Origin of the sequence: Marinobacter sp. JSM 1782161 (genome assembly GCF_011421605.1) — a bacterium.
Taxonomy (GTDB): domain Bacteria; phylum Pseudomonadota; class Gammaproteobacteria; order Pseudomonadales; family Oleiphilaceae; genus Marinobacter_A; species Marinobacter_A bohaiensis.
Map to the genome: position 1 here is coordinate 1,605,843 of NZ_WSSA01000002.1, position 57,503 is coordinate 1,663,345.

Genomic DNA, 57,503 nt, shown 5'->3' on the forward strand with positions numbered 1-57,503 from the left:
CTAACTATCTCTGAACCACCACTATAATAACTAACGGAGTATTCACACCACTCCGTCCCCGGCTGAACACGGTACTGTAAGTCCCTCACCGCTCCCGCCAGTACGAGGCTCTCCAATCTGTAAGTATGGGTATGAATAGGCCAATCGGGGTTTTTGACTCTTCGCTCACCTTCAGGCCAATAATGCACGCGTGCAATATGGCTTGAAGAAACTTCGTCGATAACACAGGAGACGAACCCAAGCGGATGCCAAAGCGGAACCAAATTGGCCGAGAGAGAGCTAAAGTTTTCTCGAAGAAAACTGAGCACATCTGAAATTTCAGTTTTCATATGGATTTTTCGACTCCCGACACGCCTGGAGAACAACCTTCGGTGTAATTTTGTTACACAGCTCCGTCATTCCGGCCCTTTCAAGGGCATCAGATACATCACTTTCCTCAATCTGGGCGAATTCAATTCCACGCCGCATACCATCAAGGTCTACTTTCGTCCCCTGATCTCGCGCAAACTCCATTGATGTCTCAAAGTGTTCATAGATGAAATGATCTCGGTTGATTTTGAGCGCCGGTTGTCGACGGTCTTCCACTGTTATGATCATTGCCTCGTCATTTGAATCTATCCTAACAGGATCAAATGAAGCACTTAGATATAAATCTATGATCACCCTTCGATTATTTGAATACCAAGAACAAATAACAACAGTTACTAAAATCTGTAGGGCGACGGTGTCGGCATCGTACTGTTTTCCCTTATCGATTGAGTTTATTTTGCTTCGGTATGACGCGTGCTTTTCGCACAATGCCTTATTGTTGGGGTCGATCACGCAAGCACTAATATGGCAGTTTTATCGATCTGCCAAGGCTGGGAGAACCTTACCTCGCATATACCGGCCAAAGTTTCCCTTATAACGCCACCTCGTGGCCGTGCTCAACAGCTTGTCGAATTCCTTAGTTATTTTTCCGGCTTCAAGCTCAGCCATACCTTCGGCAGTTTTTTGTCGAGGAATAAAAGAGCTCACTACCCACAATAAAAACAGTGACGTGATAATTGCTGCCGCAATAGCTCTAATATATCCAAGCAGCGTTTCGATGAAGGGTAATGTGCTGAGCTTCCAATCGAGCAGTAACGCAATCGTAAACAAAGCGATCAACAGCACAACGAAGGTTCGCCGGTATTTTTGGGGCAACGTGAGAATTGATTGTGCATCCATCTTTTATTTTTAACCCAAAAGAAATGTTTATAAATTAACTTGAACAGCTAACGCGGAGCTTTGCGGCAATTTTGGAGCCGCGCAGCGGTGTAAAAATTGTCCAACAACAGCGGCTGGTTATATGCCGACGATATTTTCATAGAACCACCCGTCAAACTCGTGCATGAGCTTGGTAGGCGTGAAGCCAAGGCGGCTGTAATTGCCAACAGCTCGAACTAGCATCCACAATGCTTCGTCTTCAATGTCGGCATCAAAGGAGAGGTCATTGCTTGAGGAAAGGTGCTTGATGGCATTTCTGACACGATTTTTCCCATGAGTGGTGTACTCAGCCCATGTCTTCGATGGATTCAACCAAGAAAAAGCTGGATCACAGTAAACTCGATATGACTCCTGCAATGAGTTCTCGATGCCTTTGCTTTTCAGAGCCATGCCTAAAATTTCTTCTGCCGCCCCGGCAAGTGTCAAAGCCGAAACATAACTGCGCTCTTCAAGAAAGAGCGAGAGAGCGGTTTCCAACTGCTCGATGGCCAGATTCACTTTATTATGCGCGGCTTCAGACATAGGCTCTCACATATAACGCCCGCAGCAACCGCAGCTTTGTAGTGGAGCCGCAGGCGCAACGGAAAAGCTGTCGGATTGCCTGCGATTGTTAGGGCGTGACTTAGCGCTACCCACCTTTAATTGCCGCTCCGACAAATACACCAACCAATGAGGACAACACGCCGATGACCACCGGCACCCACCATCGAAGCTCCTTACGACGAACAACTGCTTGAGTTTGTAGCTTCACTGCTACATCTATTAATGCAAGGATTTGTTCGGAGGACAGAGGCAAACGGGAGATATGAGACCTATTGTCTTTCGGCAATGCCTTGAATTGCTCTACCGTAATTACTTCTTCAGTCTGTGTGTTATAAACTCTAGGTTGAGCGCGCCGAACGACTAGTGACTGAAAATCGTCATCGCCTATACCGGCCCGAAAAAATTCGGGATGCTCATTAAAAATGGATTGCCAGTCATTCGCGCTCTTTGGCTTTTCGCCGAGCAAATTAGCCCATGACTCTACCTTGCGTCCCGAATACCTATATGTACCCATTACCTGGATTGCAGCGATTACATCAGCAAGCCTATGTTGATGAGCAAGGTAAGGGGATTGTTTCTCAATCATGACTTGTCCTGTTGTGAGCCCTAACAGTGCTTAGACCGCGTTCCGCGATATCGAATAATCGTGCGTTCTCGATAATGTCGCCCTACGGGCGGTCTCGGCACGGTCGCTAATTCCATTTAAACAACACTTTAGCGTCTCGTCGCCGTTAGCGCCATGTCTTCGTTTGGCTTCTTCATTTTGTCATTTCAATATAACTGTATAAAAAACAGTATCGCGGACGGGAAGCCGGGGCAGGTTTAATTTAGGGGTTGGTGATCCGCAAAACTGGTCTGTGCCGGTTTTCCGAGGGGCGGCGGCTCCTAGTCATAACTCTCAGTACGCACCTCAAACCCCAGTTCCCGACAACGCGGCGTCAGCGCATCGATCATCCCGGAATGCCCGCACAGGTACACCAGCGTGTCCTCCGGCCGCAGCCCCGCTTCCCGGATGTAGGCTTCCACCAGCGTATCCACCCGACCCGTGCAGCCCGACCAGCCCGCGTTACGCGCCTCGTTCGGTCGACTGACGGTGGCCAGGTAGCACACTTGGTTCGGATGGGCGGTGGCCAGCTCGGTCAGTTCGTCGGCGTAGCCGAATTCGTCCTGATAGCTGGCGCCCTGCAGCACGTGGAAGCGTTGTCCGGGATCGGTCTGCTGGAACGCGGCGCGCAGGATGCTGATGAAGGGATTCACACCGGTGACGGTGGAGATCATGAGGTGACTGGCGAAGCGACTGTCGAAGCGCAGTCCGCCCTTGGGCGTGCCCAGGTCAACCGGCTGGCCGACCGTCAGGTTCCGCAACTGCTCCGACATGCGCCCGCCCGGAACCCGTTCCACGAAGAATTCCAGCTGCGGTTCGTGGGGTGCGGAGACGATGGAGAAGCTGCGTCGGACGTCGCCCACGCCGACCTTGACCGACTGACCGGGTTCGAATCGGAAATCCGCCGGGCGCGGCACGGTAAAGCGCACCAGATCGTCGGTCACGGTGACGATGTCGCTGACGGTCGGACGAGTCGGGTCTTCTGCTGTTGGTGATGGGGTTCCGTTCGCCCCAGGTTCGGGTTCGGCGGCGTCGGTTCCAGCCTCGCCGCGGTCGGTGGGGATCTCCGGCACCACGCCACCCATCTGGCGACCGGCCCACTCCAGCAAGCGGGAGGACTGCGCCCAGCGGCGTTGGTGGATGCGGGACAGCATCGACCGCAGTCCCGCATCCCCGCTGTTCCGGCGTGACTGATCCAGGCTGTCCAGGTCCTCCAGCGTGGCCTGGGCGAGCTGCCGGGCCCGGCGGATGTCGGACGGGCTCGCCATGGCGGCTTACTTCTTCTTCGACAGGGAGCAGATGGCGCCGGGCTCCTCCACCCGCAGCACCAGGCTCTCGCTGGCGAACATCTGGTGATGGATGCCGTCGTTGCTGGAGTAGCCGGTCATCAGGTCCTGACCGACGATGATGCGACCGGCGCGCGGGTCGACCAGCACCCCGCCCTCAATTTCGGCCTTGAACACGCCGACTTCGCAGAGGCGCTTGAGATGCTCCAGCTGCAACATGTCGGTGCCCTCGTAGCGCCGGAACAGCAGGTTGTACCAGCGCGGCGACAGGGCCAGGGCGTAGGGGCCATGGAAGCCCTTGTCGTCCAGGTGGTTGACCGCCGCCAGCACGTCGTTGAGCGCTTCCTCGATCTTGCTCCAGTCGGCGCACTTGACCTCGTTGCGCCCCTGCGCGGTCATCAGGCCTTCCAGACCGAAATCAGGCTGGCCGTAGTAGATGAACTCTTCTTCGCGCCGGGCCACGGCTTCGGCGGCGTCTTCCACCGAACGCAGGTCCAGCGGCTGCCCCATGGACTGGAAGCCTTCCAGGCGCCGCACGCTGAGGTCGAAACTCTTGCGCAGCATGGGAATCGCCACCGCGCGACTGAGCACAGCGCCGGCTTCATCGGGTGCCGGCTGACGGCAGTAGCCCTCCTCGCCCACTTCGATGGCGGTCAGGCCCACACCGTAGGGTCCGTCGACGTCCAGGAAGCGGCGGCCGGTGAGGATTTCCCGTGCGGCGGTGACGGCCACCTGATCGATCTGCTCCCAGATGTCTTGGGAGAACGAGGCATTGCCCCGATTCAGGTAATTCATGACGACGCCCCCTTCATGGTACCAATGGTGAACGCGTTGAGCGTGCCCCCGGAATCGTCCGCCCTGGCATCGCTGAGGTCCTTGTCGCTTTCCTCGGCCTCCAGGATGGGCTTGTCGGAGAACAGGTAGATGGACATCTGCTGGGCGAAGTCCGGGTGGTTGCGCCGCAGCCATTCCAGCACCATGCAGGCGTGCTCGATTTCCTCCCGCATGTTGTGCAGCAACAGTCCTCTCAGTTCCTCATTGCTGCTGGCATCGGCGCGCTGCTGATACCAGTCGACGGCTTCCAGTTCCTCCTGCACGGACACCAGGGCCCGGTGCATCTCCTTGGTCTGCTCCGATAACAGCTCTTCGGATTCATGAAAGCTCTCACTTGCACCCGCCATCGCAATCTCCAGAGTCGATTGAATTGAAACGCATGGGTGGATCGAAATCAGCGCTGTCCGCATTCGGGACGCGTAAAGAGGCTTACTTACTAACCTTATGACACAAAAAGCGGATTACAAGGGGAGATAACACGTCGGTAACGGGCCATGGATGCTTCCGACAAACAACAGGAAACGGCGTTTGATGGACACAAGGCACCGGTGGCGCAGGTCACGCCGCTCCCGGCAGGACGAACGAATCAGTTCAGGGCGTAATCAGTTCAGGGCGTAGGTGATGCCGGCAGACAGGACGCTGGCCAGGCCCAGCCCGGTGCAGGACAGCGCCAGGCTCCACTTGAGGGAGGCGTCGTTGGCCCGGTAGCCGGTCAGACGTTCCATGATCAGGGCATTGGCGGCGAAGGGCGTACCGAAGGCTGTGATGCCCCAGCCGGTGACCATGGCCACGCCCAGGCCGAGGACGGCGCTTTCCGGCCAGATCGACCCGAGGATCCCGCCGGCCAGGGTACCGATGACGATCGGGTTGATGCCAGCCAGGCCCGCCAGGAAGTATATCCAGGGCACGCAGGCGGCCAGCAGCGGCCAGCTCCAGTGCGGCAGTTCGGCGGCGCCGTTGATCTGGCCCAGGACGAGACCGCTGATGATGGCGCCGATAAAGGCCGATCCGCCGACGATGGCCAGCTCGTTGCTCACCTTGTCCATGCTGGCGAGCGGCGGGTTCCGGCGACGGCTCCAGGCCAGCAGCCGGGCCCCGATCACCACCGCCAGACAGCTCAGCGTCACCGCGTGGGCGTAGCTCACGGCAAACTGGTGACTCAGCACAAAGACGCCAATGCAGATCGCCACGATCACGCCGGCGAAGCGCAACCACGCGGCCAGGTTGGCGGATTCGTCCGTGCCCGCCTCGTCCTCCGGCGCTTCCGGCTCGCGCCAGATGAGCCCCAGAAACACCATCAAAACCGCAAACGGAATGGCTACGGCCATCAGTGAAGCACTGGTCAGCCCCGGCAGCAAGGTGAGGGTCAGCACCACCGAGATGGACAGGGGCGAGAACGAGGGCGTGGTGCCGAACCCGCGCAGTACCGCGCGGGTGGCATTGCGGGTGGCGGCGGAATCGCCGTCCCGGCGGATGCGTTCGCCCACCAGGCTGCCCACCACGGCGACGGAGCCGAAATTCAGGGGAATCGATACCATCGCCGTACCAAACGCCAGGCTCAGGTACCGTGTGGTGGGGCGGCCCGCGAACAGGCTCACCGAAATCCGCTGCAGATCCCTTGAGCGCCCGAGCACCGTCGACAGCAGCATCACCGCCAGCACCAGCCCTGCCAGCCGGGTGACGTTGGCCACCGCCGGCGCCAGCAGGTCGATATCGCGCCACAGGGCATAGACCAGGCCAATACAGGCCACCAGGAAGACGCCCTGCGGCACCCGTCGCATGTCCTTCCAGCCCAGTATGACGACGATCGCCACCGCCAGGGCACCGGCATAGGTGGCGCCGGGCAGGAACGCAAAAACCGCCAGGATCAGGGACAGGTAGGCCAGCAGCGAGCGGAGCGAAAACGGCATGGGGCATCCTTCAGCGAGCGAAGCCTGTATTCTAAGCAAGCTATGCAACCGGTGGTATTCGCAATTGTGCGAGGGTTCTTGACAGTTCCGGCAGAACGCCGGAACAAAGATGGCTATTGAACAGACATTCAAGGCTTCGTACCCTTCCCTTCAGCCGGGCACCGCACACGGACGACACAAGATCCAACAAACCGGTTTCCGACACCCGACTCGCATACGACAAGGCCATAAGGAGATACCATGTCCACTGCACGCCTGACCGCATTCGCGCTACTGGGCCTCGCCCTGGGCGCGGGCCAAGCCTCTGCCGACGTTTCCGTCGAGCGCGGCGCCACCCCGCTGGTCAACGGGGACGCCCAATCCGCTGAAGACATCACCCTGCGCAACGACCGCCTGGTGGCGTCCATCGCCGTCAAGACCCCGCCGCCGTGGGGCGTGGCGCCTGGCGGCATCATCGACGCCGCGCCGGTGATCGACGGCAAACCGGCCCGGGACAAGGTGTCCCTGATCGATTTCATTCCCAACAACTGGTCCAGCTGGCCCACCACCTATCAACGCTTCCGGATCGTCGAGGACGACTCCGATCGCGCCGTAGTCCGCGTCGAACGGGACTGGGAAGGCGTGGAGCTGGTCACCGTCTACTCCCTGGAGGAAGGATCCGACCAGATCCACGTGGTCACCGAGATGACCAACCACAGCAAGAAGCACTACAAGGACATCCTGTCCGGCTACGTGATGTGGCCGGACGGCGGCCACCTGTTTGGTCCGCCGGGCATGCACGGCACCGAGGAAGGCCCCACCGACAAGGCCGTGGCGAACTGGTCCGCCGCCTATGACGAGAACTGGGGATTCGTGCTGCACGCGCCCTACATGAACTACATCGACTACGACGCCCGCGACCTGTACGAGCAACAGGACCTCGCTCCCAAGGCGTCGCGCATCTTCGAGGCCTGGATCCAGGTGCTGCCGGACGGCAGCATCGCCCGCGCGGTCGACTCTGACATCGAGCGCCTGGGCATGGAATCCGGCCACCTCTCCGGCAGCGTCCAGACACCGGACGGCGAGAGCGTCGACAAGCCCGTGGTCGTGGTGGAACGCGACGGCGAGCCCTACACCTGGGTGGTCGGCCAGGACGGCGCCTACGACCTGAACCTGCCCACCGGCCAGTACGAGCTGTACGCCACGGGCCGCAGCTACGCCGACAGCGAGCCGGTCTCGGTGACAGTCACCGCCGACAGCGACCGGACGATCGATTTCGACGACGTGCGCGCGCCCGGCAAGGTGCACTTCAAGGTCGTCGACGAAGACAGCGAAGAACCTCGCGATGCACGTCTGACCATCCGCGAAGGGCAGACGCCGCTGGTCGGTTTCCTGGGTCAGACCACCTACTTCACCGAACTGGACACGGTCGGCGAGCGGGAAATCGCCATCGCCCCAGGCGACTACGAGTTCGACGTGAGCTACGGCGAGAACTTCCTGAGCCGCGCCACCCGGGTCGACGTGGATGTAGACGCCGGCGAGACGACCACCGAGGAAGTCGAGGTCGAGCAGGTCGCCTTCCCCAACCAGCACGGCTGGTACGCCGCCGACATGCACCATCACTCCGACGTGCTGGACGGCTTCACACCGCCGGAGTTCGCGATCCGCTCGCAGCTGGCCGCCGGTCTGGACCTGACCCTGCTGCTGGATCACGACACCACCCGCAACCTGCCGGAAGCGGCCAAGCTGTCCGCCGGCCGCGATGTGCCGTTCATCCCGTCGATCGAGATCTCGCCATCCTGGGGCCACTTCAACCCCTACCCGATCGATCCGGACGCGAACTACACCCTCAACTCCGGTGAGGCATCGGTGCAGGACATCATGGAGCAGACACAGGCTCTGGGCGGCGAGGCCATCCAGATGAACCACCCGTACATCAAGTACGGCTACTACACCAACGTGGAGAACGGCACCGCGACCGGCGGCTACTTCCCGCGCTTCGACCTGATGGAGATAAACGCCGAGGGCGAGTACGAGAAGACCCTGCGCAAGGCCTGGGATCACTGGAGCCACGGCGAGCGCATCTACCTGAGCGCCGGTTCCGACGTGCACGACGTCTGGAAGCACCGCTCGGGCGCGGTACGCGCCTATGCCAAGGTGTCCGGCCATCTCGACGCCCCCAGCTTTGTCACCGCTCTGCGTGACGGCCACGCGTTCGTCACCTTCGGGCCGATGGTCTACCCGGACCAGGTGTTCGGCGACGACCTGAACATGAAGCTCGGCGACAGCACCACCCTGGGCTTCGACCTGGAAGCGGCCAACGGCCTCAAGTCGATCCAGCTGATCGGCCAGGACGGCCAGGTGGTCGACCAGCGTTCCTTCGACGAGGATGACGTGAAGGGCCGGGCCGAGTTCGAGATCACCGCCTACGAAGACACCTTCTACGCGGTGGTGGTGGAAGACGCCGAGGGCAAGAAGGCGTTCTCCAACCCGATCTGGATCAACGCCATGGAGCACCGTCCGGCACCAGCTGACCCCGAAGCGGCCGAAGACGAAGACGCCTCCGCCGAAAGCTGACCCCTCCGACCGGTCACGGGGCGCCGCCCGCTCCGTGACCGGTCTCTTCCCCTTCGCAGCATTCTTCTTTCACAACACGACGGTCTTGCAGCACCGTTCCCTGGCTGCGACTTTCATTCGCGCCGCCGCATCCAATGCGGGCTTGCCGGGGCCGGTCGACACCGCGATACTCGACAGATCGGTCACCGCTCAGTGCACGTACTCCCTGATCATTCCCACACCGTCACAGGACAACCACGGCTTTGAATCCTTACGCCGACAAAGACGATTTCGCCAACAGAAAACCGGACTGGCGCATCATCGCCAGCCTCTGGCCCTACTTCCTGGAATTCCGCGGCCGCGTGATCCTGGCCGCGGTCTGCCTGGTGATCGCCAAACTCGCCACGGTCGCCACGCCGGTGGCGCTGAAATACATCGTCGATGCCCTGGACCAGGGCCGTGGCGGCGAGGCGGCCCTATGGGTGCCGGTGATGCTGGTGGTGGGCTACGGCCTGCTACGCTTCAGCGGCACGCTGTTCAACGAGGTGCGCGATGCCATCTTCGCGCGGGTGGCGGAACGCGCCATGCGGCGGGTGTCGCTCAAGGTGTTCGAGCACCTGCACGCCCGGGAGCTGGCGTTCCACCTGGATCGCAAGACCGGTGGGCTGGCCCGGGACATGGAGCGCGGCAGCACCGGCATCAGCTTCCTGCTGCGCTTCACCCTGTTCAACATCGTGCCCACGATACTGGAGATTATCCTGGTGGCCGGCATTCTGCTGATCGCCTTCAGGCCCGCGTATGTGGTGGCCATTATCGTCGCGGTGCTGGCCTACATCATCTTCTCGGTCAAGGTCACCGAGTGGCGCACCGGCTTCGTGCGGGAATCCAACGCCCGGGACAACGAGTCCAACGCCCGCGCCCTGGACAGCCTGCTCAACTACGAGACGGTGAAGTACTTCAACAACGAGGCCCACGAATCGAAAGTCTACGACGAGGACCTCAAGGCCTGGGAAGGCGCGCGCCTGAAAAACCGACTGTCACTGGCCACGCTCAACGCCGGCCAGGCGCTGATCATCGGCGTGGCGCTGATCGTGATCATGGGTATGGCGGTGTCGGACGTGATCAGCGGCGCCATTACCCTGGGCGACTTCACCATGATCAACGCCTACCTGATCCAGCTGTTCATCCCGCTCAATGCGCTGGGTTTCGTGTACCGGGAGATTCGCCAGGCACTGGTGAACGTGGAGCGGCTGTTCGGGCTGCTGGAGCAGCCACCCACGATCACCGACAAACCGGACGCGCCAGAGCTGGCCACCGACGGCGCGACCGTCCGTTTTGAACACGTGGGCTTTGCCTACCGTCCCGATCGCCCGATCCTTCGGGACATCGACTTTACCCTGCCCGCCGGCACCAAAGTCGCGGTCGTCGGCGCCAGCGGCGCCGGCAAGTCCACCCTGGCCCGCCTGCTGTTCCGCTTCTTCGACGTGGACAGCGGCGGCATCGCCATCGACGGCCAGGACATCCGCGACGTCACCCAGGACAGCCTGCGCCGCGCCATCGGCGTGGTGCCCCAGGACACGGTGCTGTTCAACGACAGCCTCTACAACAACCTGGCCTACGGGCGGCCGGAGGCAACGGCGGAGGACGTGCATCACGCCGCCCGACTGGCCCATCTGGACCGGTTTATCGAAGCGTTGCCGGAGGGCTATGACACCAGGGTGGGGGAACGCGGACTGAAGCTGTCCGGCGGTGAAAAGCAGCGGGTGGCCATCGCGCGGGTGATCCTCAAGAACCCGCCGCTGCTGATCCTGGATGAGGCCACCTCGTCACTGGATTCTCTCTCGGAGCAGGCCATTCTCGGCGCTTTGAACGAGGTCAGCCGCAGCCGCACCACCCTGGTGATCGCCCACCGCCTGTCCACCATTCGCGACGCCGACCGCATCCTGGTGCTGGACCAGGGCGCCATCGTCGAAAGCGGCGACCACGCCAGTCTGCTGGCCAGAAACGGCCATTACGCGGCGCTTTGGCGCCAGCAGCACCGGGACGATGCCCGGCAGGAGTCCCCGATCGCCGACGCCAGAACGCCGGGGCCCGACTAGAAAGGCCCTTTGGAGAGCCTCTTGCCCGGCTCCCTAGAAGAAGAAATGCTGCACCATTTGCATGACGATCAGCAGCGCCAGCAGCGGGAAAATCCAGCGGGTCAGTTTGCTGTAGTCGCGCCCGTCGTCGTTGCCGGCGTACTTCTCCAGAATCGGTATCAGGATAAACAGCGTCAGGAACAGGACCGCCAGAATGATCAGCAGTGTTGTCACAATCGGTACCTCCTGACGGCCATTGCATCACGCGGCCGACGCCGGGTAAAGCCGCCGCCCTCGCCGGCAACCTCAACCGGACAGTCTCAAGCGGACAAGCTCAGCCGTTCAGCCAGGCCAGCGCCTCGGCCTCCGTCTTGAAGAACTTCAGGTCACCGGAGATGAACCAGGCACCGATCTTGGCGACATGATCCTGCCAGTGCCTGTCGCCGAAGATGGCAATCCGGTCGAACTCCTTGCCGTGTTTGAGGCCTAGATTGAAGTCATCCCAGGCCGCCCGGAGCCCCCAGCCTTCCAGCTCGGAAGCGTCGAACAACACTTTAATCCTCGGTTTCTCCACCGCCGCCAGGGCGGACTCGATCATCGGCGTGATGGTCTCATAGTCTTCGTGGGTCAGCTTGCCCTGCGCCTTGAAAGTCAGCAGGAACTGATTGTCCACCCGCTCGATACCGATGGCCACGCCATGTCTTCTGATGTCCATCACCGTTCCTCCCATCCCAGCTCATGTCCGCCCCTTTTTTCGAGGGCGACTTTTCGGGAGCGACTGACACTGCTCCTGCATTCAGTTTGACACCGACGCGGGGCGACAGTTTGATCCAGCTCAGACAATCTCCGGGTGCCAGACAGGCGGGAGGAAACCCCCGGCGCGGCCGCCGTCCGGGCCGCACCGGAGAGGGCCTGCTTCAGGCCACCCGGAAGCGGCGGGTGCTGCCGGACAGGCGCTCGGCGTGATCCGCCAGGCGCTGGTTCTGCTCGCCCAGCTCGGTGCCGATGGTCTGGGACTCGCCACTCTGGTGACGGATTTCCTCCATCTTCTGGGCAATGTCGTCGGTGGTGGTGGAGATTTCCTCGACGGCGACCACCACCTGGTCCATCTCGGCGGTCAGCGACGCAATGGACTCGGTGACATGGCCCATGGCACTGGCAATCTCGCCGGCGCTGGCTTCGCTTTCCTCCACCAGTTTCAGGCCGTTGCCGATCACCTGGTCCATCAGGCGGGTCTGCTTGTTGAGGTCATCGATGATGCTGACGATGCTGTTGGTGGCCTCGACGGTTTTCTGGGCCAGGGTGCGCACTTCGTCGGCCACCACCGAGAAGCCACGCCCCGCCTCGCCCGCCCGGGCCGCTTCGATGGCCGCGTTGAGGGCCAGCAGGTTGGTCTGGTCCGCCAGCCCGTTGATCACGTCGATGATGCCGGTGACGCGGGAGCTGGACTGGGTCAGCTGCTTGACGTGATTGTGGGACTCCTGGATCAGGTCAGACAGGCTGTCCATGGTGGCCATGTTTTTCTGGATCACCTCGGCGCCGGACTGGGCCGCTTCATTGGCTTTCTGGGTGGACACGCCCACCTGGGACGTGCGCTGGGCCACATCCGCCAGGGTGACGGAAATCTGCTGGCTGGCGGTGGCCGCCTGCACGGTCTGTGATTCGACCGTGTCGCTGTTGGCCGCCAGACGCGCCATGCTCTGGTCGAGCTGCTGGCGCACCTGGACCAGGCTGTCGGTGCTGCCGATGGCGTCGCGCATCAGGTGGCCGATGTTGTCGATCATCTGGTTCACCGCCGACGCCAGCTGATTGAACTCATCGCGGGGATTCTTGCCGGGCGTCAGGTGCTGGGTCAGGTCGCCGTCGGACACGCCGGACAGCACTTCCACCGTCCGCTGCAGGCGGCGCACCAGGGTGCGGGACGCAATGAACAGCGCGATCACCAGCACCGGTCCGAAGACGCCCAGGGTGCCCAGGCTGGCCCAGCGGGCTGAGGTTTCCGCGTTCTCGGCCTCGGCCAGCGAGCGGGCCACGATGCTGGAGTGCAGCGTCTCACTCAGTTTCATGACGGCCGCTTGCAGGGCCTCACCCGAGGCGGTGGCCTGGCTGTCCACAGCCAGCAGGGCCTGCATCTGGTTGTCAGCCTGGTCGAAGGTCTTGCGGTAGGCCTTGACCTTCTCGCCGATCACGTTGTCTTCCCAATCGTACTGTTTGACCAGGGCTTCCAGATCCGATATCGCCTGACGAGCCCCCTCGGCGCCGGTGACATCGCGCTCGTTGATGTAGCGGGACTTGCCCTGCTCAACCGCTTCAACCGTCTCGTCGAAGAGACTGATGGACAGATTCTTCAGGTCCAGCAGCGCCTTGGTCAGCGTCTGGCGCATGCCCTCCTCATCGGTCAGGCCCAGGGTCTGCAGCTCGTCGATCCAGGTCTTGCGCTGCTCGACATACTGGCGCGACTGGCTGGACACCTGGTCCGCCAGCTTGCGCACCGCCGGGTCGTCCAGCTTCTTGCTCTGGGCGCTCAGATCCTGGGCTTTGGCGAGAAAGGTATCGAGGCGCTGGATCACGGCATCGCGATCCGCGGACTGGAAATTCGCCAGGTCTTTTTCGACGCCGTTGTAGCGGGTGATGAGATCGCCGTAGCGACTCTGGTGATTGATCATGTCGAAGGCGTCCCGGTAGGACGAGGACACAGACTCCAACCCCCAGATCACAGCGAGGGCGATGGCGAGGAAGCCCAGGGGCGTGACCACGATCAACGCGAGAAATTTCTGACGCCAGGACAGATTCAGGGACACCGGCCTTCTCCTTATTATGAACGGCACGTTGTTGCGAACGGCACGACTTCGTGAAATGAATGCTGTGGTAATCCGCCATTGCTTTTATTCTATTTAGGGCGAATTGTTCCGGTTGGTCGCACGAGATTCTATGTATTTTTTGTTACTTTCTATGCGTTTAACAGCTTTTAACATGCTCACGGTCATGTTGCCGTATTGATTGCCGGTTTCAGACGTTTCCCCGATCAAGCCCAACGATTGAGCCCACCGGAAAAACAGGCAGAATGAGCGTTCGTCCCACCGGATTACAGCGAGGTTCCATGAATCCGACCATCGAGACCCTGTTATCGCACCGCTCCATCCGCAAGTTCAGCGACCGGAAAATCCCCCGCCCCCTGCTGGAAACCCTGGTGCGAGCGGGCCAGAGCGCGGCCACCTCCAACCACGTGCAGGCTTATTCCATCATCCACGTGGTGAATCCGGACAACCGCGCCAAAGTGGCCGAACTGGCCGGTGGCCAGGCCTACATCGCCGAGTGTTCGGATTTCCTGGTGTTCTGCGCTGACATGAAACGCTCCACCGAAGCGGCCGAGCGCGCCGGGGCGGACGTGGTCCGTGGCATGATGGAACAGTTGCTGGTGGCCAGCGTGGATACCGCGCTGATGGCCCAGAACATGGTGGTGGCGGCCGAGTCCGAGGGGCTGGGCATCTGCTACATCGGTGGCATCCGTAACAACCCGGCGGAGGTCAGCGAGCTGCTGCGTCTGCCCGAGCATGTCTACCCGGTCTTCGGCCTGTGCCTGGGCTATCCCGATCAGTCGCCGGAAGTGAAGCCGCGCCTGCCCATCGAGGCCGTGCTGAAGGAGGACTATTACCAGGACGCCCAGGACGAACCGCTGGTGGCCGCCTTCGACAGCACCATGCGCGACTACTACCATTCCCGCACCGGCGGCACCAAGGACACTACCTGGTCGGAACAGCTCAAGCCGCTGTTCACCTCCAAACTGCGCCCGCACATGAGCGACTTCCTCAAGCAGCGAGGCTTCGGGCTGAAGTAGCCAATCGCGTACCTGGAGCCGGCCAGTGCCCGGCTTCAGGCCAACGCCGATACCAGCAACCAGCTCCCCGCGAGGGCCGATAACACCCCCAGGCCCCGGGCCAGCCATTCGCCGCCGGGCATCACCTTCTCCAGCAACACCACCAGGGTCAGGCCGGCGATCACCAGCAGATCCATCACCCCGCCGACGAACAGCAACACCATCAGGGCGCTGCAGCAGCCCACACAGTAGGCGCCGTGCACCAGCCCCATGCGCAACGCACCGGCCAGCCCCGGTTGCCAGTGCTGCATGATAAACCCCGCCGGGCCTCGACAGTGACGCAGGCACACCGCTTTCCAGGGAGACCACTGGTACAGCCCGGCCAGCAACAACACCACGCCACTGAACACCAGGCTCTGGCTGCGCATCATGGGTGACAGGATCGCCCACTGCTCCAGCAGCCACTGCAGGGCCGTCGCCACGACGCTGAACAGCACCCAGACCAGGCCGTACCCGGTCACGAACAGGAGCGTTCCGGCGGTTTGTCGCGGCTGCCGGTTATAGGCCGCCACCTGGCGGTGTACCAGGACCATGGGAATCGCGCTGGGCAGCATCATGGCCATCATCATGATGGCCCACATCAGGAACATCATGACGGCGTAGGTCGCGGTCCAGGGCCGGAAGGTCATCATCTGCCCCATGGACGCCATGCTGTCCATGCCCAGCGCCATGTCCACCAGGTACCACCAGCTCAGCAGGATAACCAACCCGACACCACCGAGCAGGGCCATACTCTGACGCGAGAGCGGTGGGCTCGCCAGCGCTCGGGAGTCGACATTGCCCATGCCGAATCACCTAACGGTGTACGCCGGTCGGCCCGATATCCAGGCGCGACATATGGCTGTGACTGGCATCCAGTGCCAGCGGAATCGCGCCGCTGGCCCGGGTTCGGCCACTGGCCACTTCCGCCACCGCATACTCGAAGCCCCCGGGGAGGTCGATACGCGCCCGGTGCGCTTCACCGGTCACCGGGTTAATGATCGGCTGGCCTTCGGCCTCAATCATGTCACCGACTTTGACCCGGGCGGTCCGGTCGTCCACATCGCCCTCGATCCGGATGTCACAGAACACCGGGTCGTGCATCTTCGTCATGGTGCTGGCAAACACATTGAAGAACGTGGCCCCCGGCTCGGAGGTTTCTCCCGACAGGATCGCCAGCAGGGCATCCCGCTGTTCCTGGGTGGCCCGCTCGTCGATGAACGCCTGGGCCTCACCGTTGCCTTCGTGGATCGCTCCCGGCCATTTCAGGGTCATTACAAAGGACAGACCGTCGAGCCGGACATCCCCGAAATAACCATCGTCCACGCGGACGGCGCCAATCGCCTTGCAATCCCCCTGCGTCGGCCGCCCGTTGAACTGGCACGGGCAACCGTAGTCGCAATTGCAGTTAATAAATTCGAAACCCTTCAGTCGCCAATCAACCTTGTCCATTGCTGCGGCTCCTCTGAGTCTCGCCGCCTCAACCCTCAGGTTAATAACGCGCGGGGCCTGTACCCAAGCCCCGTTTTACCGTCTGTTAGATCGATGTGGCGCAAGCAGAGCGTGGATAGTGGCGTCCGTTACGACGGCGAGGAACACCGGAGAAACGGAACCGGTTAACAGCGTTCCAAACGTAACAGTTCTCCCACAAACGAAGGGATTTCATCCGGGGCTCAAACGCTTATGATGCACGCAAATGCTATGCTCTGTGCACAGCGGCGTGTGACAAGGAAGACCGGAACAGCTGAACGACCATGACAGGTAAAACCCACTCTCCCCTAGCGTTTCTCACACTGGCGGGTCTGCTTTTGTGCGCCCCCCTGGCGGCCGACACCATCAAGCGCGTGGTGCTTCCGGACGGTTCGGTGGAGTTCACCAACGTCAAGGGCGATGCCATCGCCTCCACCAAGAATGAGGTGGTCTACCGTTACCGGGACGACAACGGCGTGGTGTCCTACAGCGGGGAGCGGCCCGACCACGGCCAGGTGGACGACGTGATCCGCTTCTCCTGCTACGCCTGCAACCCCAACTCGTCAGTGAACTGGCATACGACCCCTCTGTTCCGCACGCCCTATCGTCACGAAATCCAGGAGGCGGCGGACCGCTACGGTGTGGATAAGTCCCTGGTCCGGGCGGTGATTCACGCGGAGTCGGCGTTCAACCCCGAGGCCCTGTCGTCCAAGGGCGCCCAGGGGCTGATGCAGCTGATGCCGGCAACGGCTCGGGAGCTGGGCGTGAATAACGCCCTGGTGGCGTCGGAGAACATTCGTGGCGGCGTCGACTACCTGGCCCGCATGCTCAAGCAGTTCAACGGTGACGTGCGTCTGGCCACGGCGGCCTACAACGCGGGGCCCGGCGCCGTCTCCCGCTACGGCGGCGTGCCGCCCTATGCGGAAACCAAGGCCTACGTGAAGCGGGTGGGGATTCTGCGGGATCGCTACGCGGACAGCCAGTAACGCTTAGCCGCCCGCCGTGACGTTCGTGGAACGGGAGGATTCGAGGGCCTGCACATCACTGGCTCGCCAGACGGTCGCGGTGGAAGGACCATCCGGCCCGATATCCGCGCAGGTGTCGTAGCGTAAAACCCGGGATTGAGCGCAGTGGACGACGAGCCGGCCCTGCGCGTCGTCGCTGCGCCACGCACACACCACCGTCGCCCTGCCTTCGGCCACTTCCCCGCCGCTCTCCGGCTCAACCCGGGCGACAACCCCGTTGCTCTCCAGCCACTGCAGGGCCGCTACCTCCGCGCATTGCTGTAAGGGGTTCAGCGTCGAGTTGCCACGATAACAGGGCCAATAGGGACGATCCGCCAGCTCGGCAGCCAGTAACGGTTCGATATGCCCGGCATCGAGTCGGCCGTATTTGCGGGTCGCCGGAAACACCATGGTGCTGGCCGCCAGGCGACAACCGCCCAGGTGGGAGCTCTGCCACACCTCAAACCGTCCGCCACCCTGCGCCACCGCGCGTTCGAGTGCCTGGAAAGTCGCGTTGCCAAACTTGGCGCAGCACTTGTCTTTCTTGCCGTGGGTGCAGCACAGGATCAGCGGTTTATCGGCGCGGGTCGCTCCCCAGGCTTCCAGGTCGTCGCCGTTGAGCAGCGCCTCCAGAAAATCGGGAAGCTGCTTCCGGGGCACCTCCAGCGTCAGGTTCTCGGGCATCAGGTAGATGCGGTGACGGTCCGACGCCTGCTGCTGCCGGTGAATCAGGTTAACCCGCCGCCCGCCGGCAAACACCGCTTCAATGCGGTCCAGCACGGCGTCGCTCATGTCCCGCGCCTTTCGCAGACTGCGCAGCCACTTGCCGCTGGGCCAGCTGATCAGCAGGTTGCACGTAGCGTGGGCGCCAGTGCCCGGGAGCGGGTCGTCCACCTGTCGGCTCTGTGTGGCGCAGAATACGGTTGCTTCACGGGCCATGACCGCTCCTAGGATGCTTCGCTGCGACGCCCGGTCGCCGGCTGCCTCACCGAAACCCGGGGCACGCACACCGGCCGACCGGAGTGCGGGTCGTGAATGATGTGGCTGTCCAGGTCAAAGACGTGCTTGAGGCGATCGGCGGTGAAGACCTCCGCCGGTGATCCCACGTGCTCGACCCGCCCCGCCTTGAGCATCACCAGGGTGTCGGCGTAGGTGGCGGCGAGGTTGAGGTCGTGAAGCACCATCAACAACGTCCGGCCATGGTCGTGGGCCAGTCGGACGAGCAATTCCAACAGCTCGACCTGGACTTTCAGGTCGAGGAACGTGGTGGGCTCATCCAGCAGGATCAGATCGGTCTGTTGCGCCAGCACCATGGCAATCCAGCAACGCTGACGCTGCCCGCCGGACAATGCGTCCACGGGGCGATCCGCCAGCGCCGACACGCCGGCAGTATCCATGGCCTCGAAGACCGCGACCTCGTCGCGGCGGGTCCACTGCTTCCAGAGGCTCTGGTAGGGGAAACGCCCCAAACCGACCAGCTCACGGACCGTCAGGCCCTCAGGCGCGGTCGGGCTCTGGGGCAGCAACCCGAGGCGGCGGGCCACCGACAGCGTGGACTGGCCGTGAATGCCCTCACCGTCGAGAATGACCTGCCCGGCGCGGGGATCGATGGTGCGCGCCAGGGTCTTGAGCAGGGTCGACTTACCACTGCCGTTGGGACCCAACAGGACAGTGACCTCGCCGTCGGCGACCTGGAAGTCGACGCCGTGCAGCACGGCCCGGTCGCCGTAGGTCACCTCCAGGCCACGGCCTTCGAGGCGATGGCGGACATCAGGGTCGTGCGGTGAAGACATAGGCAGTATCGGGCAATGGAGGTTCCTGGCTGGAGTCAACGCGGCATCAAGGTCGAAATAGAATGACCAGGGATGGTATTATTTACGATTCTCATTTTCAATTCCGCGAATCGTTACGACACTCACCGGACATGCCACCCAGCCCAGCCCGTTCTATGCCTCAGCTCCCACGACCCTGGCGGGCGCTGGGCGCCTCCATCCTTCTCCTGGCCGCGCTTGCCGGCGCTCCGTCCCTGGCGACGGGCGCCCCGGCGTCGCCAACGGATGCCTCCGGAACCCGGCCCGAACGCCTGGTCACCCTGTTTCAGGGCGCCACCGACACAGCCGTCGCCCTCGGGCTGAAGCCGGTCGGCGTGGTGGAATCCTGGGTGGAACAGCCCATGTACCGCTACCTGCGCCCGGCGCTGCCCAACGTGCAGTACCTGGGGCTGGAAACCCAGCCAGACCTGGAGAGTATCGCCTGGCTCAAGCCGGATCTGATCATCGGTGCCCGCAATCGCCATACCCTGATCGAGCCGCTGCTGTCGCGCATGGCGCCCACGCTGATCGCCGATCAGCTCTACGACTTCAAGGCGCTGCTTCGGAGCATGGGTCGCGCCACCGGACGTGATGCCCGGGCGCAGCAGTTGCTGGCTCACTGGCAACGCCGCGCCGATGACTTTCGTCGCAAGATGGCGGACCAACTGGGGGATCGCTGGCCGCCCACGGTGTCGGTGATCAGCTTCCGCAGCAACCACGCCCGCATCTACTACGGCGGCTTCGCCCGCACAGTGCTGGACGATCTGGGCTTTCGCCGCCCCAAAGCCCAGCAGCAACCTGGCTGGGGCATCAAGCTGACCAGCCAGGAAAGCATCCCGGCCATGGACGCGCAGGCGATCTTTATCTTCATGGTGGCGTCGGACGAGGCGGTCATGGATACCTACCGGACCTGGACCCACCACCCGCTCTGGCAACAACTGCAGGCCGCCAGACATCACGACGTGTTCCGCGTCGATCCGGTGACCTGGAACATGGGCGGCGGCTATCTCGCGGCCAATCGCATGCTGGACGACCTCTACGCCCACTACGACCTGACGCCGTTCGACGGCGAGGACGACAGCGCCAGGGAGTGCCCATCGTGCTGACTTCCCGCGCCGGCAAGCTGGCCGGACTGCTCTGCGCCCTGGTTCTGGTGCTGGCCGGTTTTGCCGGCAGCCTGGCGCTGGGCACCTTCCACACGGCTCCGGCCGTAGTGATCGATGCACTGGTTGCATTTGATCCGGCGTCCACCAGCCACCTGATCATCACCGCTGAGCGCCTGCCCCGGGCGGTTCTGGCGATGCTGGTGGGCGCCAGCCTGGCGGTGTCCGGTGCGCTGATGCAGTCGCTGACCCGCAACCCCCTGGCTTCACCTGGCATTCTGGGTATCAACGCCGGCGCCATGCTGTTTGTGGTGGTCAGCGCCGCGCTGCTGCAGACCTCCGCCCCGCAGACGCTGGTGTGGGCCGCGTTTCTCGGAGCCGCCGTCGCCGCGGCGCTGGTCTACGCGCTGGGCCGCCAGCCCGGCAGCGGCATTTCCCCGCTGCGCACGGTGCTGGCCGGCGTTGCCGTGACGGCCCTGTTTGTCTCATTCGCACAGGGACTGCTGGTGATCAACCAGGAACGCTTCGGCAGCCTGCTGTTCTGGCTGGCCGGCTCGGTATCGGGCCGCGACCTGGAGACTGTGCGTTCCCTGCTTCCGCTGTTCCTGACGGCGCTGCTGCTGTGCCTGCTGCTCACCCGCCAGCTCAATATCCTGGGGCTGGACGACGAGCTGGTCCGCGCGCTGGGCCAACGAACCGGGCTGGTGCGACTGGGCGTGGGTGTCATTGTCATCCTGCTGGCCGGAGCGTCAGTGGCCCTGGCCGGCATGATCGGCTTCATTGGACTGATCGTGCCCCACCTGGCGCGTGGTCTCTTCGGCCGCGATCACCGGTGGCTGCTGCCCGCCTGCGCCCTACTGGGCGCGGCCCTGTTGCTGCTGGCCGACACGGCGGCGCGGCTGATCATCCCGCCACAGGAAATCCCTGTAGGCGTGATGACGGCCCTGCTGGGCACACCGCTGTTCCTGTTCCTGGCCAGCCGACAAAAACACGCGCTATGACACGGGGTACGCCATGAGCAAAACGTGGGTCCTGAGAACCGCTGGCGAACGCCTGGCCCTGAAACTGCCGCTGCGCACGCTCACAACCATCGCGGGCCTGGCCCTGTTCCTGGCCGTCAGCGCTTTTGTGTCGCTGAGCCTGGGTACGCGCGACACCTCGCCATTGGCGGTGTGGCAGGCCCTCACCGGCGATACCGAGCTGTCCCTGATCGTTCGGGAAATTCGCCTGCCCCGGGTGCTGCTCGCCATCATGGTCGGCGCCGCGCTGGGGATCGCCGGCCTGCTGCTGCAGGGGCTGGTGCGCAATCCCCTCGCCTCTCCCGACGTGATCGGCATCACCACCGGCGCTTCGGCCGCCGCGGTGCTGCTGCTCACCCTCGGCATCGCCCCCCAGGGCAGCCCGCTGTTGCCGGCCGGTGCAATTGCCGGCGCCTTCGTCGTTGCGCTGGTGATCCTGGCACTGGCCTGGGAGCGACACATGTCGCCGGGACGACTGATTCTGGTGGGCGTGGGCATTGCCGCGGCGATGGGCGCGCTGATCACCCTGATGCTGGTGATGAGCCCGGACACCACCGCCATGAACGCCTACCTGTGGCTGACCGGCAGCCTCTACGCGGCCCAGTGGGGCGACGTGCTGGGGCTGCTGCCCTGGCTGGTGGTTTTCCTGCCGCTGGCCCTGGGGAGCGCCCGGCACCTGGACGTGATGGCCATGGGCGACGACATGGCCACGGGGCTGGGCAGCACCCTGCAACGAAACCGCCTGATCCTGCTGCTGGCGGCGGTGGCCCTGGCCGGCTCGGCGGTGGCCTTTGCCGGCGGCCTGAGCTTCCTGGGTCTGGTGGCGCCGCACATGGCGCGCAACCTGCTGCGCTCGGGCAGCGCGGCAATGGCGTTGGCCGCTGCCTTGATCGGCGGGTTGATCCTGCTGTTTGCGGATCTGGTGGGTCGGATTGGTTTCCTGCCGCGGGATTTGCCGGCCGGGGTGTTTGTCGCGGGGATTGGCGCGCCCTGGTTCGTCTATCAGCTCTATCGACTGCGGCGCTGAGGCAGGAGAAAGAGGAAAGAGCCGGTCCGCCCTGGGGGCCCGAACAGACCGGCCTGTTCGTTACTGCGAGCTATTCATCCCTGAATCCGAATCATCCTGATCAGAAGTTGACGGCGTAGCCAAGGGTCACGGTGCGTCCGCGTCCCTTGAAGTAGTAGTCGTCGCTGACCCGTGCCGCCTGAGAGTAGTAGGTGACATAGTCTTCGTCAGTCAGGTTCTCTATACCCAGGCTGATGCGCCCCTTCGGCAGGCGGTAGCCCACGGCCGCGTCCACCAGCGTGTAACCGTCGAAGTCCAGCTCGTCGTTATCGACGTTGCGATCCAGGTAGTGGAATGCCTGGAAGCGGGTGGTCAGACGCTCGGTCCAGGTGCTGCTCCAGCCCAGACGGAAGGTGTCCGGTGCGATGTTGATGCCGGTCAGCTCGGTATCCACGTCGCCATCACCGTCCGTGTCCGACTCCCCCTCGGAGTGAGCGTAGCTCAGGGTCACGCGGTGGGCGTCGTTGACCTGCATGGCGCCGCTGACTTCCACCCCCTGGATTTCGGTCTTCTCCCGATTACCGACCCAGACGCCGTTCACTTCGGTCAGGCGCTCGCCGTAGTCGGAGTCGGATTCGTAGTAGCTGATTTCCAGCTCATAACGGTCCCAGTTGAAGCGGGTGCCGATCTCGCGATTGTCGGTGACAATCGGCTGCAGCGTCAGCAGGGTGTCCACGTCTTGCCCCGGATCGCTGATACCGCGCAGCACCCGGCCCACGTCCGGCATACCGAAACCTTCCGAGTAGTTGCCGTAGACCTGCGCCCAGTCGGTCAGGTTGTAGACCAGGCCGACGTTGAACAGGGTCTCGTCGAAGTCCGGGTTGCCGCCATCGACGGTCACGTTGTCCTGGGTGACGTTGCTGCGGTCGATGGTCTGGTAGGTGTCGACGTTCAGTTCGGCGTACTCGTACCGAGCGCCGCCGTGCAGCGTCAGATCATTGGTGATCGCCAGGTCGCCCTGCAGGAACGCGGCGTAGTTACGGAAGGTGGATTCCGGCACGTACGTGCGACCGGTGTGCACCAGCTCCTGTCGGGTTTCGTCCTGCAGCACGTCCACCCCGGTGGTCAGCTTCAGGCGGTCGTTGAACAGCCCGTCGCGCACCAGCGTGAACTTGCCGCCCAGCTTGTCCGACTCATTGCGGGTCTGGTCGTAAAGCGTGTTGCCGTTGCCGTCGTCGTACGGGAAGTACGGGGTGGTGGCAAAGCGCGCGCGGAAGGTCTGGCTGTAGAGCTTGGCGTCCACCTGATTACCCAGCCAGTCGCCGTGGGCGTAGGACAGGCTCGCGGTGGTCACCTCGTTGTAGCCGGGATCGCCGTCGGGGTCGCCTTTCTCCGCGGTGGTCGGAATGCCCGCGTCGCGGTCGCCGGAGACGGGCACGTAGTCGCCGTTGCCTTCCAGATCGAAGCGGTTCACCGAAAATTCGACATTCTGGTTGTCGTCGATCCAATAGCCCAGCTTGGCCATCACGTCGTAGCTGGTGGAGTTCTGTATCTCGCCGGGATAGGCCACACCGATGCGCTCGTCGTCGCCGCCGTAGAAAACGCCCCGCTCCTGGAAGGTCCCGCCCGCCAGGTAATCCCACTGGCCGCTCTGGCCGCTGGCCTGATAATTCGCCTTGTAACCCAGGCCGTCGGACTCGAAGTCGTCGTCCGAGGTCAGCTGCACACCGGCGGACTGGTTGAATGACCCGCTTTCCGCGCGCTTGGTCACGAAGTTGATGATACCGCCGGTCGCCCCCAGGCCGTGCTCCGCACTGGCGCCGTGGATAACCTCGATGCGTTCAACCATGCTCAGGTCGATGGTATAGCTGTCCCGGGCGCTGTCACGCAGAGGATTGGTCTGGGGAACCCCGTCAATCAGGAACAGCGCGGAACGGCCGCGAAAGGTCTCGCCGGCGTTCGACAGCTTCTGCCGGCTGGGTGAATAGGACGGGATCAGGTTGCTCAGCACCTGGCCGGGATCATTGGTGATGGCCAGTTGTTGCTCGATCTGCTCACGGGTGATGACGGTGACTTTCTGAGGCGTCTCCCCTTCCACGCTCTTGTTACGGGTGGCGGAGACCACCAAAGGCGCCAGCTCGTCCGTGTTGGTGTTGGAGGAAGCAACGCCGGGCAGTACCGCGCCGGACAGGAACGGTGCCAGCCATAGGGCACGTCGTTTGGGTACAGCAATCATGTCTGTCGGATTCCTTTTTTATGGGGAACGTCGTCATGGGATACGTCGTTATGGGAATGTCGCAATCCAACGTGCGGGCCCAACCAGCCGGATCACGGAAGAGCCGCAGATGTTAAATATTCTTATTAACAACTGCAAACATCACACATTCAAGATGAAGCCGCAGGAACAGGAAGGATCAGCGGCCGACAGGAAGCCGGACAGAGGTTCTGGAGGGAAAGTGGGGCCCGCCGGCAACGACGAGCCCCGGACAACGCGCATGAAACGCGCGGTCAGGCTGCCTGGTGGTCAGCCTCGGAGGCGCTGTAGAGATCGATCACGACACGCTCCTGCGACACCGTCGCGGTCTGTCCGGGGTTCCGGCTCAACAGGTAATAACGCAACGCACCGCTGAACACGAAACCATAGCCCAGCAGTTCGACCCCCTCCTCAGCCACGTTCTTGACGATACGCTGGAAGCCAGCCCCCATCACGTTCTCCCACAGGAAACCCATGCCGAACAGGCGGCTGAAAACGAACACGATGGCCAGGCCGTAGGCGATGGTTGTGAACTCTGGCGAGCGCACAAAGTCAGCCAGAGGCTTGAGCGTCGTTCCCTTTTGGCGACGGGCGTAGGCAATCGCGCCCAGGGTGACGGCCAGCGCTGGGACTTTCCAGAAACCGTGATAGACCAGATCAAACAGCGCATCCAGCTCGCGTATCAGAAAGGTTGCAAAGAACCCGGCCACCAGGACGTATAAGCCACGACGCGCTGGATAGTGACGACCAAGCATCAGAAACAGAATCGCCGTGGCCCCCAATAATAACTCCTGGGATATTTCCGTGGCTGATATTTCAGGAATATCGTTTCCCAAGACAACAATATCAAAAAGCAGTATTCCCAATAACGCCGCAAAGCCTACGGCTACTAGAATAAAACGCGCCAAAGCGGCATAAATGATTTTCCAGTTTTCTTTCATCAGCTTTTCCAATACAGCGAACCGGCCCGACAACGGCGCAAGGCCATGCACCAGGGCATGAAGGTGGTTGGGATAGCGACTGGATGTGGCGCCAGGCGGCGCCGTTCCCGGATCAATGCATCGGAATGATCCGAAAATCCCGGGGCAAATCCGCAAACATCAAATTGGTGTCAAACACCCGTCAAAGATAAATCATTTTCGGTCACCGGCAATATGCGAATACTCCTATCAAGCATTCATAAAGCGTATATCTGACATATAAAAAACATATTCAAGGACGATGATCGGCGCGCAATCCATGACAATAAAACAACCAATCAATAGATAAATCGGTCACATTGTCACCCAATACGTCGAGGCGATTTCAGGGCAAGTTAAAGGAGGGCAAGACGAAGGCATGAATGTACAGAGGCATCACCGATGCCGGGGAAACATGGCAGGGGCATCGACTGCCCCTGTCAGGACGCTGCGGCGTTACCCTCGACGGGTTCGTTTGCGGGAAGCCGCTTGCCGGTGGCCTCGGCAATGGTGTGAGCGGTGCGTTCGAAGGTCAGCGCCAGGCGCTCGAACATCCCCTCGACGTTGGCGATCTGCGGGTCCGCCTCGGCATCGCCGTGCAGGGCCCGCAAAAGTGCGTGACTGGCCTCGCGAAAGTCGGAACTGACCTCTCCCCGGGCGCTGAGCAGGTAGGTGTCGGCCAGGACCATCTGCCAACGCCGCAAACGCGTTTCCACTTGGGGCGTGCGCCGCCCCTCGATCAGGCGGCGCAACCGGATGGAGACGTGCCCCAGGTTGAGACCGGTGAACCCCAGGTCCGTCATGTAACGGTCACGGGTGCCGGTCCCCTGGTCGTAGTTCGCCAGTTTCAGCAACCTGTCCCCCATGCGGCCATTGAACCAGTCTTCCGGCTGGTCATGCCGGTCGATGTCCTTCAGGTCGGCAGCGGTGGCCTTGAGCAGTCGGCGTTGCATCAGCAGGCTGTCCGGCGGTGTCACCAGACGGAAAACCCAGAACAGCACGCTGACCCCGACAAACAGTCCGAGTGCGGTGCTGACCGAAGTGTCGATGCTGAAGCTCATGTTATTGGCCGGCTGGGTGATGATGGTGAACGGGATACAGAAGCCCAGCCCATAGGGCAACGTGGGTCGTTCAGCCAGCAGTAACAGGCCGGCGAAATAGGGTCCGGCCAGCACCAGCACCAGAATCTCGAAGTCACCGCTACTCTGGGCCAGCAGCCCCAGGGCGAAAAACAGCGATACCGGGATCGCCCACATGACCCCGACCAGCAGCCGCTTGAGTACGAACGACTGGATCCCCTGGGGCAACCGGGCAAACATGATGGAAAACACCACCGGCAGGATCATCAGCATCAGCGCCGCCGAGCTGGCCGTCTGCATCCAGACGAAAGCGCCGATCAGGAACACCAGCGCAGTGCGAAAACCGTTGGTGGCGCCCAGCAGCAGGTCCCGGTGGGGCTTGAGCTTGGCCGCCTTCAACAGCGTATTGTCACGATTCTCCAGCGCGTTGTAGGCACGCAGCACCAGCACGAGGTCGGCCACCAGCTCCAGCGCCGCCTGGGTCATGCGCGATTCGATCGGCGAGCTGGCCTCATGGTCACTGCGATACTGGAGCAGGCGACGGCGCAGGGCCTGGGCCAGCCGGTAGCCTTCTTCGTAGCTGTCGGTCGCGGCGATGGCCTGGAACTGTTCACGCACCCGGGTCAGCAGTTCACGGAAGGCCGGCGTCATCAGTTCGGCGTGATTCCGCTGGAAACGCCCCAGGATCTGCACCACCGCCAGCAGCGACATCACCTTGTTGCACAGCAGGTTCGAGGCCCGCGCCCGTCCCGGTCCTTCGGGCCCTTCGTAGACGACGGCGCTGGAGTCGTCGGTCAGCAACATCAGGGTCTCGAGAATCTCATCGGCGTGCTGGTGACGGTCGTCGTGAGAGCCTTCCGGATCCAGCTCCAGGGCCAGGTAATCGAGGGATTTGTTGATGACGTTGCGGGCATGCCCACGCAGCCCGTCCTTGACCTTGACCGGCCACAGCAGCTGGCTCACCAGCATCGCGCAGATGGCCCCCACGGTGATCTCACTGATGCGCGCCTGGGCGATCTCGAAGACCGACTGGCTACTGGCGGTGCTGGCATTGACCATCACCAGGATCACCACCAGCGCCGCGGTCATGCCCGCCATGGCAAAGGCGTAGATGAAGTTGGTGCTGTGCATCATGGTGCCGGCGGCGGAGTTAAGGCCGATCCACAGGGTCAGGCAGCCCAGCGCCAGCATCGGGTACGGCATCAGGAAGGCCAGGATCAGGATGCCCACCACCCCGCCGATGGCGGACCCGAAGATCTGGCAGATCGCCTTCTCGATGACCAGTCCGCTTTCCGGACGCACCTGCAGGAACACCGCGGACACCAGTGCCCAGTATGGACGGTCCAGCTCCAGGTACATGGCCACGAACAGGGCCAGCGCCATGGAGATCACCCCCTTGAAGGCATAGATGACCGCACTCCGTTGCGGCATCAGCAGTTGCGCGAAGGCGGGATGGAGCGTCATGGGCGCGGCTTACCCGTCGCTGTCCAGATAGATGGAGACGGTCATGCCGGCGCTGACGTTGACGTCGTCGGGCAGTGGATCCAGCTTGATGTCCACCGGGATCCGCTGCGCCAGGCGCACCCAGTTGAAGGTTTGCTGAACCTGGGGCAGCAACTGCTCATTGCTGCTGGTGTTGGTATCGGCCACGCCTTTGGCGATGCTGACCACCTCGCCGGTCAGGGTGCGGTCGCCGCCCATCAGGCGGATCTTCGCGTGCTGGCCTTCGTGGATCATCTGGATCTTGGTTTCCTCGAAGTAGCCGGTCACGTAGAAGGAGTCCTGCCGCACCAGCGAGAGCACCGGCGTTCCCTTGCTCACGTAGTTGCCCTGGCGCAATGACAGGTTATTGACCGTACCGGACTCCGGCGCATGCACTTCGGTGCGTTGCAGATCAATGCGCGCCGAGTCCAGCTCGGCCTGGGCCAGCGCAAAGCTCGCCTTCGCCGACTCGGTGTTGATGCGGTAGGTTTCCAGGTCTTCCTCGCTGATAGCCTGGCGGTCGGTCAGCCGCTGGCGCCGTTGGTACTGGTGCTTGGCCAGCTCCCAGGCAGCGCGCTTCTGGGCCAGTTGAGCCTCGTCCTCGGCAATCTGGGCCTGGTAGCGGGTGTTGTCGATGGTGAACAGCAGATCCCCCTGCGCCACCGGCCGGTTGTTGGCTACCGCCAGATTCGTCACCCAGCCGGAGACGTCCGGGGAAATGGTGATCACATCGGCCCGGATGCGGCCATCACGGGTCCAGGGCGAATACAGGTAGTGGTTCCAGACCCAGGTTCCGGCAAGAATCGCCACCGCAACCACAACCAGCGTCAAACCAATGCGTAAAAGCTTGCCCATGAGTCGGCTCAATCCCCCAGCCAATAGATCACCAGTGCCAGATAGCACACGAAGAGTCCCACATCGAACCAGGCTTCTTTCCAGATCAGGTGTCGCAGGTTCAATTGGTGCAGTGCCAGGCGGGTAACAAAGGCCATCAGAAAGGCCAGGGGCACCAACACCACCAATGGACTGAACAGCAGTCCGCCAAATCCCAGTTCGTGCAGCATGAAAATCCTGTCGTTTTGCGACCAACCTGACCGAAAGGATAGTCAAATCAAACGGATTGCGAGTGGAAGGCTCACCCGAGCGATTATTCTAGGGATTCGTCCCGGCACAAGCCAGCGAACCGCTGACACCGGCCGCGTCGGATGACGCTTATCAAGGCGCTCCCGGTCAATCGGTTCTATTGAACGCCCCCTGCCCTTCCCTTATATTGGGCAAAGATGTTCGAAGAGACTTCAATGAATAATAATTCCCCCAACATCAGACATTTAAGAGCCTTTCTCGCGGTTGCCGAATGCCAGAGCATCAGCAAGGCCACGAACCAGGTCTATCTCTCCCAACCGGCGATTACCCAGGCTCTGTCCAAGCTGGAAACCAGCTTCGAGACCCGGCTGTTCGACCGCAAGAGCGATGGCATGTACCTCACCGCCACCGGGGAGGTTTTTGCCGAGCGGGTCCGACGGGCTCTGGAAACCATCCAGGACGGCCTGCGCGAAGCCCTGCGCATCGGCGGCGACCGTTCCGGAGCCCGGGCCAGTCAGTTGATAAACCTGCTGACGACGACCCAGCTGCGGGCCCTGGTCACCGTATCGGCGGCACGCAGCTTCAGCCTGGCGGGTCGTAACCTGGGCGTGTCGCAATCGTCGCTGTACCGGTCGTCACGGGATCTGGAAAGCCTGCTGGAAATCAAGCTGCTGGAGAAAACCAGTACCGGCATCACACCTTCCAAGGCCGCGCTGTCACTGATCCGTGCCGCCAAGATCGGCTTCTCGGAAGTGGCCCAGGGTCGCGACGAAATCCAGTCCCTGCAGAACCGGGAAGTGGGTCATCTGCACATCGGCAGCATGGCGCTGGCGCGGGCGGCGGTGCTGCCCCGCTCCATCAACGCCTTTTCCGGTCATTATCCGGATTTCCGCATCAGTATTTTCGACGGCAATTACGACGACCTGCTCAATCACCTGCGCCATGCGGAGATTGACCTGATCGTCGGCGCCCTGCGCTCACCGCTGCCCAGCGACGACGTGGTGCAGGTCGAGCTCTTCCAGTCGGAGCTGGTCATTGTCGCCCGGCCCGATCACCCCTATTTCTCCAGCGGCCCACTGTCCCTCGACGACCTAGCGGCATCCGGCTGGGTCATCGGCCGGCCAGGCACGCCCACCCGACGCATCTTCGAGAGGATCTTCACCGATCACGGCAAACCGGTCCCCGGACAGCTGATCGAGTCCGGCTCCCAGAACCTGAGCCGGGCGATACTCGAGGACAGCGACCGGCTGACGCTGATTTCCGTCCACCAGATCCAGCGCGAGCTGAACGAAGGCGCGCTGCGGGTACTGCCCTATGAACTGGAAGGCAACAGCCGCCCCATTGGCATCACCCTGCGCAAGGACTGGCGCCCCACCCGGACCCAGCAGGTTTTCATCGACACCCTGAAAACCCAGGCCACCGAGATCGATCGGCAGATCAAGGATGCCAAGAAACGCTTTCGCGCCAGGATTGCCCGTTAGGCGGGTAAACCGATGCCACGAAGACAAGCCGTTTGGCCAAGGCCGGGCGTCACGGACGGGGAAGAAAGGAAAGCAAACAGGAAGGAAGTGCGGGAGGGTCCGGGACCCTCCCGCTGACCGCATCAGAAATCGACCCGGAAACCCAGGCTGATCAGATCGGAACTGGCCAGACTGTACTTCAGGCCGTTGTCGCTATCGACATCGGCGTATTCGAGCCACAGACGGGTCTTGCCGAAGATTTGCTGAACGCCGAGGGATACCCGGTTGTTCTCGGCATCGTCAACGTCCTGGTGGGTGTACATGGCACGCACGGACGTATCCTTGTAGGCATACTGGACCGAGCCGTTGTAGATCTCCACGTCCTCGAAGGAACCCTGACCAGTGTCGTTGCTTTCATCCTGGTACAGGCCGCCCAGCGAGATGCCGCTGTCGAACTTGTAGGTCGCCGCGACGGTGTTGACGTCGTAATCGCCCTCGTAATCGTCCAGCTTGGTGGAGGTACGTGTGGCACCGACGTGGAAGCCGCCGATGTTGTACTGCAACGCCACCGCGTAGATGTCCATGTTTTCGTCGTTGTCGTCGAAGTTGCTGGAATCCACGGTGCCGAAGATGGAATCACCGATACGCCCGCCGGAACCGCCCAGCACCGCCGATGCGGAGGCCTGGAGACCGCCCAGGTTCGGCGAGATGTAAGTGATGGCGTTGGGCATGCGGTGATGCACGTTGTGGGAGTCGTTGATCTGGACGTCGTTGAAACCGCCGCCGGCCATCAGGTGGGTCCAGATGGCGCCTGGCAGCCACATACGGCCACCCTGCACGGTACCCCAGCTACCTTTCGCGCCGGCGTAGGCGAGACGGGCATTGTCTTCGCCGGAACCGGCGAATTCACCGGTATCCACCCGCAGACGGCCCTCGTAGTGGAAGATCCCCTTCACGTCATCCAGGCCCATATCCACTTCACCCTTGACCCCGAGACGGGACAGCTCGTCGGTGAACTCAGCGTCTTCGCCGCTGAAATCATTCACACCAGCACGGATGGAGCCATAAAGATCAGCATCAACGTCGAAGTTCATCTCGGCCTGAGCGGCCATGGGGACGGTCATTGCGCCTGCAACCAACAGGCTCAGCACGTTCTTATTCATCTAGTTGTCGCTCCTGCAATAAAACATTGTTTTTATTTGGCAAGCGACCCAATTCCGGGAATCGGCCGCGAATACCAACTGCGGCTAGCAGTTAGAAAAATCTTCAGTTTTTAATGGTTCCGTTGGAAATTCTTTGTTCTCTCTATCGATTCAAAAAAGGCAAGACTAGAGAACCAAACCAAATCGGAGCGGAGAAATCGGATTTTATGAAGCGTCATTCATTTTTGTGAATTACCCACGCGCAGCAGCCTCTCCAGCCGTAATGAAGCGACCGCCATGACACGTTGCGGAGGAGGCGGAGAAATTGACGACTGCGGAAATCGGGCTCACCCCGAAGCCATGTGACGAAGAGCATGATTTCGTATCAGGCGTGGCTTGAAGGGACCGCCGGGCTGTGCCGTAATGCGCGGACCGGCCGGGCGAAGCGCTTGTTCCATCGCCCGTCATTTCATTCAGTTTTGCGAACGGAACTCACTATGGACACTCAGGTTCAGGCCGTCATCGACCACTATCACGACTTGATTCGACAGGAGCGGGACAAACCGCGTGATCCGGAGCGACAGGATCGCGCCCATCGCTTCATGGCCGTCGGCCCGGAAACCGGACAGCTGCTCAACACCCTGGTGCGTGGCCTCGATCGCCCCCGCATTCTCGAACTGGGCACGTCGATGGGCTACTCCGGCATCTGGCTGGCCGACGCCGCACGGGCCAGCGGTGGCCGGGTGATCACCATGGAGCAGGAAGCGCACAAATCGGAGTTCGCCCGGGAAATGGCCACCAAGGCGGGCCTTGCCGACTTCATCGACTTCCGGGTGGGCGACGCGATCGCCATGATCGACGAGCTGGATGAAGGCATCGATTTCGTGCTGCTGGATCTTTGGAAAGATCTGTACGTGCCCTGCCTGGAAGCCTTCTATCCCAAGCTGAACCCGGGCGCGATGATCGTGGCGGATAACATGATTCGCCCGGGCGGGGAAAACGTGCAGGCCTATGGTCGGGCGGTCCGTGCCAAAGAAGACATGACCAGCGTGCTGTTGCCGGTGGGCACCGGGCTGGAGCTCAGCCGCTTTCGCGACCAGAAGCATAGCGACGGCGCCAGCTGAAACGCGGCAAACGTCGACATCGTTGATCGACGGTCAGAACACCTGACCGTCGAACAGCTTGCGAGCGGTCCGCAACAGGCCGGCTGCGATGGGCTGACCGGCGGCATCGAGCGTCAGGGTAACGCCCATTGAGCCGGTGGGATGCTCTACATCCAGCACCAGGCCGGCGTCCCCGGTGGGCGGGATCTGCGCCACCTCGGCCGCCGGCGAGCCGGGCAACACCGCTGCCGACGCCACGCTGACCGCGCCCAGCACGCCAATTGAGGCATGGCACCGATGCGGAATGAACGTCCGCGTGGCAATGGCACCGCCCGCCCTGGGCTCGCTGACCAGGGTCATCTTCGGCACCGATTTTTCCGTCACATCCCCCAGGTTCATCAGGGGTCCGGCCTGCAGGCGGATCGACTCGAGCCGTTTACGCAGGGCGCCGTTGTCCTCCAGCTCTTCGCGACGCTCGTCACCGCGGATGCCCAGATCGCTGGCGCGCATGACCACCACCGGCATGCCGTTGTCGATCAGCGTGACGTCGACACCGTCGATCACATCGCGCACCTGCCCCGTGGGCAGCAGGACCCCGCAGCTGGAGCCGGCCGTGTCGTGGAAGGTGACCGGGATCGGCGCGCCGGAGCCGGGCACGCCGTCGATGCGGGCGTCGCCTTCGTAGCTGACCCGGCCATTGGGCGTGGCGACCCGGGCCGTCACGACCTGCCCGGTGTTGCGCATGAAGATGCGCACGTCGGTGACCTCTCCCTGTGCTTGCACCAACCCCCTCTCCAGCGCAAACGGGCCCACGCCGGCCAGGATATTGCCGCAGTTCTGGGCATCGGTGACCAACGCCTGATCCACGAACACCTGCAGGAACAGGTAGTCCACGTCGGCATCGTCACGCTGTGAGGGACGCACCACCGCCACCTTGGAGGTCAGCGGGTCCGCGCCGCCCATGCCGTCGATCTGGCGCGGGTCGGGGGAGCCCATCACACGCAGCAACAGGGCATCGCGCGCCACGCTGTCGGCCGGAAGATCGTCCTCCAGGAAGTAACCGCCCTTGGACGTCCCGCCACGCATCCACATGCAGCGCACGCCGTCAGACATACTTGAGCCCTTTTTCTTTCAGGCGCGGACGCATGTCGTAGATGTCCAGGCCCAGTTCACCGTTGGCCAGGCGCACCCGCTTTTCCTCTTCCCGGGCCATACGGGCCCGGGAAAGCTCCAGCACCTCGGCCGCCTTCTCCCGGCGCACCACGACGACGCCGTCATCGTCCGCCACAATCACATCCCCCGGATGGATCAGCGCCTCGGCGCAGACCAGCGGGACGTTCACCGAGCCCACGGTCTCCTTGATCGTGCCCTGGGAGTGCACATAGCGGGACCAGACCGGGAAGTTCATCTCACGCAGGTCGCGGGTGTCGCGCACGCCGCCGTCGATCACCAGGCCCACCACGCCGCGCACCTGGGCGGAGGTCGCCAGCAAATCGCCGAAGAAACCATGATTGGATGGGGACGTCGGTGCGAACACCAGCATGTCACCGGGTTTGGCCTGCTCGATCGCCACGTGCATCATCCAGTTGTCACCGGCGGCGCCGCTGATGGTCAGCGCCGAACCCGCCACGCAGCGATCCTGCTGGATGGGCGTCATGTAATCGGCCAGCAGACCGATACGGCCCTGGGCCTCATGGATGGTCGCCACGCCGCATTCGGCCAGCCCCTGGATCACCGCCTCGTCGGCGCGCTCGATGTTCTGTACGACGATGGTCTCTTTCATGCGCTTGCCTCCTTCCTGGCCAGCAGCGCGTCCAGTCGGCTGAACACGCGACGGGCGTTGCCCTCGAAAATCTTCTGGCGGCCCGCCGCGTCCACGTGTGGACTGTTGTCGATGTAGCGGCGGGTGTCATCGAAATGATGCCCCGATTCCGGATCGATGCCGCGTACGGCCCCGATCATCTCGGACGCGAACAGGATGTTCTCCTCGGGAATCACCTTCAGCAGGAGGTCGATGCCCTGCTGGTGGTAGACGCAGGTGTCGAAGAAGATGTTCCTGAGCACCAGCTCGTCGAGCGTTCCCAGGCCCTTGTCCTGCGCCAGCCCGCGGAAGCGGCCCCAGTGATAGGGCACGGCGCCGCCGCCATGGGGGATGATGACTTTCAGCGACGGGAAGTCCTTGAACACGTCGGACATCATCAACTGCTGGAAACCGGTGGTGTCGGCACCCAGGTAATGGGAGCCGGTGGTGTGGAAGCACGGGTTGCAGGCGGCACTGACGTGGATCATCGCAGGCACGTCGTATTCCACCATTTTCTCGTAGACCGGATAGAAGGCGCGGTCGCCCAGTGACGGACCGGTCCAGTGACCGCCGGACGGATCCGGATTCAGGTTGATCCCGATAAAGCCCATTTCGCCCACGGTCCGGTCGATTTCCGCCACGCAGCCGGTGGGATCGACGCCGGGGGACTGCGGCAGTTGCGCCACCGGCACGAAGTTCTCGGGAAACAGGTCGCACACCCGGCGGATCAGATCGTTCTGGTGCTCGGTCCAGAAACGGCTGGTATGGGCGTTGCCGATGTGGTGCCCCATCCAGCTTGCCCGCGGTGAGAAAATGGTCAGGTCGGTCCCGCGCTCCTGCTGCAGGCGCAGCTGGTTGCCCTCGATACTCTCACGGATTTCATCGTCGCTGATGACGATGCGGCCTTTCTCGCCGACGTGCTCGGGGTCCCGGGCCAGGGCTTCCTTCTGTTTCTCGCGATAGTCGCCCACCTGGGGTGGCGTGGTGGTGTAGTGGCCGTGACAGTCGATAATCATTGCGGCAGCTCCATTGGGAGGATTTGTTATTGGCAAAGGCAGGCTGTTCGAGCCCTTTGGGCCGGCCCGGGGCAAAGCCGCCTTCCATTACCTCAATTTATGACCCACCACCACTTTCATGGCTATTCCAATTTAGACACCCGGATATTCAATTTAGAGAAACCCGGTTCCCGGTCGCCGCCCCGCATGCACTTCGGGAACACGGCTGCCGGGGTTGTCGGCGCGAATGGTTTCCGCCACTTCATTGAGAAAATCGAGAAACGCGCGAATCTTGCCGGACATCAACCGCCGCCCGGGATAGATCGCCGAAAGGATCGACGCCGACTCCTGGAAGCGCACCTGCTCGAACACCTGGACCAGGCGGCCGTCCTCCAGGTATTTGCGGCAATACTGGTCGGGCACGCAGGACACGCCGCCGCCATTGAGCACGAATTCCCGCACCACCAGCGGGTCGTTGGCGTGGATGAGACCGTGTGCCAGATCCAGCGTCCCGGGCCCGCCCGGCAGGTGCACCGGGAACTGCCGGATGCCGTAGCGTTTCTCGCAGATCTGGACATGGGGCACCGGGTCGGTCGACTCCGGGTCGATGGCGTGTTTTGCGGCGTACGCCGGCGTCGTGACCCAGATCAGGTTGCCCTGGTAGAGCGGGCGCGACACCAGCTCGGAATCCGCCAGCGCGCCGATCACCACCGCCACGTCGATCTGGTCGCGGATGATGTCCACCGAATGACTGGCCATGATCAGCTCCAGCTCGATGCCCGGGAAGCGCTCCCGGAACTCCACCAGGCGCGGCGCCACGAACTCCCGGGCGAACGCCACCGGTAGCGCCGCCACCAGCCGTCCGCTGGGGACCGCTGTGAGCCCCGCCATGATGTTGTCCGCCTCGCTCACCTGCTCAAGGATGGGAATGGCATGGCGGTAGAACGTCTCGCCCTCGCTGGTGACATGGATGTTGCGGGAATTGCGCTTGAGCAGGCGCACCCCCAGCCCCTCCTCAAGGCGACTCAGCGTCTTGCTGACCTTGGACTTGGAGATACCCAACTGCTGCGCAGCCTGGGTCACGCTCTGGGTTTCCACCACCGCCACAAAGACCGGCACGTCATCGATATACCAGCGCACGCTACACCTCCCACGACATTCAGGCATCGGATTGTTCGTTTCCAAAAAGAAACGATTCGTTCCCATCATGACCCATTGTTTCTTTATCGCGCAAGGAATAGCTTTGAAGGTCGTTACCAAGGTCGCGTACGAAACGCGTGAGCAACTGAATCGGATTCAACAGCTCTGAAACGATTACAAGACCCGTACAAGGGAGAGCTAGCATGGCCAGAATTATCGGTGGGATCGGCGCATCCCACTCCCCCACGATTGGTTTCGCGAAAGACACCAACAAGTCTGAAGACCCCGCCTGGTCGCCGATCTTTGAAGGCTTCCGGCACGTTCAGCAGTGGGTCGACGATCAGGACATTGACGTCCTGTTCATGATCTTCAACGATCACATCACCTCTTTTTTCTTCGATCACTATTCACCGTTCGCGCTGGGTGTCGATGAAGTTTACCGCACCGCTGACGAAGGTGGCGGCGCCCGGGACTACCCACCCACCAAAGGCCACGCCGCGCTGTCGCGTCACATTGCCCAGTCGCTGATGAACGACGAGTTCGACCTGTCGGTCTTCCAGAAAAAGCCGCTGGATCACGGCTGCTTCTCGCCGCTGTCGATGATCTCGCCGGACGCCGATGGCTGGCGCGGCACCATCGTGCCGCTGCAGGTGGGCGTTCTGCAGTTCCCGATTCCGACCGCCAAGCGCTGCTTCAGGATGGGGCAGGCCCTGCGCCGCGCCATCGAGTCCTACCCGGAGGACCTGCGCGTGGCCATCGCGGCGACCGGCGGTCTGTCACATCAGGTGCACGGTGAGCGCTGCGGTTTCAACAACGAAGAGTGGGACGTGCGCTTCGTCGACCTGCTGGAAAAAGATCCCCAGGTCCTGACCAACATGACCATCGCCGAATACGCCGAACTCGGCGGTGCCGAGGGCTCCGAGGTGATCATGTGGCTGATCATGCGCGGCGCGCTGTCCGACACCGTCAAGCGGGTGCACTCCACCAGCTACCTGCCGTCGATGACCAACATCGCCACGGTCATCTTCGAGGACCAGGGCGAACGCCCGGCCGAGTCCGAACTGGACGCCCACCGCAAGCAGCTCACCCACGAGCTGGACGGTATGGAAAAACTCCCGGGCACCTATCTGTTTGACCTGGAAACCAGCCACCGGGCCTACCGGATCAACGACTTCCTGCACCGGCTGATCGAGCCGGCCCACCGCCAGCGTTTCCTGGAGGAGCCGGAAGTGCTGTTCGAGGAATTCGAACTCACCGAGGAGGAGCGCGACCTGATCCGCGGCCGCAAGTGGATCGAGATGATCCGCTACGGGGTGATCTTTTTCATGCTGGAGAAGATGGGCGCGGTGATTGGGGTATCCAATCCCGAGATCTACGCCAGCATGCGCGGCGAAGACATGGAAACCTTCCAGAAGAGCCGCAACGTGTCGATCCAGTACTCGGTCGGCAAAAAGTAAGGGGACGGGGCCTCCGGGCCCCGCGTTTTCACAACACGCCAGTCCACATAACCAAAGTCCACACAACAACAAGGAACGACCATGTTCAAACTGAATCGGGCGGCCGCTGTCTGCGCCGCCACCCTGCTGTTCGTTCAACCGGCTGCCCAGGCGGCGGAACACACCCTGCGCCTGGCCCACTGGTGGCCGGCCAACTCCGAGTTCAACCAGACCGTCAAAGCCTGGGCCGAGTCCATCGAGGAAGACTCCAACCACCGGCTGGAGATCCAGATCTTCCCGTCCCAGACCCTGACCAAGGCCACCCAGAGCTGGGATTCAGTGCGCTACGGCATCACCGATATCTCCACCGTGATTCCCGGCTACACCGCCAACCGTTTCCCGCTCACCGAAGTGTCCGAACTGCCGGGCCTGATCGACAGCGCCAAACAGGGCTCCTGCATGCTGCAATCCCTGTACGACGAGAAGCTGATCAGCAAGGAACTGGATGAAACCCATCCGCTGTTCCTGTTCATGCATGGCCCCGGCCACATCCACACCCGGGAAACGCCGGTCAACACGCCGGAAGACCTGGCCGGCCTCAAGGTCCGCCGTCCGACCACCGTGGTTGGCGAGATGCTGGAAGGCCTGGGCGCCCAGCCGGTTGGCATGCCCGCACCGGACACCTACCCGGCCCTGCAGCGCGGCGTACTGGACGGCGTTGCCATGCCCTGGGAAGGCGTGAAGAGCTTCCGCCTGGCCGAGCAGACCGGCTACCACTCCGAGATCGGCCTGTACTCCCTGGCCTTCGTCATGACCATGAACAAGGACGTCTACAACAAGCTGCCGGCTGACCTGCAGAAAGTGATCGACGATCACTCCGGCCTGGCCCAGGCCAAGCACTTCGGCGTGCTGTTCGACGAACTGGACGACAAGGGCCGCGCCGAAGCCGTCGAGGCCGGTGACCAGATCACGGAAATCAAGGGCACCGACAAGATGGCGGCCTGGAAGGGGCTGTTCGAAAAGACCACCAACGATTACCTGGAAGAACTGAAGCAGAAGGGATTGCCTGCTGAAGATGTTTATTCACAGGCCAAGGCGCTGACGAGCGAGTGCGGCTCGTAAACGCCTGATTCAATCCCAGAGGTAGTACTGCATGTCTGTCTGCAAGCTTATAGATCGAATCTGTCTGATCCTCTATCGCGCAGGCGGCATCCTCCTACTGGCCATCATGGTTTGCGTCGTCCTCGATGTGACGGCGCGAGCCATTTTTTCGGCTACGGGCGGTGCCATCGACCTGACATTCCCCGGCGGTATCGAGCTGGTCAAGTACGGATTGCTGTTCGCCATCCTGCTGGCTTTTCCGTACGCCATCGACAAGGGTCAGCTGATCGTCGATCTTTTCACCCAGAAGATGTCCCCCACGACGATCGTGCGTATCGACAGTTTCTACACCATGGTCTTTGGAGTCTTCGGCGGCCTGCTGTGCTGGCGCTTCGTCGACGCCTGGCATAACGCCCAGATGAGCCAGGAACTGACCCAGGACCTGCTGATTCCCCTGAGCAACATTTACTTTCTGGCGACCATTCCGCTGGGGCTGATGGCCCTGCGTGGCGTCAGCGTCGGCCTGGCCGGACTGGCCACCGGCAAGGAGGTTTCCCAATGAGCGCACCCGTAATCGGGCTACTGCTGGTGGCCCTGATGCTGTTGATGATCGCGGTGCGCCTGCCCATCGCCCTGGCCATGGCCGGTGTCGGCGTGATCGGTTTTACCGCCATCGTGGCCATCGATCCGGCCCTGGCGATCATGGAAACCAGCCCGTTCGAGACACTGAGCAACTACAGCTTCAGCCCCATTCCGATGTTCCTGCTGATGGGGGTCCTGGCCTCCAAGGCACGCATGTCCAACGAGCTGTTCGACGCCGCCCGCTCCCTGTTCGGCGCCTGGCGCGGTGGTATGGCCCTGGCCGCGGTCTCCGCCTGCGGTACCTTCTCCGCCATTTCCGGTTCGTCGGTGGCTACCGCCGCCAGCATGTCCCGGGTGGCGCTGCCGGAAATGAAGAAGCTGGGCTACGCCGACTCCCTGGCCACCGGCACCCTCGCCGCCGGCGGTACGCTGGGGATCATGATTCCGCCCAGCATCGCCCTGCTGCTGTACGCGCTGATCACCGAACAGTCGGTGGGCGATATGTTCATCGCCGGCCTGATCCCCGGCATCCTGGGGCTGGTGTTCTATTGCATCACCATTGCCCTGCTGGTGCATTTCAAACCGGAACTCGCCAGGCCCGGCGAAGCCAACACCATCAAGGACAAGATCCTGGGCATGCGCGGCTTCATGCCTTTCATGTGCGTGTTCCTGCTGATCATCGGTGGCATCTACAGCGGTCTGTTCACGCCCACCGAAGCCGCCGCCATTGGCGCCTTCATCACCATGATCATCGCCTTCTTCCGCGGTATGACGTTCCGTGACCTGATGGGCGCGGTGGAAGAGACGCTCGCACTGTCGGTGATGATTTTCTTCATGCTGGTGGGCGCGGAAATCTTCGGCTACTTCCTGTCAGTCTCACGGATTTCCTTCTACCTGACCGACGTGATCGGGCAACTGGGCTGGCCACCCTACGGCGTGCTGTTTGCGGTGCTGGCCCTGTTCATCGTGCTGGGCTGTGTCATGGACAGCATTGCGATGCTGCTGCTGACGGTGCCGGTGGTGCTGCCGCTGGTCCAGAGCGCCGGTTTCGATCCGGTCTGGTTCGGCATTGTGGCGGTGATCACCGTGGAGATGGGGCTGATCACCCCGCCCGTGGGTATGAACGTGTTCGTCATCAAGAGCGTGGCGAAAGACGTGCCGCTGCAGTCCATCTTCAAGGGCGTACTGCCGTTCGTGATGTCGGACATCTTCCGGCTGGCCCTGTTGATTGCCTTCCCGGTACTGGCGCTGGGACTGGTCTGATTCTTCCTTCGATCTGTCTGTCGGCCGCTTTGGTCTGACGTTTTGCCCCGGCCGGGCTCCCAGCCGGGGCTTTTTTATGTCTGCCGGGGCCATCCGGAAACCATCATGCCTCATCCACGGCCGGTCGCCGCGCCAGGAAGCGCTGACGGAACCAGCCCTGCCCGCTCACCAGCAACAAACCGGCAATCACCAGCAGCGAGCCGAACAGGAATCCCGGCGTAATGGGCTCGTCGAGCAACCAACCGCCCAGCGCTACGCCGAACAGCGGCGTCATGAAGGACAGCACACCCACCTGGGAAGCGACATAATGGCGCAGCAGCCAGAACCAGATCATGAACGCGCCGAAGGACACAATCACCGACTGGAACCCCAGACTGGCCAGGGCCAGTGGCGTGGGATTAAAGGCCAACTGATTGCTCACCGCCGCCCCGATGAGCAGCAGCACGAAGCCAGCCACCAACTGATAGAGCAGCGTCTGGCGCGGTGAGATTTCCGACAGGCTGGAAGACCGGATCACCACCGTCGTGATGCCCCAGCACAGACCGCCCAGCAGGGCGAGAACGTCGCCGAGCAGCACATCGCTGACCACGTCCTCATCCCCGGACTCCTGTGCCAGGAACGCCAACGCGATACCGGCAAAGGCCAGCAGGATACCCGACCACTGCACCGCTCCCATGCGTTCGGCGGATACCCGGAAATGCAGGATCAGGGCGGAAAAAATCGGCGAGGTGTAGAGAAAGATCACCGCGTGGGATGCCGAGGTGAAGCGCAGGGCTTCGCCGAGGAAAAAGTACTCTGCCGCGAACAGCAGCCCCACCAACAAACCGGGACGCCAGTTGCCATCGGCAAAACTCAGGCGCTCACGCTGCCACCACATCACCAGCCCAACCAACAGGGCACCGGCGCCGGAGCGCAGGGCAATCTGCAGGACCGGCGCGATGTCGCCGCCGGTCGCCTTCAACGCCACCTGCTGCATGCCGAGACACAGACAGAACAGAACCATCAGGCCCGAGGCCTGTGCATCGAGAGTCTTGCGGGTGCTCATGGCAACGCTCCTTCGGCAGGAATGAACAGGAAGCGTCTATTGTCAGGCTGTCATGTTTAGAGGATATAGCGCAAAATGGACAGTCGAAACGGTTAATCGGACAGTGCACCATGAGTCTTCCCGGCAAGAACCTGCAGATACCGCCGTTCAGCGACCGGTTGCCGGAACCGGTGCTGTTCCGCAGCGCCTGCGTGCCAGCGGAGGCGGCCTATCCGGTTCACAGCCACGCCTGGGGCGAGTTCGTCTATTCCTTCAGCGGCGTGATGGAAGTGAAGGTGGGCGATCGCCAGTATCTGGCCCCCTCGCAGTATGGCCTCTGGCTGCCGCCGGGGGTGGAACATCAGGGGCTTAACCGTTACGAGGCCTGCCATGGCTCGCTCTACGTGTCCGCGCCGTTCAGCGACGCCCTGCCGGAGCAGACCTGTGCCCTTGCCGTCAGCCCGCTGGTGCGGGAACTGCTGGAGCATTTGCGCCAGCAGAACCTGACACCGCCCTACTCCGAGGCCGATACGCGCCTGCTGCAGGTGCTGGTGGACCAACTGGCCGACGCCGAACGCATGGGCAGCTACCTGCCCACATCCAATGACCCGGTTCTCTCGCGGGTGATGGGCATCCTCGACCGGGATCCCGGCGACAGCCGCTCCCTGCCGGAACTGGCCAGAGCGGTCCACTCCACCGAGCGCACCCTGATGCGCCGCAGCCAGCGGGACCTGGGCATGTCGCTCGCGGAATGGCGCCAACGGCTGCGGGTCGTGAAGGCGATGCCGCGCCTGGAAGCGGGCGACAAGGTCGAGGCCATCGCCCTGGAGCTGGGCTACGCCAGTGCCTCGGCGTTTATCGCCATGTTCCGAAGGCTGATGGGCGTGACCCCGGACGAGTACCGGCGCACGGTGGCCGGCGCCTCAGGATAACGGCCAGTCCGCCGCGTCGACCGTGTGGCGCCCCACCGGCTGATCCGCCTCACCCTGCCAACGGGCGACGAACGCGCCATCCGGATCGTAGGTCTGCGCCTGTTTCTCCAGGTTGAACTGCCGCTGTCCCCGGGGATCGGCGCCGACACCCGCCAGGTACTGCCAGTTGCCGTAGTTGCTGCCCACGTCATAGTCGACCAGCTGCTGCTCGAACCAGGCCGCCCCGTAACGCCAGTCCAGCTCCAGCTCGTTGACGAAGCAGCTGGCCGCCAACTGCCGGGCGCGGTTGCTGATGTAGCCGGTCTGGCGGAGCTGGTTCATGGCGGCATTAACCAGCGGGTACTCGGTGGTGCCCTCACACCAGGCCTTGAATCGATGGGGATAGAAAGTCACCGGTCGCCGTTTGCGCCGGACACCGTCACGCCGGAACAGGTCGACGCCATGGCGCAGTGCAGACCAGTAAAAATATTCCCGCCACAGCAGTTCGAACCACAGCCAGTAGGTGGATTCGTTGCGGGTTTCGGCACGCTCGTATTCGGCGATGCTCTCAGCCACCTCCCTCACCGACAGACTGCCGTTGGCCAGCCACGGCGAAAATTTGGAAGAGGCGTCCCAGTCGTCCAGCGCGTTACGGGTGTCCTTGTAGCGCGCAATACGGTGGCTGTCGAAAATGAACGCCTGCAGCTGTTCGAGCCCGGCACGCTCACCACCGGTAAATCGCGGAGCTTGCGCCGGCTCGCTGATGGGCGGGCAGTCGCCGCGGTTGTCCTGCGCGAAACCGGGAGGCGGCGGCAGGGCCGACAGCGTCCGAATGCGCAGAGCATCGGTATGATGCCCACCAGCGGCTTCAACCTGTTTGCGAAACTGGGAAAAGGTGGCCGGCAGTTCGTCGAGGGGCATGGGCAGGGAGCCCTCGGTAAACAGGCTCAGCGTCTCGAACTCCCGACATAGGATCGCGGGCACCGCTTCCCGGATAGCCCGCCACTGGCCGGCTTCTTCTGTACCCGGCTGACGTGAACGGATCATGTGATCGATACCGTGGGCCCGGACCAGCGCCGGAATGACCTGCTCCGGAACACCGAACGCGAGATGCAATCGCTGGCCCAATGGGCGAAGATGCCGCTCCAGCGCCATCAGGCTTTGCCACAGAAAGCGCCAGCGATGCGTTCCCATCGATCGACTCTGGAACCGGCCGGGAGTGAACCAGCGCGGATCCACCACGTAGACGCACAACAGGCTGTCGGATTTCGAGGCCGCCAGCAGGGCCGCGTTGTCATGCAGGCGGAGATCGCGGGTGAACCAGTAAAGCGTATTCACGAAGGCCTCTCGGTGTTGTCTTCGACCCGTATTTACGTCGGGCCCGGGTGCTCGGATCGTCTTGCGGCGCCAGTATAGGCCGCGACCCGGTCGGGAAACACTCACCGGCGGATGCGTGAATCAATGGCATCGATGGATTGCGGTAATGAACAGGCAAAACCCACGATACCGGCAACTGTCGCAACCGATTACTGTCTACCGGATAAGGCCAGACGCTCTGTAAGTTGGAGGAAACATGACCGTCGACGAGGAACGGGTCGTCCTGCTGGACCGCCACAACCAGCCCGCGGGAACCGCGCCGAAGGCGACCGTGCACGACCGCAACACGCCGCTGCATCTGGCGTTCTCCTGCTATCTCTTCAACGCGGAAGGTGAGCTCTTACTGACCCGGCGCGCCCTGACCAAGGTGGCCTGGCCCGGCGTTTGGACCAACTCGGCCTGCGGCCACCCCCTGCCCGGCGAAACCCCGGCCGATGCCGTGAAACGCCGCTGCCGCTACGAACTGGGCGTCGATATCCAGGACGTCGAACTGCGACTGCCGGAATTCAGCTACCGGGCGCAAGACGCCTCCGGCATCGTCGAGAACGAGTTTTGCCCCGTGTTTTCAGCACGCTGCGTCAGCCAACCGGAGCCGCGACCAAGCGAAGTCATGGACTGCCGCTGGGTCCGTCCCGCGGACCTGATCAAGGCGGTGACCGCCACTCCCTGGGCTTTCAGCCCCTGGATGGTTGCCCAGTTGCGAGAGCTGGAAGCCGAGGGCCTCCTGGCGGGCCACCGCTGAAGCGCAACCCGCAGCCACGCTCGTCGCCCTAGCCAAACACCTGTCGCCCCGGGGCCGCGAGAGACTCCCCGTCATCGATGGTCCGCGACGCCGGGAAGTGTCCACTGAAGCCCCGCAGGTCGCGCACCTGCACGCTGATGCCATGGTCCGGCGCATTGCGGGCGTAGGCCTCGATATCATCACGGATGTCCGGGTCCACATGCGCCGCCAGTTGGCCGTCTATGACCAGGTGCGTGCCCGGTTTCAGGTTTTCCAGCTTGCTGCGCACCTCTTCGCGATTGAGGAAAGACACGTCCGTCAGGAAGCGCATCCAGGCCCGCTGCCCCTCCTGGCGGAACGATACCGCGCGCCGGAAGTTGGCCCGTATCATGAAACACAGCCCGCAGAACATCCCCACCAGCACCCCTTTCAGCAGGTCGATCACCACCACCGACGTCAGGGTCGCCGCAAACGGCACCAGTCGATTCAATCCCTTGCGGTACTGTTCGACCCACAGCCTCGGACTGGCCAGTTTGAACCCGGTATGGATCAGGATCGCCGCCAGGCACGCCAGGGGCATCTGCTCCAGCACCGGCGCCAAGCAGGCCACGGTCACCAACAGGAGCGCCCCGTGGACGAAGCTCGACGTCCGGGAACGTCCCCCGGCCTGGACGTTGGCCGAGCTGCGTACAATCACCGCCGTGATCGGCAGGCCGCCCACCAGACCGCTGAGCAGGTTGCCCAGACCCTGGGCCTTGAGTTCCCGATGCGGCGGCGAGTGGCGCTTGAGCGGGTCGATCTTGTCCACCGCTTCCAGGGAGAGCAGCGTTTCCAGGCTGGCTACCAGCGCCAGTGTCAGGGCAAAAACATAGACCTGGGGATCGGCCAGCGACGTCAGCGACGGGAGATGCAACTGGGCCAGGAACTCGCCGATCCCGGCCACGCCCATGGCGTCGATCGGAAGCTCAATCCGATGGGCGCCGGTTAACGGAGAAAGCCAGGCGGACGGGACCAGCCGGTCGAGCAACACCGCGACGATAACCACCACCAGCGGCCCCGGCAGGTTGCCGAGCACACTCCGTTTGATCACGGGACGGTCCCACAGCAGCAAAACCGCAAAGGAGACCAGGGCAATCAGCAATGCCAGTCCACTGAACTGCGCCGACAAGGCCCGTGAGCCCCAATCCTCCAGGGCCGGCCAGTCCGCCAGACCCGCCAGCATCGGCAACTGGTTAATCACCAGGATCAGACCGATCGCCGCCAGCATTCCCTTGATCACCGAGCTGGGTACGAACGCCCCGATCCGGCCCAGGCGCAGGAAACCGAACAGCATCTGCAGCAACCCACTCAGCGCCGTCGCCATCAGCAGCCCGGCAAAGCCAATCGCCTCGATGGCGGACAGAACCACCACGACCAGCCCGGCGGCGGGACCGCTCACGCTCAGCGCCGAACCACTGACCAGCGACACCACCAGCCCACCGATAATACCGGCCAGCAGACCGGACAGGGGGGGCGCGCCCGACGCCAGGGCAATGCCGAGACACAACGGGATGGCTACCAGAAAGACCGCAATGCCTGCGGGAACATCGTGCTTCAGGTTACGGAGCACCGGATCCATCGCCTCCGGGAACTGACTCATCTCGCGACTCCTTGCGTCATGCCGAGTAAGGATGGGAGCCGAAAGTAGCCCGGGAGGATGGGCCCTTCGGAGCCGTCAAAGCACATGCTGCTCGTGCGATATCTCGCACCGGCAAGATGACGCGCATGTCAATTTAGGCCAAATCCGGAATTGCCCGATCGGATCTAACATACTGATTTATATTGCATTCCGCGTGCTGCCGCGGGAGCGCCGGCACGGCACTCCGCCCAATATTCATTGCGGGAAGGTTGCACGACCGTAATTCCGCTGAGCGGCGCCCGCTAAACCGCTACCTATCCGCCACAGCGGCATGACGCACATCCCGAATGACCTTTCTGCGCCGGCGCGCTATGGTAGCCAATGGAGCGAGTGTCCCGCTCCACCTCTGCCCAATGACATCCCCGAGTCGGTTGTCCGGAAGGAGGAAAACCATGACCGATATCACCGAGGAAACGCTCGCCGACACCGCCCGGGCCTATGACCGGTGGCTGATGCCCGCACTCTTCGCGCCCTGGATTCCCCATACACTCGACCGCTCCCGAATACAGCCCGGCCAGCATCTCCTGGACGTGGCCTGCGGGACCGGTGAACTGGCCCTGTCGGCCCAGCAGCGGGTCCAGCCCGACGGTCTCGTGACCGGACTGGACCTGAACCCCGGCATGCTGGCCGTGGCCCGGGAAAAATCCGAAACCATCCGCTGGGTGGAAAGTCACGCCGGCAATCTGCCTTTCGACGAAGATACCTTCGACGCCGTCACCTGCCAGTTCGGCCTGATGCTGTTTGACGATCCCGTGCAGGCGCTGCGGGAAATGCACCGGGTGCTGGAGCCCGGCGGCCGACTGGTGGTTCTGGTTTTCGATGAGCTGATCCGACAACCGGTGTACCAGACTCTGTCGGAGCTCTATGGGGACCTGATCAGCCCGTCGGTCGGCGACCTTTTGCGCGCCCCCTTCGCCATGGGCCAGCGCTCGATCATCGAGAACACCTTTGCCGAAGCCGGCCTGGCGGAGGTCGAGGTGGAACGTCTGGAGGAAAGCGTCATCTTCCCGACCATCACCGACCTGATCCGGGCCGATGTGGACGGCTGGTTTCCGTTTGCCGGTGTCCGGGTAACAGCCGATCAACGCGAGCGAGTGAGCGCGGCCGCTGCGCGGGCTCTGGCGCCCTACCGGATGTCCGACGGATCGTTCCGGTTCGTTGTCGGGGTGCACTGTGCTTGGCTGGAGAAAAATGCGTGACGCCCGGGTGGGCGTCACGGAAGGGCAAACCCCGAGGGGGTCTATCGATCGCTGTTCCAGGGAATCACCCTGACCTTATCGCCGGACAGATCGAACGCCATGAGATCCTGCCCCATAGCTAGGGGCCCATCGTAGGTTTCCCGCGTTGCCGTCTCGGTTTCCGCAGGCGTCATCGGCGGGTAATCCTTGTTTGCCAGCAGCACGAAATGCGTGAAGGCCGCCATCTTTGGCCTGGCTTCGCTGAACACCTCACCCGCCTCCTGCGGCGTGGTGTGATGATTCATGATCGGCTGCAGGCGCTGCAGCGCCTCTAGCAGCTCCGGTCGGGCGGCAGCGACTTCGTGGATCAGCAGGTCAACGCCACGTGAATGCTCAACCACCGTCTTCGATTTGCGGGTATCCCCGGAAATCACCACCGACTTGCCCTGATAGTCAATGCGGTAGCCGACCGACGGATGAATCAGGTCACCGTGCAAGTTGGAAAACGCCGTGACTCTGACGCCGTTCTTCTCATAGACCACGCCACCGACCTGCTCGTCAAACTCGGTGACGTTGAAGCGGTTGGCTTCCGGCGGCAGCTTCTCATCGGCAATACGCACCTTGGCGTTGTTCTCAAACGCACTGACCAGACCATCGGTCAGTGCCTGCAAACCGGTCGGGCCGGTGATGTTGAACGGCTGCTTGCGCCCCGCGTATACCGGCGGCAGCCAGCCGGTCATCCAAAGATCCGCCAGGCCGTTGACGTGATCCGAGTGATAGTGCGTCAGGAAGACTTCATCGAGACTGCCCAGCGGCACCTTCAACTGCCACAGACGGATGGTATTGCCGCGCCCGGCATCAAACAGCAGGTTCAGGTTGCCGGCCTGCACCAGGGTGCTGGGGCCGAAACGATCGGGATTGGGGTTTGGAGTACCGGTGCCCAGCAGGGTGACCCGGAAAGTGCTGTTGTCCTGCGCCATGGCGCTCGAGGCCAGGGCAAACATCAGCAACGCAGCCGTCAGGCATTGTTTCAGCATGGCTTCTCCCAATGTTGTTATGGTTTTGAGAAAACGGACGCCACGGTCCCTGTGTTGTCGTTGTTTTTGATAGACCTGAGTTCAGGAACCTTTGATCAGGCTCCCTGGCCCCGCCACGCAGAAGGAAGGAACGCGACGGAACCGACACCAACCTAGCAGCCCGTTTGCTAGGCCCCTAATTGATTGGTTGCAAAACCGTATTCATTTTTGGGAAGCATCCTGCGGGAACCCCAGCGCCCCAACGAAAAACGCCCGGATGGCGGAACCATCCGGGCGTTGTCGGAACCGAAGCCTCGTCGAGGGCTTATTCGGACGCGGCGATCAAGCTCGCGTTACCACCGGCTGCCGTGGTGTCGACACACAGGTGCCGCTCTACCACGAAGCGCTGGGTCAGGGTTGGCTCGGTGATCAGCTGGATCAGCGCGCCGTCGCGCTTGGCCAGGGCGTCCCGGTACTCGCGCAGCAGCGAGCGCTCGGCAACGCTGGTCACCGCTTCAAAGCCGTGAGCCTGGGTCAAGGCAACCGGGTCCAGCACACCGTCAACGCCGACGATCGGCAGGCCGGCCTTGGCCGCCTGGCTGACGGTCTTCTCGACACCCGGCGCCACGACCACCACCCGGTTACCCTGGGACAGGGCGCTGGCCGCCTGCTTAAGCGCGGACTCGCGGTCCGGCCCCAGGCACACCACCAGGCCGCGGGCGTGGTTGGACAGACGGTTGAGCTCGCCGGTGGGTCCCGGCATGTCTTCCGGATGCGCGTCCAGGGCCTCGGGCACCTCGCCGAAGATCGGGCGCATGGCCTGGACACGGCTTTCCGGAGCCTGTGGCTGCAGCCCCTGCGCCTTGTCGATCAGCTTCTGCAGGCGCTCGGCACCGATCTGCTTGCCGGCGGACTGGGCCGGCACCTCGATGCTCTCGCCCTTCATGAAACGACGCACGTAGTGCGGACCGCCCGCCTTGGGACCGGTACCGGACAGGCCCTCACCGCCAAACGGCTGGGAGCCGACGATGGCGCCGATCTGGTTCCTGTTGACGTAGGTGTTGCCCACCTTGATGCGGCTGGAGATCCGCTCGACGCGACGGTCGACCCGGCTGTGGATGCCGAAGGTCAGGCCGTAGCCCTTGTCGTTGACCGCATCGATCACTTTGTCGATATCCGCCGCCTCAAAGGTGGCCACGTGCAGGACCGGCCCGAAGATTTCCTCTTCCAGCTCCTCGATGCCGCTGACCTGGATAACGGTTGGCGACACGAACAGACCTTTCTCCGGTACCGACAGCTTCTTCAGCACCTTGCCGCGCTTCTCGTACTTCTCACAGTGGCTGACGATACGGTCCTTGGCGGTCTGGTCGATGACCGGGCCCACGTCCGTGGACAGGTCCCACGGGTTGCCGATGCCCAGCTCTTCCATCGCACCGAACAGCATTTCCAGCAGGTGATCGGCGATGTCTTTCTGCACGTACAGCATGCGCAGCGCGGAGCAGCGCTGGCCGGCACTCTGGAAGGATGAGGCCAGGACGTCGCGCACCACCTGCTCCGGCAGCGCGGTGGAATCCACGATCATGGCGTTCAGGCCGCCGGTTTCCGCCACCAGCGGGGCGTCCGGCGCCATCTTCTCGGTCATGACCTTGTTGATGCGCTGGGCCGTCGCGGTGGAGCCGGTGAAGCAGACGCCCGCCATGCGCGGATCGGACGTCAGCGCGGCACCGACGGTAGCGCCGGAGCCCGGTACCAGCTGCACGGCACCTTTGGGGACGCCGGCCTCGTGCATCAGTTCAACGGCCCGGGCCGCCAGCAGCGCGGTCTGCTCCGCCGGCTTGGCAATGACGGCGTTGCCCGCCGCCAGGTTGGCCGCGATCTGGCCGGTAAAGATCGCCAGCGGGAAGTTCCACGGCGAAATACAGCACATCACACCGCGGGCGTCGCCACTGTCTTTGTAGCGAATGCCTTCGTTGGCGTAGAACTCACAGAAATCCACCGCTTCGCGGATTTCGGCGACGGCGTCGAACAGGGACTTGCCGGCCTCGCGGCAGGTCAGTGCGAACAGCTCGTCGACGTTGTCCTCGTACAGCTTGCCGATCTTGCGCAGGCACTCGGCGCGCTCTTCGGCGGACATCGCGGACCAGGTCCGGAAGCCCTCTTCGCCGGCCGTGATGGCGGCGTCGATATCGGCGTCGGAGGCCTGGGTGACTTCACCCACCACGTCGTCCGGATCGGCCGGATTACGCACCACCTGAACTTCCGCACCCACGGCGTCCACCGCCATGACCGGACCGCCCTTCCAGCGATGGGTGCGGTAGGCGCCGCGGCCCTCGTCGATCTGCGCGATGGTGACCGGATCGGTCAGGTCCCAGCCCTTGGAGTTGCGGCGGTTGGCGCCGAACAGGTCGGCCGGACGCACGATGGCCTTGCTGGAAATACCGTCGCCCAGGGCCTGCACCGCGTCGATGGGATCCTTGGCAATCTCTTCCGGGGTGATGCTGGTGTCGACGATCTGGTTCACGAACGAGCTGTTGGCGCCGTTCTCCAGCAGACGGCGCACCAGGTACGCCAGCAGGTCGCTGTGCTTGCCGACCGGCGCGTAGATGCGGCAGGGCACGCCGCTGTCGCGGATCACCTGATCGTGCAGGGACTCGCCCATGCCGTGCAGACGCTGGAATTCAAACAGGTTGCGGTCGACGTTCTTGGCCAGTTCCAGCACCGCCGACACAGAATGGGCGTTGTGGGTGGCAAACTGCGGGTAGATGCGGTCGGTCATGCCCAGCAGCTGCTTGGCGCAGGCCAGGTAGGACACGTCACTGCAGGCCTTGCGGGTGAACACCGGGAAATCGCTCAGGCCCATCACCTGGGCGCGCTTGATCTCGGCGTCCCAGTAGGCACCCTTCACCAGGCGCACCATGATGCGGCGATCCAGCTTGTTGGACAGGGCATAGAGCCAGTTCAGGACGTGGGACGCACGCTTGCCGAAAGCCTGCACAACCACACCGAAACCGTCCCAGTTGGCCAGCTCGGGGTCGGCCAGGATCACTTCGATCACGTCCAGGGACAGGTCCAGGCGATCCGCCTCTTCCGCGTCGATGTTAAAGCCCATATTGGCTTTGGCGGCTTTCTTCGCCAGATCCAGGGCACGGGGCACCAGCTCTTCCATCACGCGCTCTTTGTGGCCGTACTCGTAGCGGGCCAGCAGGGCCGAGAGCTTGACGGAGATGCCCGGGTTGGTGCGCACATCGCCCGCGCAGTTCTTGCTGATGCTGTCGATGGCGTCAGCGTAGGCCTTGTAGTAGCGCAGCGCGTCGGCATCGGTCCGGGCGGCTTCGCCCAGCATGTCGTAGGAGTAGGTATAGCCGCGGCTCATGTTGCTCTTGCCGCGCTCCTGGGCTTCCTCGATGTCACGGCCCAGGACAAACTGGCGCCCCATTTCCTTCATGGCCTGACCGGCCACGGTCCGCACCACCGGCTCGCCCATACGCTTGATCAGCTTGCGCAGGGTCTCGCCCACGCTCTGGCGCTCGGAGTCCTTGAGCAGGTTGCTGGTCATCAGCAGGGCCAGCGTGGTGGAGTTGATCAGGGAAGAGGTGGCTTTGCCCACGTGGGCGCCCCAGTTGCCGGAGGTGATCTTGTCTTCGATCAGCGCGTGGATCGTGGTGTTGTCCGGCACGCGCAGCAGGGCCTCAGCCAGGCACATGAGGGCCACGCCCTCCTTGGTGGTCAGGCCGTATTCCGAAAGGAACTTCTCCATGATGGTCGGCTTGGCGTTACTGCGGACGCTGCGCACCAGGTCTGCCGCACGCGCTGAAATCGCTTCACGCTCAGCCTTGGACAACTGGGCGTCAGCAATCAGCTCGTGAATCACCTTGTATTCGTCGGCCAGATAGTAATCGCGGACGGCCTGGCGGGAGTCGATTAGTTCAGGAGTCACTGACTGCTGCGGTTTCATAGTTGTCACCTCGTCGTTGTTTGTCTCTCTGGTCGCATTTTACCGAGACAGACAAAGACCATTTTCCTATTACCCCGGCCAAAGCAACCAATCAGACCTTTTTTGGCCAAACAAAAACCGAGCCCTTCCTTTCCGAAGGGTTAAATATAGGCAATATGACCTTTACCCGTTCGACGGGAAACCCGATTTCGCGGTCATCCCGCCTCTGCCGCCAGCTCCCTCAGGACACCGTGAGCGACAGAAAACACTGCACAATCAATGTCTTTCGCCGTCTGCATGTCTCCCAGCATCTGCTTCCAACGGCCCAGTTGCGTCTGCTTGCCGTCGCGCCACTGCGCCAGCAAGGTTTCGGGCGCCATTTTCGACGGTACTTCGCCCACGGACGCATCCTGTTCGCTCCCGTTCCCCACACGGAACACACTGGAGGTCAGGTGACGCAGCTGATAGTCCAGATCGTCGCGGTAATGACTGGTGGCCAGCACCTCCCAATGCCCCCGCGCCCGGAACTGGCGCATCTGCCTGTCGAGCCAGGTCAGGTTGAGGCTTTCGCCCAGCGAGAAGTACACCCAGGCCACCGCTTCCAGCGACTCGTCGAACTGCAGCGCCACCTCGATGATATCCATCAACCAGTAGCGGCTCTCCGTGGACGCGCAGCAGGCCGCCAGACGTTCCGGCACCGAATTGCTCACATAATAATCATAGCGCTCATTCCAGCGGCTTTCAGGAATCACGCCGCGCAGGCTGTCGGTGGCGCTCATGACCTGCACCAGATGTGGCTGGTAACGCTCGCGGCAGGCCACGGCATCGAGATCCTGCGGCCGTGTGCGAAGCAACCAGTTGGTGGTACGTGTCACCAGCCGGGTCAGATCGCGCAACAGATCGAGCTGGACTCCGGCAGCGATCTGACCGTCCAGCGCTTCGATCTCACGCCATTGTGCGTCGACATCGTAGATATCCACCGCGATGCGGTAGGCCGCGGCGATCTCGTCCGCACCGGAGCGCGACGCATGGCGGATCTTGTCCAGCCAGGTGACGCCCATGCGATTGACCATGTCATTGGCCAATTGTGTGGCGGTGATCTCGGCCCGCAGCGGGTGCTGTTCCACCGCGCCCGGGAAGGCCCGCAACAGCGACGCCGGAAACGCCGAGTAGAGCGCGTCGCGGAAGCGCTCGTCGTGGACCAGGGGCGACGCCAACAGCAACTGCTTGAGCTCGATCTTGGCGTAGGACACCAGCACCGACAGCTCCGGGCGGGTCAGGCCCGACAGGGATTCCTTTCGCTCCTGCAAGGCCTCGTCGCCGGGCAGGAATTCCAGCGCGCGATCCAGCCGGCCTTCCGCTTCCAGGCGGCGCATGAAACGCTCATGCTCGTCGAGACTGGCAGCGGCCGTGGACTCGGCCAGACTCAGCGCCAGGGCCTGGCGGTAGTTGTTCTGGAGCACCAATTCAGACACTTCGCCGGTCATCTCCCGCAACAGGCGATTGCGCTGCTCCAGCGATAACCGACCTTCCTGCACCTCCTTGCTGAGCAGGATCTTGATGTTGACCTCGTGGTCGGAGCAGTCCACGCCGCCGGCATTGTCGATGAAGTCGGTGTTGGCCGCCCCACCGCGGCGGGCGAAGCCGATCCGCGCCAGCTGGGTGAACCCCAGATTGCCGCCCTCTCCCAGCACCCGGCAGCGCAACTGGTCGCTGTCGACACGGACCGGATCGTTGGCCTTGTCCCCGACACTCTCGTGGGACTCAGCCGGGGATTTGGCGTAGGTGCCAATGCCGCCGTTCCAGATCATGTCCACCGGCGCCTGCAGCAGCGCGCTGATCAGCTCGTTGGGCGCCAACCGCTTGGCGTCGGTGCCCAGGGCCTTGCGCATGGTGGCGTTGATGGGAATCGACTTCTGGGAACGGGAAAACACGCCGCCGCCCTTGCTGATCAGTTCGCGGTCGTAGTCGGCCCAACTGGACCCGGGCTGCTCGAACAGGCGCTGGCGTTCGCGGAACGCCGCTGCGGCGTCGGGCTTGGGGTCGATGAAGATGTGCAGGTGATTGAACGCGCCCACCAGCCGGATCCGGTCCGACAACAACATGCCGTTGCCGAATACGTCGCCGCCCATGTCGCCGACGCCAACCACCGTGAACTCGTCGGACTGGGTGTCGACGCCTTTTTCCAGGAAGTGGCGCTTGACCGATTCCCAGGCGCCGCGGGCGGTGATACCCATCTTCTTATGGTCATAACCTTCGCTGCCGCCGGAGGCAAAGGCATCCCCCAGCCAGAAGCCGTACTCCTCAGCCAGGCGATTGGCGATGTCGGAGAAGGTGGCCGTGCCCTTGTCGGCGGCCACCACCAGGTAGGGATCGTCGTCATCGTGACGCACGACGTCCGCCGGCGGCACCACCTGACCGGCTTCCAGGTTGTCGGTCAGATCCAGCAGGCCGCGGATAAAGATGCGATAGCAGGCCACGCCCTCCTCCTGCAGCGCCTGACGCGAACCGTCGCGGGGCGGCTGCTTGACGATGAAGCCGCCCTTGGCGCCCACCGGCACGATCACCGAGTTTTTCACCTGCTGGGCTTTCACCAGACCCAGGATCTCGGTGCGGTAGTCCTCCGCCCGGTCCGACCAGCGCAGCCCGCCCCGAGCCACCGGTCCGGCCCGCAGATGTACCCCTTCAACGCGGGGCGAATAGACGAACACCTCGAAGCGGGGTCTCGGTTTGGGGATGTCGGGGATCGACTGGGGGTCGAACTTGAGGGACAGGTAGCTCTTGAACTGCCCCTCGAAGCGCTGGAAAAAGTTGGTGCGCAAGGTGGCCTTGATCAGCAGGTAGAAGCGCCGCAGGATGCGGTCATCATCCAGGCTCTCCACCGCTTCCAGATCCGCCAGGATGGCCTCTTCAACGGCGGCGCTCTCGTCCGCCCGGGTGCCATTCGGTTCAAACGCCGGATCAAAACGCACCTGGAACAGGACCACCAGCCGCCGGGTAATCTCTATGTGGCGGGCCAGGGTCTCCGCAATGAACGGCTGGCTGAAACCGAAACGCAGTTGCTTGATGTAGCGGGAATAGGCCCGCAGCAGGCTCACCTCCCGCCAGCCCAGGCCGGACACCATGATCAGCCGGTTCAGTTCATCGTTCTCGGCGAAGCCGTTCCAGATTTCCCGGAAAGCCTCCTGCAGCAACGACATGACGCTGTCCGCCACCGCCTGATTGCCGGTGGAATGGACCTCCACGGTGAAATCACTGACCCCGAAGGTCTCCCCGTCCTGGCGCTGGATGCGGTAAGGGTGCTCGTCGAGAACCCGCATGCCCAGGTTTTCCAGCATGGGAATCACGTCCGAGAGGATAACCGGCTTACCCTGGCTGTAGAGCTTGAAACGAAGTACCTGGCCGTCGCGTTCGTCCACTGGATAAAAACGCATGGGCACATCGCTGCTGACAGCGATGGACAGCAACTGGCGCAGGTCGCTGACCGCTTCCGCCACGGAAAACCGGGTACGGTAACCGCTGGGGAAGGCGCTCCGGAACGAACGCGCATACCGATCGCCCAGGTCATCGCCGAAGGCCTCGATCAATTGGGTGCGCAGGTGGCTCTCCCAGGATTGCGACTGGGCCATGACCCGGTTGACGATTTCCCTCAGGTGGGTCTGGTCGGGATCATCCGCCTGGATGGCGTCCGCGAGTTGTTCCAGAAGGGCGTTGGAGTCCGAGGGGTGGGATTCGGTCATTAATCGTCTCCGGATAAAGCCGACGGCACAGCAAATGGGATCGTACACGCAGTATAACCAATCCTCGAAAGACACTTTGACCATACGGTTTCAAAACGAAGGCAACCTGATTATATTTGACGACCCAATTAGCCATTAATCTTCCCGGGAATTCGAACCATGGTCGAACTGGACCGAATCGATCGCTCCATTATGCGCGAACTGCAAAAGAACGCGCGCGTCACCGTTACGGAGCTGGCCTCCCGGGTCGGCCTCTCCAAAACCCCTTGCCAGGTCCGCATGCGCCGGCTGGAAGAGCAGGGCTACATCACCGGCTACACCGCGCTGATCAACCAGACCAAGCTGGGGCTGAGCCACATTGCCTTCGCCCAGGTCACCCTGAACGACACCAGCAGCAAGGCCCTGGCCGCCTTCAACGACGCCATCAACCAGATCTCGGCGGTGGAGCAGTGCCACATGATTGCCGGTAACTTCGACTATTTACTGAAGGTCCGCACCCGCAACATGGCCGAGTACCGCCAGGTCCTGGGCGAGCAGATCTCCGCCCTGCCCCACGTACTCCAGACCAGCACTTTCGTGGTGATGGAGAACGTCAAGGACATGGCCGGCTAAGCTTAATGCCGGGCCCCGATGTTAAGGGGCGCGGGTGTTATGGGACGCAGGTATCAGGAAACACTAAGTCACCGCTTCCCCAGCCACCGACTCGATGACGTTGCGCACAGTCGACGCGCTGTGCA

General features: G+C 62.6%; 50 protein-coding genes (2 of these 50 cut by a window edge). 17 read left to right on the plus strand and 33 right to left on the minus strand.

The features are described from left to right. From GQB00_RS07170 to GQB00_RS07210, 9 genes are all read right to left on the minus strand, one after another. On the minus strand, positions 1–329 hold the 5' portion of the coding sequence (locus tag GQB00_RS07170) for a hypothetical protein (RefSeq protein WP_165855716.1). 292 nt of this gene lie to the left of the window's left edge; only the first 329 of its 621 coding nucleotides appear in the window; it begins with the start codon at positions 327–329; the stop codon falls past the left edge of the window. Further along, on the minus strand, positions 319–822 hold the full coding sequence (locus tag GQB00_RS07175; protein ID WP_165855717.1) for a hypothetical protein: 504 nt from the start codon (positions 820–822) through the stop codon (positions 319–321). Before GQB00_RS07175 ends, GQB00_RS07170 begins: the two co-directional genes overlap by 11 nt. A 21-nt stretch (positions 823–843) precedes the next feature. Further along, positions 844–1,209, minus strand: coding sequence for a hypothetical protein (locus GQB00_RS07180; RefSeq protein ID WP_165855718.1), 366 nt, complete (start codon positions 1,207–1,209; stop codon positions 844–846). 117 nt (positions 1,210–1,326) lie between these two features. Continuing rightward, a complete protein-coding gene (locus tag GQB00_RS07185; RefSeq protein WP_165855719.1) occupies positions 1,327–1,770 on the minus strand; it encodes a hypothetical protein in 444 nt (147 codons plus the stop codon). Positions 1,771–1,876: 106 nt separating this feature from the next. Continuing rightward, positions 1,877–2,377, minus strand: a complete 501-nt coding sequence (locus GQB00_RS07190) for an N-carbamoyl-L-amino acid amidohydrolase (RefSeq protein WP_162628872.1) — start codon at positions 2,375–2,377, stop codon at positions 1,877–1,879. A 299-nt stretch (positions 2,378–2,676) separates the two neighbouring features. Next, positions 2,677–3,663 (minus strand): FAD-binding oxidoreductase, encoded by a 987-nt coding sequence (locus tag GQB00_RS07195; RefSeq protein ID WP_165855720.1) that lies wholly within the window; start codon positions 3,661–3,663, stop codon positions 2,677–2,679. 6 nt (positions 3,664–3,669) lie between these two features. Beyond that, positions 3,670–4,476: a family 1 encapsulin nanocompartment shell protein gene (locus GQB00_RS07200; protein WP_165855721.1), complete on the minus strand. Its 807-nt coding sequence runs from the start codon at positions 4,474–4,476 to the stop codon at positions 3,670–3,672. Next, a complete protein-coding gene (locus tag GQB00_RS07205) occupies positions 4,473–4,862 on the minus strand; it encodes an encapsulin-associated ferritin-like protein (protein ID WP_111495143.1) in 390 nt (129 codons plus the stop codon). The genes GQB00_RS07200 and GQB00_RS07205 overlap by 4 nt, the downstream gene beginning before the upstream one ends. A 255-nt stretch (positions 4,863–5,117) precedes the next feature. Continuing rightward, a complete protein-coding gene (locus GQB00_RS07210) occupies positions 5,118–6,425 on the minus strand; it encodes a hypothetical protein (RefSeq protein WP_165855722.1) in 1,308 nt (435 codons plus the stop codon). A 240-nt stretch (positions 6,426–6,665) separates the two neighbouring features. Here GQB00_RS07210 and GQB00_RS07215 point away from each other — a divergent pair, with 240 nt between their 5' ends. After that, on the plus strand, positions 6,666–8,981 hold the full coding sequence (locus GQB00_RS07215; RefSeq protein WP_165855723.1) for a CehA/McbA family metallohydrolase: 2,316 nt from the start codon (positions 6,666–6,668) through the stop codon (positions 8,979–8,981). 242 nt (positions 8,982–9,223) lie between these two features. Next, positions 9,224–11,059: an ABCB family ABC transporter ATP-binding protein/permease gene (locus GQB00_RS07220; RefSeq protein WP_165855724.1), complete on the plus strand. Its 1,836-nt coding sequence runs from the start codon at positions 9,224–9,226 to the stop codon at positions 11,057–11,059. Between the two features lie 33 nt (positions 11,060–11,092). On the opposite strand, the gene GQB00_RS07225 is transcribed toward GQB00_RS07220, so the two are convergent. From GQB00_RS07225 to GQB00_RS07235, 3 genes are all read right to left on the minus strand, one after another. Beyond that, positions 11,093–11,272, minus strand: a complete 180-nt coding sequence (locus tag GQB00_RS07225; protein WP_111495135.1) for a hypothetical protein — start codon at positions 11,270–11,272, stop codon at positions 11,093–11,095. 100 nt (positions 11,273–11,372) lie between these two features. Beyond that, complete coding sequence (locus GQB00_RS07230; RefSeq protein ID WP_165855725.1) at positions 11,373–11,753, minus strand: STAS/SEC14 domain-containing protein; 381 nt, start codon at positions 11,751–11,753, stop codon at positions 11,373–11,375. Positions 11,754–11,955: 202 nt separating this feature from the next. Continuing rightward, a complete protein-coding gene (locus tag GQB00_RS07235) occupies positions 11,956–13,839 on the minus strand; it encodes a methyl-accepting chemotaxis protein (protein ID WP_165855726.1) in 1,884 nt (627 codons plus the stop codon). A gap of 299 nt (positions 13,840–14,138) precedes the next feature. On the opposite strand from GQB00_RS07235, the gene nfsA reads away from it, so the two are divergent. After that, the gene (gene nfsA, locus GQB00_RS07240; RefSeq protein ID WP_165855727.1) at positions 14,139–14,876 is read left to right on the plus strand and encodes an oxygen-insensitive NADPH nitroreductase; all 738 of its coding nucleotides are present in this window, start codon (positions 14,139–14,141) and stop codon (positions 14,874–14,876) included. A 35-nt stretch (positions 14,877–14,911) separates the two neighbouring features. Here nfsA and GQB00_RS07245 read toward each other — a convergent pair whose 3' ends face one another. Both GQB00_RS07245 and GQB00_RS07250 read right to left on the minus strand, forming a co-directional pair. Continuing rightward, positions 14,912–15,700, minus strand: coding sequence for a DUF2182 domain-containing protein (locus tag GQB00_RS07245; protein ID WP_207950629.1), 789 nt, complete (start codon positions 15,698–15,700; stop codon positions 14,912–14,914). A gap of 10 nt (positions 15,701–15,710) precedes the next feature. Then, entirely contained in the window at positions 15,711–16,346 is a 636-nt protein-coding gene (locus tag GQB00_RS07250) for a DUF1326 domain-containing protein (protein WP_165855728.1), read from the minus strand. 302 nt (positions 16,347–16,648) lie between these two features. On the opposite strand from GQB00_RS07250, the gene GQB00_RS07255 reads away from it, so the two are divergent. Then, positions 16,649–17,350 carry a lytic transglycosylase domain-containing protein gene (locus tag GQB00_RS07255; RefSeq protein WP_165855729.1) on the plus strand — a complete coding sequence of 234 codons (702 nt, stop codon included), beginning with the start codon at positions 16,649–16,651 and terminating at the stop codon, positions 17,348–17,350. Positions 17,351–17,353: 3 nt separating this feature from the next. Here GQB00_RS07255 and GQB00_RS07260 read toward each other — a convergent pair whose 3' ends face one another. Together GQB00_RS07260 and GQB00_RS07265 are read right to left on the minus strand one after the other, a co-directional pair. Continuing rightward, entirely contained in the window at positions 17,354–18,307 is a 954-nt protein-coding gene (locus GQB00_RS07260) for a sucrase ferredoxin (RefSeq protein ID WP_165855730.1), read from the minus strand. A gap of 8 nt (positions 18,308–18,315) precedes the next feature. Beyond that, positions 18,316–19,161, minus strand: a complete 846-nt coding sequence (locus GQB00_RS07265; protein ID WP_165855731.1) for an ABC transporter ATP-binding protein — start codon at positions 19,159–19,161, stop codon at positions 18,316–18,318. A 155-nt stretch (positions 19,162–19,316) separates the two neighbouring features. On the opposite strand from GQB00_RS07265, the gene GQB00_RS07270 reads away from it, so the two are divergent. The 3 genes from GQB00_RS07270 to GQB00_RS07280 are packed head-to-tail and all read left to right on the plus strand — an operon-like array spanning position 19,317 to position 22,328. After that, complete coding sequence (locus GQB00_RS07270; protein ID WP_165855732.1) at positions 19,317–20,285, plus strand: ABC transporter substrate-binding protein; 969 nt, start codon at positions 19,317–19,319, stop codon at positions 20,283–20,285. Further along, complete coding sequence (locus tag GQB00_RS07275; protein ID WP_165855733.1) at positions 20,279–21,283, plus strand: FecCD family ABC transporter permease; 1,005 nt, start codon at positions 20,279–20,281, stop codon at positions 21,281–21,283. The genes GQB00_RS07270 and GQB00_RS07275 overlap by 7 nt, the downstream gene beginning before the upstream one ends. A gap of 13 nt (positions 21,284–21,296) precedes the next feature. Then, the gene (locus GQB00_RS07280) at positions 21,297–22,328 is read left to right on the plus strand and encodes a FecCD family ABC transporter permease (protein WP_165855734.1); all 1,032 of its coding nucleotides are present in this window, start codon (positions 21,297–21,299) and stop codon (positions 22,326–22,328) included. A gap of 100 nt (positions 22,329–22,428) precedes the next feature. On the opposite strand, the gene GQB00_RS07285 is transcribed toward GQB00_RS07280, so the two are convergent. From GQB00_RS07285 to GQB00_RS07305, 5 genes are all read right to left on the minus strand, one after another. After that, complete coding sequence (locus GQB00_RS07285) at positions 22,429–24,543, minus strand: TonB-dependent receptor (protein ID WP_165855735.1); 2,115 nt, start codon at positions 24,541–24,543, stop codon at positions 22,429–22,431. Between the two features lie 272 nt (positions 24,544–24,815). After that, a complete protein-coding gene (locus tag GQB00_RS07290; protein WP_165855736.1) occupies positions 24,816–25,502 on the minus strand; it encodes a hypothetical protein in 687 nt (228 codons plus the stop codon). Positions 25,503–25,960: 458 nt separating this feature from the next. Then, a complete protein-coding gene (locus GQB00_RS07295) occupies positions 25,961–28,063 on the minus strand; it encodes an FUSC family protein (RefSeq protein WP_165855737.1) in 2,103 nt (700 codons plus the stop codon). Between the two features lie 9 nt (positions 28,064–28,072). Then, entirely contained in the window at positions 28,073–28,936 is an 864-nt protein-coding gene (locus GQB00_RS07300; RefSeq protein WP_165855738.1) for an HlyD family secretion protein, read from the minus strand. Positions 28,937–28,944: 8 nt separating this feature from the next. Beyond that, positions 28,945–29,145 carry a DUF1656 domain-containing protein gene (locus GQB00_RS07305; RefSeq protein WP_111495103.1) on the minus strand — a complete coding sequence of 67 codons (201 nt, stop codon included), beginning with the start codon at positions 29,143–29,145 and terminating at the stop codon, positions 28,945–28,947. 234 nt (positions 29,146–29,379) lie between these two features. On the opposite strand from GQB00_RS07305, the gene GQB00_RS07310 reads away from it, so the two are divergent. Further along, the gene (locus GQB00_RS07310; RefSeq protein WP_165855739.1) at positions 29,380–30,645 is read left to right on the plus strand and encodes a LysR family transcriptional regulator; all 1,266 of its coding nucleotides are present in this window, start codon (positions 29,380–29,382) and stop codon (positions 30,643–30,645) included. A 122-nt stretch (positions 30,646–30,767) separates the two neighbouring features. Here GQB00_RS07310 and GQB00_RS07315 read toward each other — a convergent pair whose 3' ends face one another. Further along, a complete protein-coding gene (locus tag GQB00_RS07315) occupies positions 30,768–31,787 on the minus strand; it encodes a porin (protein ID WP_111495099.1) in 1,020 nt (339 codons plus the stop codon). Positions 31,788–32,263: 476 nt separating this feature from the next. Here GQB00_RS07315 and GQB00_RS07320 point away from each other — a divergent pair, with 476 nt between their 5' ends. Next, on the plus strand, positions 32,264–32,890 hold the full coding sequence (locus tag GQB00_RS07320) for an O-methyltransferase (RefSeq protein WP_165855740.1): 627 nt from the start codon (positions 32,264–32,266) through the stop codon (positions 32,888–32,890). A gap of 33 nt (positions 32,891–32,923) precedes the next feature. Here the strand turns inward: GQB00_RS07320 and GQB00_RS07325 are convergent, their stop codons facing one another. From GQB00_RS07325 to GQB00_RS07340, 4 genes are all read right to left on the minus strand, one after another. Then, positions 32,924–33,982 (minus strand): 4-oxalomesaconate tautomerase, encoded by a 1,059-nt coding sequence (locus tag GQB00_RS07325; RefSeq protein ID WP_165855741.1) that lies wholly within the window; start codon positions 33,980–33,982, stop codon positions 32,924–32,926. Next, positions 33,975–34,652, minus strand: a complete 678-nt coding sequence (locus GQB00_RS07330; protein WP_165855742.1) for a 4-carboxy-4-hydroxy-2-oxoadipate aldolase/oxaloacetate decarboxylase — start codon at positions 34,650–34,652, stop codon at positions 33,975–33,977. Before GQB00_RS07330 ends, GQB00_RS07325 begins: the two co-directional genes overlap by 8 nt. Continuing rightward, the gene (locus GQB00_RS07335; RefSeq protein ID WP_165855743.1) at positions 34,649–35,686 is read right to left on the minus strand and encodes an amidohydrolase family protein; all 1,038 of its coding nucleotides are present in this window, start codon (positions 35,684–35,686) and stop codon (positions 34,649–34,651) included. The genes GQB00_RS07330 and GQB00_RS07335 overlap by 4 nt, the downstream gene beginning before the upstream one ends. Positions 35,687–35,839: 153 nt before the next feature. Beyond that, on the minus strand, positions 35,840–36,805 hold the full coding sequence (locus GQB00_RS07340) for a LysR family transcriptional regulator (protein WP_111495089.1): 966 nt from the start codon (positions 36,803–36,805) through the stop codon (positions 35,840–35,842). A 203-nt stretch (positions 36,806–37,008) separates the two neighbouring features. Here GQB00_RS07340 and GQB00_RS07345 point away from each other — a divergent pair, with 203 nt between their 5' ends. From GQB00_RS07345 to GQB00_RS07360, 4 genes are all read left to right on the plus strand, one after another. After that, entirely contained in the window at positions 37,009–38,262 is a 1,254-nt protein-coding gene (locus GQB00_RS07345) for a gallate dioxygenase (RefSeq protein ID WP_165855744.1), read from the plus strand. A gap of 81 nt (positions 38,263–38,343) precedes the next feature. Beyond that, positions 38,344–39,363, plus strand: coding sequence for a TRAP transporter substrate-binding protein (locus GQB00_RS07350; RefSeq protein ID WP_165855745.1), 1,020 nt, complete (start codon positions 38,344–38,346; stop codon positions 39,361–39,363). Between the two features lie 31 nt (positions 39,364–39,394). Continuing rightward, positions 39,395–39,904: a TRAP transporter small permease gene (locus tag GQB00_RS07355; RefSeq protein ID WP_165855746.1), complete on the plus strand. Its 510-nt coding sequence runs from the start codon at positions 39,395–39,397 to the stop codon at positions 39,902–39,904. Then, complete coding sequence (locus tag GQB00_RS07360; RefSeq protein ID WP_165855747.1) at positions 39,901–41,187, plus strand: TRAP transporter large permease; 1,287 nt, start codon at positions 39,901–39,903, stop codon at positions 41,185–41,187. Before GQB00_RS07355 ends, GQB00_RS07360 begins: the two co-directional genes overlap by 4 nt. A gap of 103 nt (positions 41,188–41,290) precedes the next feature. On the opposite strand, the gene GQB00_RS07365 is transcribed toward GQB00_RS07360, so the two are convergent. Then, positions 41,291–42,232 carry a DMT family transporter gene (locus tag GQB00_RS07365; protein ID WP_165855748.1) on the minus strand — a complete coding sequence of 314 codons (942 nt, stop codon included), beginning with the start codon at positions 42,230–42,232 and terminating at the stop codon, positions 41,291–41,293. A 110-nt stretch (positions 42,233–42,342) separates the two neighbouring features. Here GQB00_RS07365 and GQB00_RS07370 point away from each other — a divergent pair, with 110 nt between their 5' ends. After that, a complete protein-coding gene (locus GQB00_RS07370; protein ID WP_165855749.1) occupies positions 42,343–43,143 on the plus strand; it encodes an AraC family transcriptional regulator in 801 nt (266 codons plus the stop codon). On the opposite strand, the gene GQB00_RS07375 is transcribed toward GQB00_RS07370, so the two are convergent. After that, entirely contained in the window at positions 43,135–44,460 is a 1,326-nt protein-coding gene (locus GQB00_RS07375) for a DASH family cryptochrome (protein ID WP_165855750.1), read from the minus strand. The two genes, GQB00_RS07370 and GQB00_RS07375, sit on opposite strands and share 9 nt — an antisense overlap. 235 nt (positions 44,461–44,695) lie before the next feature. Between GQB00_RS07375 and idi the strand changes: the two genes are divergently transcribed. Beyond that, positions 44,696–45,241 carry an isopentenyl-diphosphate Delta-isomerase gene (gene idi / locus GQB00_RS07380; protein ID WP_111495073.1) on the plus strand — a complete coding sequence of 182 codons (546 nt, stop codon included), beginning with the start codon at positions 44,696–44,698 and terminating at the stop codon, positions 45,239–45,241. A 28-nt stretch (positions 45,242–45,269) separates the two neighbouring features. Here idi and GQB00_RS07385 read toward each other — a convergent pair whose 3' ends face one another. Next, the gene (locus GQB00_RS07385) at positions 45,270–46,859 is read right to left on the minus strand and encodes a SulP family inorganic anion transporter (RefSeq protein ID WP_207950630.1); all 1,590 of its coding nucleotides are present in this window, start codon (positions 46,857–46,859) and stop codon (positions 45,270–45,272) included. A gap of 431 nt (positions 46,860–47,290) precedes the next feature. Here GQB00_RS07385 and GQB00_RS07390 point away from each other — a divergent pair, with 431 nt between their 5' ends. Further along, positions 47,291–48,097 (plus strand): class I SAM-dependent methyltransferase, encoded by an 807-nt coding sequence (locus tag GQB00_RS07390; RefSeq protein WP_165855751.1) that lies wholly within the window; start codon positions 47,291–47,293, stop codon positions 48,095–48,097. Between the two features lie 41 nt (positions 48,098–48,138). On the opposite strand, the gene GQB00_RS07395 is transcribed toward GQB00_RS07390, so the two are convergent. The 3 genes from GQB00_RS07395 to GQB00_RS07405 all read right to left on the minus strand — a co-directional run bounded on the left by GQB00_RS07395 (position 48,139) and on the right by GQB00_RS07405 (position 56,766). Next, positions 48,139–49,113, minus strand: a complete 975-nt coding sequence (locus GQB00_RS07395) for an MBL fold metallo-hydrolase (protein WP_165855752.1) — start codon at positions 49,111–49,113, stop codon at positions 48,139–48,141. Between the two features lie 304 nt (positions 49,114–49,417). Further along, on the minus strand, positions 49,418–53,047 hold the full coding sequence (gene putA / locus GQB00_RS07400; RefSeq protein ID WP_165855753.1) for a bifunctional proline dehydrogenase/L-glutamate gamma-semialdehyde dehydrogenase PutA: 3,630 nt from the start codon (positions 53,045–53,047) through the stop codon (positions 49,418–49,420). Between the two features lie 194 nt (positions 53,048–53,241). After that, positions 53,242–56,766, minus strand: a complete 3,525-nt coding sequence (locus GQB00_RS07405) for an NAD-glutamate dehydrogenase (protein WP_165855754.1) — start codon at positions 56,764–56,766, stop codon at positions 53,242–53,244. A gap of 159 nt (positions 56,767–56,925) precedes the next feature. Here GQB00_RS07405 and GQB00_RS07410 point away from each other — a divergent pair, with 159 nt between their 5' ends. Beyond that, a complete protein-coding gene (locus GQB00_RS07410) occupies positions 56,926–57,378 on the plus strand; it encodes an Lrp/AsnC ligand binding domain-containing protein (protein WP_111495061.1) in 453 nt (150 codons plus the stop codon). Between the two features lie 63 nt (positions 57,379–57,441). Here GQB00_RS07410 and GQB00_RS07415 read toward each other — a convergent pair whose 3' ends face one another. Further along, positions 57,442–57,503, minus strand: the 3' portion of a protein-coding gene (locus GQB00_RS07415) for a malate dehydrogenase (RefSeq protein ID WP_165855755.1). 859 nt of this gene lie beyond the right edge of the window; the window shows 62 of its 921 coding nt (coding positions 860–921); the start codon falls outside the window, past its right edge; its stop codon occupies positions 57,442–57,444.

What these genes read in the sequence shown, in the direction of transcription:
- GQB00_RS07180 (WP_165855718.1), bottom strand. Translation starts at nt 1,209, where the DNA reads ATGGATGCACAATCAATTCTCACGTTGCCCCAAAAATACCGGCGAACC.
- GQB00_RS07185 (WP_165855719.1), bottom strand. Translation starts at nt 1,770, where the DNA reads ATGTCTGAAGCCGCGCATAATAAAGTGAATCTGGCCATCGAGCAGTTG.
- GQB00_RS07190 (WP_162628872.1), bottom strand. Translation starts at nt 2,377, where the DNA reads ATGATTGAGAAACAATCCCCTTACCTTGCTCATCAACATAGGCTTGCT.
- GQB00_RS07195 (WP_165855720.1), bottom strand. Translation starts at nt 3,663, where the DNA reads ATGGCGAGCCCGTCCGACATCCGCCGGGCCCGGCAGCTCGCCCAGGCC.
- GQB00_RS07200 (WP_165855721.1), bottom strand. Translation starts at nt 4,476, where the DNA reads ATGAATTACCTGAATCGGGGCAATGCCTCGTTCTCCCAAGACATCTGG.
- GQB00_RS07205 (WP_111495143.1), bottom strand. Translation starts at nt 4,862, where the DNA reads ATGGCGGGTGCAAGTGAGAGCTTTCATGAATCCGAAGAGCTGTTATCG.
- GQB00_RS07210 (WP_165855722.1), bottom strand. Translation starts at nt 6,425, where the DNA reads ATGCCGTTTTCGCTCCGCTCGCTGCTGGCCTACCTGTCCCTGATCCTG.
- GQB00_RS07215 (WP_165855723.1), top strand. Translation starts at nt 6,666, where the DNA reads ATGTCCACTGCACGCCTGACCGCATTCGCGCTACTGGGCCTCGCCCTG.
- GQB00_RS07230 (WP_165855725.1), bottom strand. Translation starts at nt 11,753, where the DNA reads ATGGACATCAGAAGACATGGCGTGGCCATCGGTATCGAGCGGGTGGAC.
- nfsA (WP_165855727.1), top strand. Translation starts at nt 14,139, where the DNA reads ATGAATCCGACCATCGAGACCCTGTTATCGCACCGCTCCATCCGCAAG.
- GQB00_RS07245 (WP_207950629.1), bottom strand. Translation starts at nt 15,700, where the DNA reads ATGGGCAATGTCGACTCCCGAGCGCTGGCGAGCCCACCGCTCTCGCGT.
- GQB00_RS07250 (WP_165855728.1), bottom strand. Translation starts at nt 16,346, where the DNA reads ATGGACAAGGTTGATTGGCGACTGAAGGGTTTCGAATTTATTAACTGC.
- GQB00_RS07255 (WP_165855729.1), top strand. Translation starts at nt 16,649, where the DNA reads ATGACAGGTAAAACCCACTCTCCCCTAGCGTTTCTCACACTGGCGGGT.
- GQB00_RS07260 (WP_165855730.1), bottom strand. Translation starts at nt 18,307, where the DNA reads ATGGCCCGTGAAGCAACCGTATTCTGCGCCACACAGAGCCGACAGGTG.
- GQB00_RS07265 (WP_165855731.1), bottom strand. Translation starts at nt 19,161, where the DNA reads ATGTCTTCACCGCACGACCCTGATGTCCGCCATCGCCTCGAAGGCCGT.
- GQB00_RS07270 (WP_165855732.1), top strand. Translation starts at nt 19,317, where the DNA reads ATGCCTCAGCTCCCACGACCCTGGCGGGCGCTGGGCGCCTCCATCCTT.
- GQB00_RS07280 (WP_165855734.1), top strand. Translation starts at nt 21,297, where the DNA reads ATGAGCAAAACGTGGGTCCTGAGAACCGCTGGCGAACGCCTGGCCCTG.
- GQB00_RS07285 (WP_165855735.1), bottom strand. Translation starts at nt 24,543, where the DNA reads ATGATTGCTGTACCCAAACGACGTGCCCTATGGCTGGCACCGTTCCTG.
- GQB00_RS07290 (WP_165855736.1), bottom strand. Translation starts at nt 25,502, where the DNA reads ATGAAAGAAAACTGGAAAATCATTTATGCCGCTTTGGCGCGTTTTATT.
- GQB00_RS07295 (WP_165855737.1), bottom strand. Translation starts at nt 28,063, where the DNA reads ATGACGCTCCATCCCGCCTTCGCGCAACTGCTGATGCCGCAACGGAGT.
- GQB00_RS07300 (WP_165855738.1), bottom strand. Translation starts at nt 28,936, where the DNA reads ATGGGCAAGCTTTTACGCATTGGTTTGACGCTGGTTGTGGTTGCGGTG.
- GQB00_RS07305 (WP_111495103.1), bottom strand. Translation starts at nt 29,145, where the DNA reads ATGCTGCACGAACTGGGATTTGGCGGACTGCTGTTCAGTCCATTGGTG.
- GQB00_RS07310 (WP_165855739.1), top strand. Translation starts at nt 29,380, where the DNA reads ATGAATAATAATTCCCCCAACATCAGACATTTAAGAGCCTTTCTCGCG.
- GQB00_RS07315 (WP_111495099.1), bottom strand. Translation starts at nt 31,787, where the DNA reads ATGAATAAGAACGTGCTGAGCCTGTTGGTTGCAGGCGCAATGACCGTC.
- GQB00_RS07320 (WP_165855740.1), top strand. Translation starts at nt 32,264, where the DNA reads ATGGACACTCAGGTTCAGGCCGTCATCGACCACTATCACGACTTGATT.
- GQB00_RS07325 (WP_165855741.1), bottom strand. Translation starts at nt 33,982, where the DNA reads ATGTCTGACGGCGTGCGCTGCATGTGGATGCGTGGCGGGACGTCCAAG.
- GQB00_RS07330 (WP_165855742.1), bottom strand. Translation starts at nt 34,652, where the DNA reads ATGAAAGAGACCATCGTCGTACAGAACATCGAGCGCGCCGACGAGGCG.
- GQB00_RS07335 (WP_165855743.1), bottom strand. Translation starts at nt 35,686, where the DNA reads ATGATTATCGACTGTCACGGCCACTACACCACCACGCCACCCCAGGTG.
- GQB00_RS07345 (WP_165855744.1), top strand. Translation starts at nt 37,009, where the DNA reads ATGGCCAGAATTATCGGTGGGATCGGCGCATCCCACTCCCCCACGATT.
- GQB00_RS07350 (WP_165855745.1), top strand. Translation starts at nt 38,344, where the DNA reads ATGTTCAAACTGAATCGGGCGGCCGCTGTCTGCGCCGCCACCCTGCTG.
- GQB00_RS07355 (WP_165855746.1), top strand. Translation starts at nt 39,395, where the DNA reads ATGTCTGTCTGCAAGCTTATAGATCGAATCTGTCTGATCCTCTATCGC.
- GQB00_RS07360 (WP_165855747.1), top strand. Translation starts at nt 39,901, where the DNA reads ATGAGCGCACCCGTAATCGGGCTACTGCTGGTGGCCCTGATGCTGTTG.
- GQB00_RS07365 (WP_165855748.1), bottom strand. Translation starts at nt 42,232, where the DNA reads ATGAGCACCCGCAAGACTCTCGATGCACAGGCCTCGGGCCTGATGGTT.
- GQB00_RS07370 (WP_165855749.1), top strand. Translation starts at nt 42,343, where the DNA reads ATGAGTCTTCCCGGCAAGAACCTGCAGATACCGCCGTTCAGCGACCGG.
- idi (WP_111495073.1), top strand. Translation starts at nt 44,696, where the DNA reads ATGACCGTCGACGAGGAACGGGTCGTCCTGCTGGACCGCCACAACCAG.
- GQB00_RS07385 (WP_207950630.1), bottom strand. Translation starts at nt 46,859, where the DNA reads ATGAGTCAGTTCCCGGAGGCGATGGATCCGGTGCTCCGTAACCTGAAG.
- GQB00_RS07390 (WP_165855751.1), top strand. Translation starts at nt 47,291, where the DNA reads ATGACCGATATCACCGAGGAAACGCTCGCCGACACCGCCCGGGCCTAT.
- GQB00_RS07395 (WP_165855752.1), bottom strand. Translation starts at nt 49,113, where the DNA reads ATGCTGAAACAATGCCTGACGGCTGCGTTGCTGATGTTTGCCCTGGCC.
- putA (WP_165855753.1), bottom strand. Translation starts at nt 53,047, where the DNA reads ATGAAACCGCAGCAGTCAGTGACTCCTGAACTAATCGACTCCCGCCAG.
- GQB00_RS07405 (WP_165855754.1), bottom strand. Translation starts at nt 56,766, where the DNA reads ATGACCGAATCCCACCCCTCGGACTCCAACGCCCTTCTGGAACAACTC.
- GQB00_RS07410 (WP_111495061.1), top strand. Translation starts at nt 56,926, where the DNA reads ATGGTCGAACTGGACCGAATCGATCGCTCCATTATGCGCGAACTGCAA.